Consider the following 47,286-nt stretch of genomic DNA (forward strand, 5'->3'; position numbering starts at 1 on the left):
GCCCACCGCGACATCAACACGCTGCAAAATGTCAGGATTTAAAGTGAGGTTGCTGATGTGGTGGAACATTTTCCCCCCTTGAGAGGCGCCATCGACGGTGATATCCAGATCTTGTTCGGTAAAACCACGGATATTAATGCGCTGGGTGAGCGAGTGCGTGCCCCCCACATCCACACCGGGGATATCACGCAATAGATCAGAGAGGTGATCCGGTTGCTTGACGGTGAGATCCGTTTCTCCCAGGTAACGGGATGAGCTGGACACTTGCGTCCCCCATACTGAGACAGTTTCTATGCTTTCATCCTCAAGATTATCAGCAGCCACCGCAGGGGCACATAGAGCACTGGCTATACTAAGCGTCAGCAAGCCCAGACGTGCTGGGACAGGTAGTAACAACGTCATACTTCATTTCCTTCGTGGATAACCCAAATAACTAAATGATACTAATTCGCATTTATGTTACTATTTCAGTGCTTTTCAGGAAGAAAAAACAATTATGCGCATGCATCAAGCTTTTATGCGTAGAGCGTTTATGCGGCGTGTTACGGAGGAATACGATGGCAGCACCCGTCTCTGTTGTTTGCACACAGCGAGAGTCCAGCGCAGATGGTCACGCCGAGATCATGGCTAATCACTCAAAACGGACGCAATCCTTGGTACGGGGACAGTTTTCACATACTTCATGTCCGGGTGGGTTGCATATCGATAGCGGGATCACCGATGAATTATGTGATGCCAATGTCCTCCACCGTGCCCATCAGGGGATCATGCTAGTGATAGTCCTCGAGGGCGTGCTGGAGTTTGCCTACGATGACCACACGTATCGGTGCAATGCATGCCACCAGCCCCAAGCACTTGCTGTCTCCGTGTGCCGTGACAGCACCTTTCGTCGTCGCTTAATTGCAGGGAATCACCTTAAAAAAGTGAATATATTGCTACCGCCCGAGTGGCTTGATGGGTATGCAGACGAGCAAGCCTTGCCACTGCTTAGTGCCTTGCATCGTCATCATTTAGGCTGTGTACGCTGGCAACCTAGTACCGCCATATTCGACCCCATTCACGCCTTATTACCCCGCTTTAGTAGGCAAAACGAGGCTGATCCCCTGACCCAGCACTTACATGCACTCACCATCATCAAGCATCTGTGTGAGCAAGCCTCTCATCTAACCATTGAGTCTGTTACCGAACTCATCCCTGCCACTCATGAGCCACAAATCGCAAAAGCCGTCGCGTATATTGAAACTAAGCTGCACACCGCATTAACCTTATCGACCATTGCACACGCATGCGGCCTGAGTCGCAGCACACTGCAGCGCCGTTTTCGTACCCATCTAGGCGTGCCCGTTTCAGATTACATCCGTCGTCGTCGGTTGGTGGTGGTCAAAGAAAAGTTACTGCATGAGGCGATTTCAATTGGCGAAGCGGCTTACTGGGCGGGCTACCATCATCCCTCTAATTTTGTTACCGCCTTTAAGCGTCAGTTTGGCATGACCCCCGGCCAATTGATTCAATCGCAAACCCATACAATGTGATCATGGTATGTGTGTATACTCATCCTATTGGCATGAAAAGGAAAAAGTATGAGACAGGGTCGCCGCTTTGCACTAACGGCTGGGTTATTGATTGCCGCACTGGGTGCTGGTGCGCTTTACATCGTTCGCTCGCAACAAGTCACCGCACCGCCGAAAGCGTCTGATACCGCACCGGCATTTATCACCGTCAACTCGCAAGCCGCTCTTGATGCAGAGCTCGCCAGCGCCGCGGCTAATCAGCAAATCGCTTTGGTTGATTACTACGCCGATTGGTGCATCCCGTGTAAACAATTCGCGCAAAAAACCTTCACTGACCCGGCAGTGGCTCAGCAGCTTAGCCACATGCATCGGATTAAAGTGAACCTGAGTGATAATCGTCCTGACGATTTTGCGTTAATGCGCAGCCAAGACGTGGCCGGGCTACCCACACTCGACTTTTGGTTAGCCAATGGAGAGCGTAATGCGACCGCCCGCATTACCGGCTTTTTAGCCCCTCAAGCTTTCATGGCGCACCTACGTCAGCATGGATTGCAGCATGAAGTAAAAAGCGAGCACTGATCAACCTCTTAGTTCTCTTGTTACAAAATTGATAAACCCCATATCTGGTGGTAGTTTTATTGAAAACAAAGGGAAGATAGCCGCATTATGGAAGCGCAACACACCATCGTTATCGCCGACGATCATCCACTGTTTCGGAATGCCCTCTTTCAATCCGTGCATATGGCGATAAGCGGTGCCAATCTGCTAGAGGCAGACAGCTTAGACAGTCTAAATCAGATCTTAGCGCGAGATGCTGAGGTCGACTTGGTGCTGCTCGACCTAAAAATGCCTGGCGCGAATGGCATGTCGGGCTTAATTGCGCTGCGTCACCATTATCCTACCCTGCCGATTGTGGTGATCTCTGCCAGTGAAGAGCCGAGCGTGATCCGCCAGGTGCGCGCTCATGGTGCCTTTGGCTTTATTCCTAAATCCAGCGATATGCGTGCATTGGTACAATCGTTAACCCAAGTGCTCGAAGGCACCCCCTGCTTTCCTGATGATCTCGGCGAAGACGATGAAAGCGAGCGCTTATCTGACAAACTCGCCACACTGACGCCACAGCAGTACAAGGTGTTGCGGATGCTATGCGATGGGCTTCTGAACAAACAAATCGCCTACGACCTGTCGGTTTCCGAGGCGACTATTAAAGCGCACATGACGGCCATCTTTCGTAAGCTAGGAGTAAAAAACCGCACTCAAGCGGTGATTTTATTGCAGCAATCTAATATCGAACTTTGATACGCTAGCGCCCCAGACACCGACTTTGGAGCGCTTATGTTAAGTATTCTTGCTACGCAATTCGTGATTTTATGGGCCGTGATCGACCCTGTCGGTAGCGTGCCCATTTATCTCTCACAAACCAGCCACATGTCCGCCAAACAAAAACGCCGTGTCGCGGTGAAAGCCGTGGCAATTGCCTTTGCTATTTTGCTGTTCTTTTTAATTGTCGGTCAGATTTTGCTCGAAGCCATGCAAATCCCCTTGCCCGCGTTCCAAGCAGCTGGTGGTTTGGTATTACTGTTGTTTTCGTTAACCATGATTTTCGGTGAAGGAAAACCCGGCCAAGAAGCCAAAATGCTGAGTGAAAACGTGGATAAAGCCGAAATTGCCGCCACCGCAGTTTATCCGCTCGCCGTCCCTTCCATTGCTTCCCCTGGTGCCATGATGGCGGTGGTCATGCTCACAGATAACAATCGGTACGCCATTGCTGAACAAGCGGTGACCGCTGGGGTGATGTTTTTTGTATTGGTCGCGACCTTGGTCTTACTCCTCGGGGCCAATGTGATTCACAAAGTGATTGGCAACGTCGGCGCGTCGATTATCAGCCGCGTCATGGGGCTGATACTTGCCTCGGTCGCCGTTGCTAATTTGCTCGAAGGGATCCAAAAGTTTTACCACTTAACTTAGACCTTTGGCGCAAATCTTGGCTGGCTCAACCCGAGCCAGCCGTACCTAGCTCACAAAAACCCTGCTTTTTCCGATCATTATCACTTACTGCGCTCGACTAAAGTTGCAATGTCGCGCTGTTCATCCCCTGCTATCGTCTTCAAGTAACATTCCATTAACGTGCTAAACAAGGAGAAGGCGATGGCGTTTCAAAGCAAGGAACACGCGAAAGCCTACTGGGACAGAAACGTAAAACTGATGATCAGTCTGCTGATTGTCTGGTTTGTTGTCTCATTCGGCTGTGGGATCTTATTCGTGGATGCCCTCAATACCATTCAAATTGGTGGCTATAAACTTGGATTCTGGTTTGCTCAGCAGGGATCGATTTATACCTTCCTCGGCATCATATTTGTGTATGCCAAACAAATGCGCAAACTCGATCGCGAGTTCGGCGTGGACGACGAGTAAGAGGACTAACACATGGATTTAAGAACCATTACTTATATTGTTGTCGGGTTCACGTTCGCCCTCTATATCGGGATTGCGATCTGGGCACGCGCAGGCTCCACCAAAGAGTTTTATGTCGCCGGTGGCGGGGTTAACCCTGTGGCCAACGGGATGGCAACCGCTGCCGACTGGATGTCAGCCGCGTCCTTTATCTCTATGGCTGGCTTGATCTCATTTATGGGCTATGGCGGTTCGGTGTTTTTGATGGGCTGGACCGGCGGCTTTGTGCTTCTCGCGCTGTTGCTCGCCCCTTATCTACGTAAATTTGGCAAATTTACCGTGCCAGAGTTTGTCGGTGAACGCTTCTACTCAAAAACCGCGCGCATTGTTGCTGTCGTTTGCTTGATCATCGCCTCTGTCACCTATGTTATCGGCCAGATGAAAGGGGTCGGGGTGGCTTTCGGTCGCTTCCTAGAAGTGGACTATTCCACCGGGCTATTAATCGGGATGGTGATTGTGTTTATGTATTCCGTGATGGGCGGGATGAAGGGCATTACCTACACCCAAATTGCTCAGTATTGCGTACTCATTTTGGCTTACACTATTCCCGCAATCTTCATCTCCCTCAAACTGACAGGCAACCCATTCCCACAGCTTGGTCTAGGCAGCACCATGGCAGGCACGGATCAGTACTTGCTCGACCGGCTTGATCAGGTGGTGACCGAACTCGGCTTTGTCGAATACACCACCGCGGTGCGCGGCAGTACACTCAACATGTTTGCCTACACCATGTCACTGATGATAGGTACCGCCGGTTTGCCCCACGTTATTATCCGCTTCTTTACGGTGCCTAAAGTGCGTGATGCACGGACATCCGCCGGTTGGGCGCTGTTCTTTATCGCGATTTTATACACCTCAGCACCTGCGGTGGCGGCGATGGCGCGCTTAAACTTAATGGACACCGTCAATCTGCCTAATGGCGACAACCTTGTCTATGACGAGCGTCCAGACTGGTTTAAAAACTGGGAAACCACCGGGCTTTTGGGCTTTGAAGACAAAAACGGTGACGACAAGATCCAATACACTTCGAACCCAGACACCAATGAGCTACGTGTTGACCGCGATATCATGGTGCTGGCAAACCCAGAGATTGCCAAACTCCCTAACTGGGTGATTGCCCTGGTCGCCGCCGGGGGCTTAGCCGCTGCCTTGTCGACCGCGGCTGGGCTGTTACTCGCGATCTCGTCAGCGATATCCCATGACTTGATAAAGGGGGTCGTCAATCCGAATATCAGTGAAAAAGGCGAGCTACTGGCAAGCCGGATATCCATGGCATTAGCGATAGCGGGTGCAGGCTATTTGGGGCTCAACCCACCAGGCTTTGCGGCCGGGACAGTGGCCCTGGCGTTCGGCTTGGCCGCATCATCGATTTTCCCGGTGCTGATGATGGGGATCTTCACCAAAACCATTAACAAAGAAGGGGCGATTGCGGGTATGGTCGCGGGGATCAGCGTCACCCTGTTCTATGTATTCCAGCATAAAGGGATTCTGTTTGTCGCGGATTGGACCTACTTAGAAAGCCTGGGTAGCAACTGGATACTGGGTATCGAGCCAAATGCCTTTGGCGCGGTGGGCGCTGTGTGTAACTTTGTGGTGGCAATCATTGTTTCACGCCTGACCAAAGAAACACCGCAAGAGGTACAAGATTTGGTCGAGCACGTTCGTATGCCATCTGGAGCCGGTGATGCACAATCACACTAATCCGGTGTTCATCTATCAAGCCCCTTCGGGGGCTTTTACACGGTTTGTAACTTCCAGCCAAGGAGAGGCATGATGTCAACGGTCACGCGTTTGCTCACCAATAAACATGTGGTTATTGCGATGCTGGTTGCGCCAGTATTAGCGGTGATCACCTATTTTGCCGTCGATGCCAGTGTGTCTGAGCCGCCTAAAGCCGCTCAGCCAGGACAGAGTTACCCGCTGGCGGTCCGTTCTAACTGTCGCTATACCAGTGGCTTCTGTCAGCTCGAAAATGGTGATATGAAACTCAAACTGGAATCGCAGGGGGTTGATAACAACCGGCTAACGCTGCGGTTAGTCAGCGAGCTGCCGTTGGAGGGCGCACAAATCGGCCTGACAGACATCACACCGCAAACCATGCAAATCCGCGATGAAACAGGCACGACCTGGACGGTTAGCCTCCCCGCTCCAAGCAGTGAGGAGACGCAAATTCGTCTAGCCGTCAGTATGAAGGGGAGCCACTACTACGCAGAAACGCCAGTGACATTTATCGAGCATAAAACATTTTATACCGAGCACCAACAATCTCAGGACGCTTCATAGCGTCAGCCTCGTCATACCGCGTCAGTACGAAAGGTAACCACTTACGCATCAGGCGACATCAAGGATGCTCGGATCGCCGCCACGATGGTGGCGATTTTGTTTTCATACGCTTGCTCCGTTAGCCAATGACTGACATCCGCCCATCCATCACCGTCCAGATGGGCGAGCTCATCAAGGTCAATATGTCCATCAACCGGATTAAAGTGCCCTGCCACTTTAACGATGCCAACATCGGTTTCTAAACGGGGTAACGAAAAAGGGGTCATGATTTTCCTCGCTGTTGTAGTAACGCACGCAACTTGAGCGGCTTTACCGGTTTGGAGAGATACATAAAGCCTAGTCCAGTCACGGTCTGTTGTGTCTCGGCACTGCGGTCAGCACTGATGATCACTCCCTGAAAGCAACACCCTAGTTTTAATTGGCATTGTTGAAGCACTTGCAGTCCGGTTTGCTGGTTCGCCAAATGGTAATCGCTCAGCACAAACTCAGGCTGCCATTGGTCACCGATCGTCTTGATCGCGCCACTCACATCGGGGGCGCAGCGAACGTCGCATCCCCACCGTGATAAAAGCTGCGCCATTCCATCTAAGATCTCTTGCTCATTGTCTACACATAAGACACGGCAACCTTCGAGCTCTCGCGCCGAAGCGGTGGCAGGCACCACCGGGCTTGACTCAATCTTTTCCGCTTGGCTCGCATTCACTGTCATTGAGAACACCGTGCCCCGACCCGGCCAGGACTGCAATGCCAGAGGCTGAGAGAGGATTTGGCTAATGCCCTTCGCGATCGCCAACCCTAAGCCCAGCCCCTGCTCGGCCCCTTCGCGGTCAATGCGGGTGAACTCTTGAAAGATATCTTGCTGACGCTCAAGGGGGATCCCATCACCGTCGTCCCATACCTCAATGCGGTAGTCGCGTCCTGCCCGTCGCACACCTAACACCACTCGGCCCTCAGGATTGTAGCGAAAGGCATTGGTCAAAAAGTTTTGTAGTACTCGGCGCAGCAAGTTCTTATCAGACTGAACCCAAACCTGGCTGGTCACAACGCGAAAGTCCAATCCTTGGCGACGCGCTAACACCCCAAATTCCGCTTCAAGCGCATCAAAGACTTCACACAATGGAAAGGACTCAATCCGTGCTTTCATTTTGCCCGACTCCAGGCGCGAGATATCGAGCAAGTCACCAATCAACACTTCCGCACTTTCTAGTGCGCTCTCTATATGCTGAGCAACGGCTTCGGTATCTCGATTGGCCGCCATTTCACTGAGTGATGAAGCAAACAAACGTGCCGCGTTAAGTGGCTGCATCAAGTCGTGACTGACGGCGGCTAAAAAGCGACTCTTCGACTGTGAGGCGGATTCGGCCTTGCGGGTGGCATCAATCAACTGGCTATTCAGTCGCTCTAATTCCCGCGTTCGCGCTGTCACCCGCGCTTCAAGGGTTTCATTAGACTGCTTGAGCGCCGCTTCCGCATCCCGAAACGCGGTGATATCGGTGAAGGTCATGACAAACCCCCCGCCTGGCATCGGATTGCCCTGCAACTCAATCACCCGTCCGTCTGGATGCACACGCGAAGAGGTATGCGGCTTTCGTCGTGTTAAGTGCAGGACCCGCTTGCTGACATGTTCTTCCGGATCACCCGGCCCACAGAGTCCGCGCTGGGCATTGAATCGAATTAAGTCCGCGACCGGTCGCCCGACCTGGATAAGCCCGGGTGGAAACTGAAACATATCAATGTAGCGCTGATTCCATGCCACCAGCCGCAGTTGCTTATCCACCACAGAGATCCCTTGGTTGATATGCTCAATCGCCCCTTGCAGTAATCCCCGCGAGAAATCGAACAACTCAGAGGCTTCATCAACAATGGTGGCAATTTCTTCCAATTGCATGTTGCGCCCCTGCAAGGCTGATGAAAGGACTAAGCGTGCCGATGACGAGCCAAATACCCCAGCCAACACCCGCTCGGTGTGACGGATCAGCGGTGCGCTGGCCTGTTGTTGGGGCATCAGCTCTTCACCACGCTGCTCGGCAAATTGGCTAAACGCCTGACGCATACGCCGACGGCCAACAAAGCGTGCCGCGAGCATTTCTAGCTCCGCCACGGTGACTCGGCTTTGATACAAGCGCGCGTCATCGTTTTCCGGCAGTGGCATGCCAACAAACGCAGCGGCCTGTAAACGCTCACTGAGTGAGGGTCGCGTGAGTAAAGACACCACCACAAAGCCCAGGGCATTCATTAACATACTGAAGGCCAGCCCCCAATCCACGGTATTGAGGTGAGTAAAAGGTGCAAAGTCGGGAGGGGTAATAAGCCAAATCAATAGATTAGATTGCCCATCCCCTGCCAGCATGCCGGTTTGAGTCATCATGGTCACCAGCCATAGTGAAAACCCTATCAGTAAACCCGCATAAACGCCTTTTTTGTTGCCTTGACGCCAGTACAAGGCACCAATCATCGCAGGGGCAAACTGCGCAATGGCCGCGAAGGAGAGAAAGCCGATTTCCGACAACGTGGGCACAGTAAGGATGAGATGATAGAAGCCCCACGCTGCAATTAAGATCAAAAAGATCAGCGCACGGCGAACATTGAGTAACAGCCCAGAGAACTGCGCAAAGTTACGTGATTTCAGTTTCATGCGCCGCAACAACAGTGGCATCACCAAGTCATTGGATACCATGATCGCCAGCGCAATGGTGGAAACAATCACCATCCCGCTGGCAGCCGATGCCCCACCCATAAACGCTAGTAGCGCCACTCCCTCAGCTCCTACCGATAGCGGCAACCGAATCACGTGAGTATCGGCAGGCGCCCCAGGTAACAACGCTTGCCCCGCGTAGGCGAGCGGCAGGACAAAAATCAACATCAGCAACAAGTAGGTCGGGAAGACTTTACGCGCGGTATTCAAATCACTCGCGCGCGTGTTCTCCACCACCATGGTGTGAAACTGGCGCGGCAAGCAAATGATCGCCGCGCCCGTCAAAAACGTGTGGATGATTAAGCTACCCACATCCGGGCGACCAATCACGCCAGAGTCCTCCAAACTCACAGGCAGGCTCGGCGCTTGAAATAACAGCCACACCACAAAGATCCCCACCCCAAGAAATGCGACCAGCTTGACGATCGACTCGAACGCGACTGCCATCATCATCCCTCGGTGGTGCTCCGTACTGTCGATATGCCGCGTACCAAATAACACGGTAAATACGGCCAAGGAGATACACACAAGCCAGGCGATTTGGGGTTGAGCCAAGCCAACGCTTTGCCCTAGCTCTGGGGAAAGCACATCAAGTCCCATGGCGATCCCGCGCAGTTGCAACGCGATATAAGGCAGCACGCCCACCACGGCAATCAAGGTCACCATCACCGCTAAGCCCTGCGATTTGCCATATCGCGCCGCGATAAAGTCGGCAATAGAGGTAATGTGCTCGCGCTTGGCGATCAAAATCATGCGGGCAAGAAAACGCCACCCAAGGGTAAACACCAGAATAGGGGCAAGATAAATCGGAAGAAATGACCATGGCGAGCTGGACGCTTGCCCAACGGTGCCGAAAAAAGTCCAAGAGGTGCAATACACCGCGATAGAAAGGCTATAAATCCACGGACGCCATGAGCGTAACCAGCGCGGCTGACGATCACCATACCAAGCAATCGCAAACAGTGCGCCCATATAAAGCAGTGAAACAGAGACAATTACCCAGCCTTGTGTCATGACTCCCTTCCTGACGCAATCCTTTGCCGAACCCTTGAGCTGGGTGTAACACGGTACCGGCGCCCACTCAATCGTCTCGTATTCGCTTTGTGGGCACCTTAGCTAACTTTACTGCAAGCCTAACCGGGCTTTATTACAGTTTAGGTCTGCCTATGCCACCTTAGCTTGCTTGGCACGCCAAAAGGCCGGTTCACGCAGCGGTAAAACAAAAACAGGCAGCGCGAGCAGTGCCATGGTATAGAAGGTGCCAGAAGGCGATACGGCATAAATCCACCCGCTTGCCGTGGTCAGCGCCGCCACCACTGCCCCCATTGGTAACGCATTGTACGCCGCTTGTGTGGCCACCAATCGCGCCCCACACTCGCGCTGAATATACTGCATCGCGCCCAGGTGCGCGCCGGCAAACGTAATGCCGTGGAGCAGTTGCACCAGGATCACTGGCACCGCAGCGGTCGTCGTCCCTGTGATCCCCCAACGCAGCAATACACCCACAGCCGCCAATTGGAACAAGGCTTTGGATGACCAGCCATTAAAAAGCCGCGCGCCTAAAGCAAAGACGGCTACTTCCGCCACCACCCCGAGGCTCCACAAATAGCCGACAATGCTCTCACTATATCCAGCCTGCTTCCAGTAGATCGCACTAAAACTGTAATACGCTGCGTGGCTGCCTTGCAGCAGGGAGGCGATTAACAAGAACACGACCACCTGACGGTCGCGGAAAAGCTGACGCATCGAGACTTTGCTATTGGTCATATCGCGCTCGCTTTGTGGCATCAATGTCGGCCGACGCAACGTCAGCAACAAACAGGCAGACAAGCCGCCAATCGCGACCCAAGGAATAATCGCCGCCGATTGCTCGGTCACCAGCCACCCGGTCAAACTCGACCCAATAATAAAGGCGATCGATCCCCAAAGACGGGTTCGACCATAGTCGATAACTTTATGGCGCGCATAATAGTTGGCAAGCGCATCTGACAGCGGGACGGAGGGCCCAATGGCAAGATTAAACAACACAGTCACCAAAGCAAGCCACCACACATTGGCTCCCATTAAGGGGTGCAATACACACGTCACTAACGCCATGAGCGTCAATGCCCTCAGAGCGGGCAGCAAGGCTTCAACCTGTTGCACACGCGGTGTAAAGACTAAGTTAGCCACACAACGGGTCGCGAAACCGAGTCCTATCAAGGTGCCGATCACACCTGAATTTAGGCCTAGGTACTCAAACCATACCGCCCAAAACGGCAGATACACACCATAGGAAAAAAAGAAGCCACCAAAGTATTCTGACAGCCAGCGAAACGGAGAACATTGGGTTACGGTCATCTCATTACTTCACATTAAGATAGATACCCGCTAAGTGTCGCAGCTCTGTGCGAGGAAAAAAAGACACGTGCACCACGATTGTCAACAAATGCGTGGGGGTGGCCAATCCGTATACGTCCTTGGCTAGACTAAAGTCGGCTAGCGAGATCGAAAAGGGTGAGACACACTGTGAATACCACAGTGAGGAGTGCGACTATGCCTGAACCTTTTGACACCTCTCATGCGCCCTTTGACTGCCTAACCGCATCACAAGTCAAACAATGCCGCCAAGCACTCGACGTTGCCTACTTTCGCCGTGGCGACACCCTGATCCAACCCGGTGATACGGGCGAGCAGCTCTTTATCATTATTAAAGGCAGCGTGGAAGAAGTGTCAGAAGACGGTAAGGAAGTATTTTCTCATTATACCACCGACGACTTATTTGACGTGCCAGCGCTGCTTAATGGCACTGCCAAACATCGATACCGTGCGCTAGAAGATACCCTCTGTCATTTATTGCCTGCTGAGGTGTTTCTCGCCATTTATCATCATAATCACGCGTTTCGAGGCTACTTTGATACCAACCTTCAGCGCCGACAAACGCTGATGGTGCAAGCGCGTCAGCAGCAAAACCTCGCCGAGTTTATGCTCACTCGGATTGATGACAGCAATATTCAACCTGCCTTGTGTGTCGCCTCCGACGTACCCCTGCATGTTGCCACCGCCCAGATGAAAGCCGAGCGCTGCGACTGCGCCTTGGTAGATGATGAAAAGGGCGACTGCGGCATTATCACCCGCACCAATTTGCTTCATGCGCTCGTGCTAGAGGGCTACGATCAATCCGTGCCTGTTGGCGAGGTGGCCACACGTCCGGTGATCAGTGTGGAACGCGGCGACTTTCTCTTTCACGCCATGATTAAGATGACACGCCAGCGCGTAAAACGTGTCCGGGTCGTCAATGAACACGGAAACACAGCAGGGATGCTCGATCTTCCTCAGGTACTGAGCCTCTTTTCCACTCACTCTCACGTGCTGAACTTACAAATAGCCCGCGCACAAACCATTGACGAACTGGTGATCGCCGCAAACAGCCAGAGCAAGCTGGTACACACCTTATTTAATAATGGCATTCACACCCGCTTTGTAATGCAGCTTATCGCCACCGTGAATGAGCAAATCATGGAAAAAGCGTTCCGCTTGTTAGTGCCCGAGGCTTACCAAAGCCAGTGTTGCTTGGTGGTAATGGGCTCTGAAGGGCGCGGTGAGCAAGTGCTTAAAACCGACCAAGACAACGCATTAATCCTGGCCGACGATCTCAACTGGCCCGATTGCCAGCAAGTGATGGAGACCTTTTCACACACGCTCTATCAACTCGGTTACCCGCCGTGTCCGGGTCACGTGATGGTCAGTAACCCCAAATGGGTGAAAACCGCCACGCAATGGCAGCAAACCGTGCGAAATCTAGCACAAAGCGCCAATCATCAAAGTGTCATGGACTTGGCGATCCTCGCTGACAGCCAGCCGATCGCCGGCGATCTGAGTCTGATTGATGCGATCCAAGCCCCCCTCAACGACACCTTGACCGACAATATGTTGACGCTCAACACCTTTGTCCGCCCTGCACTCGCCTTTCGCGTCCCTCTCACCGTGTTTGGCTCGCTCAAAAGCAGTAAAGAAGGGCTAGATATCAAAAAAGGCGGGATTTTCCCCATCGTCCATGGCGTGAGAACCATGAGTTTAGAAAAGGGCGTGCGCCACACCAACACCTTTGAGCGGCTGGAGCAGCTTGCCAACCTAGGGGCACTGGCGGAAGAAACGGCGGAAAACCTCTCCGAGGCCTTGAAGCTGTTTATCCGATTACGTTTAAGGCAACAATTGAGTGGCGAGCCACAAAGCAATTACCTCGACGTGGCTCACCTCCCTTCGAGCGAACGCGACTTGCTGCGCCACGGGCTGCATGTGGTGAAAAAGTTTAAAGAGTCACTCGCTTTCCATTATCACGTGAGGGACTAATGTGAATTGGCTGACTCGGCATTGGTACCGTCATCGTCTACGACACTCACCCTATCGGGACTTATTTTTGCCCCCCGACTCAAACACGCTGATTTCACTGGACTGCGAGACCACCAGCTTGGATCCGCATCGTGCAGAGTTGGTTACGATTGCGGCCACCCCGATCAAAGGTAACCGAATCCTCACCAGTCACGCCCTCACCTTGACACTGGCCGCGCCAGAAAGTCTGAGCGCCGGCTCGGTCAGAATTCACCAACTCCGCCACCAAGATCTCACCCATGGAGTCAGTGGGGAACAGGCGATCACTGCGCTGGTCGACTTTATTGGTAACCACCCCTTAGTTGGTTACCATATCCGTTACGATAAATGCATTCTTGATCGTTACGCGCGCCAGTATCTTGGCTTTCCACTGCCCAATCCTCTGATTGAAGTCAGTGATATTTATCAACGCAAACTCGAGCGCCTGCTCCCTAATGCCTATCACGACATCAGCATGGAAGCCATTAGTCGTCACCTCGATGTCCCTTTGCCGGCCCGGCATGATGCGTTGGATGATGCGCTCGCCGCGGCATTGATTTACGTCCGCCTCACCCAAGGTGAGATGCCCATGCTGCAATCCAAATAACGCATCGACGCGCGACTGGCGCACGCACGCAACGACAAAGTGGGATCCAGCCCCCACTATCTGGCCTGACAACTGCGCAAATCGCTTAAAAATCAATGGGGTCATCCTAAAGTCTAATTGTCGGACAACCCGATATGTCACACCTTTACTGCATGGTTTTCGTTTGCCAGGCAGCGGTAATGCCTGACATCTCATGACATGGAAGCGCCGCGTGGAGCATCGCGGACACGAGGAGAAACAGGATGAGCGATAGTCACGTATACCCCGTCATGCCTTCAATTGCACAAAAGGCACACGCGGATGAAGCCAAGTATCAAGCACTCTATCAGCAGTCAGTGAGCGACCCGGAAGGCTTTTGGCGCGAGCACGGGCAAATTCTGGATTGGATGACGCCTTATACCAAAGTCAAACACACCTCGTTTGATACCGGCCATGTGGATATCCGCTGGTTTGAGGATGGTACCTTGAACGTGGCAGCCAACTGTATTGACCGTCATCTTAAAGACAAAGGCGATCAGGTTGCCTTAATTTGGGAAGGCGACGATCCAAAGGACGATGCCACGCTCACTTATCACCAACTCCACCAGCAAGTATGCCAATTTGCCAATGTCTTAAAAGACAACGGTGTCAGAAAAGGCGATGTGGTGTGTCTGTACATGCCAATGGTGATGGAAGCGGCGGTGGCGATGCTGGCCTGTGCCCGTATTGGTGCCGTGCATACCGTGGTGTTTGGCGGCTTTTCTCCCGAAGCACTGGCAGGCCGGATCATTGACTCGAATGCCAAGGTAGTGGTGACCGCCGATGAAGGAATACGTGGTGGCCGTGCGGTGCCCCTGAAGAAAAACGTCGATGATGCCCTCGCCAATCCCAATGTGAAGTCGATTGAAAAAGTGGTGGTCTACCAACGCACCGGCGGCGATATTGACTGGCACAACCATCGTGATGTCTGGTGGCACGAGGCCACTGCGAAGGTGTCTGATAACTGCCCTGCCGAAGAGATGAAAGCCGAAGATCCTTTGTTTATTCTCTATACATCTGGCTCCACAGGCACGCCAAAAGGGGTACTGCATACGACTGGTGGCTATCTGGTGTATGCGGCGATGACCTTTAAGTATGTCTTCGACTATCAAGAGGGAGACGTGTTCTGGTGTACCGCGGATGTTGGCTGGATCACCGGCCACAGCTACTTGGTATACGGGCCGCTGGCCAACGGCGCGAAAACAATCTTATTTGAAGGCGTCCCCACTTATCCAAGCACCGCACGAATGAGTGAAGTCGTCGATAAGCACCAAGTGAATATTCTTTACACCGCGCCGACCGCCATCCGTGCATTGATGGCCAAAGGCAATGAAGCCGTCGCTGGCACCCAACGCGACTCACTGCGGATCATGGGCTCGGTGGGTGAACCCATTAACCCAGAGGCGTGGGAGTGGTATCACAGCACCATTGGCAACCAAGCTTGTCCGATTGTCGACACCTGGTGGCAAACGGAAACCGGCGGGATCTTGATCACCCCACTGCCCGGCGCCACCGCACTGAAACCGGGCTCGGCAACGCGTCCTTTCTTTGGCGTACAGCCGGCCTTGGTGGATAACATGGGCCATATACTCGAGGGCGCCACCGAGGGTAACCTCGTGATGCTCGACTCGTGGCCAGGACAGATGCGTACCGTCTTTGGCGATCACGACCGCTTCGAGCAAACTTATTTCTCCACCTTTAAAGGCATGTACTTTACCGGTGACGGGGCGCGTCGTGATGAAGACGGCTATTACTGGATCACCGGGCGCGTCGATGATGTCCTCAATATCTCGGGTCACCGAATGGGTACCGCCGAAGTCGAATCCGCGCTCGTCGCATTCGATAAAATTGCCGAAGCCGCGATTGTTGGTGTGCCACACGATATCAAAGGCCAAGCGATCTATGCCTATATCACCCTTAATGCCGGTGAAGTGCCCAGTGCCGAACTCCACAAGGAAGTCAAAGAGTGGGTGCGCAAAGAAATTGGCCCGATTGCGACGCCCGACTTCATCCACTGGACGGATGCACTGCCTAAAACCCGTTCAGGCAAAATCATGCGTCGCATTCTGCGCAAAATCGCCACCGGTGATACCGGTAGTCTGGGCGATACCTCGACATTGGCCGATCCCAGTGTGGTGGATAAGCTTATCGCAGAAAAAGAAAGTGTGGTCTAACCCTCACGAAAGATTGCTTAGCAACCTTTGCCGCCTGCGGGCGGCTTTTTTGATCCCCAGCACACGGGAAACGGAACTCTTTCCCTCCCTCGCAATCACACAAAAAGTAGGGGCATGAGGGGTCACTTCGCGTCAAACCGCCCGTCACTCACCATTTTTTGATAGCAAAAGGACAAAGTGTGCTGATTAGACCAGTATTTTGCTGCGATTTGCGCTGAAGTCTCTATAATTGCTGTCAGTAAGGACAAATTTGCATGGTATGCGCCGTCATAACATGCCCACCGGCTGGAATCCGCATTAAGCTGCACAATAACAGCGAATAGGAGAAGTAAGCGTCAAGATGTCTACAAAAAACCAAGTTTTAGTTTTAAATGGCCCAAACCTCAATTTGCTTGGCAAGCGTGAGCCCGAGCATTACGGCGCCCAGACCCTGAGCCAAATCATGGCGGGTTTAGAGGCACAAGCCGCTACCTTGGGTCTCAGTCTTGAACACTTTCAATCCAATAGCGAAGCTAGCCTCATCGATAAAGTCCACCAAGCCATGGAGACCGTGGACTTTATCATTATCAACCCAGCAGCGCTGACCCATACCTCTGTCGCCCTGCGTGACGCCCTATTAGGGGTCGACATCCCTTTTATCGAAGTGCACTTGTCGAATGTCTACGCACGTGAGTCCTTCCGGCATCACTCGTACTTTTCGGATAAAGCTGTCGGGGTGCTCAGCGGCTTTGGTGCTGATGGTTATGAATTCGCCTTAACAGCGGCCGCGCGTCATTTGGCGTTTGCGGCTGAGTAAAACAAAACATAAAGAAGAGACCTATCATGGATATCCGTAAGATTAAGAAACTGATCGAGCTTGTTGAAGAGTCAGGCATCTCTGAGCTAGAGATTGCCGAAGGCGAAGAGTCAGTTCGTATCAGCCGCTCTTCCCCAGCGGCGCCTGCGCAAATGGCTGCGCCACAATACGCACCGGCACCCGCCCCGGCACCCGCCGCGCCTGAAGCGCCGGCCGCCGAACCTGCAAGCGCACCGCAACCGAGCGGGCATCAAGTGCTTTCACCGATGGTCGGTACCTTCTATCGTGCACCAAGCCCAGAATCGGCCGCATTTGTCGAAGTCGGTAGCCACGTGCAAGAGGGCGACGCCTTGTGTATTGTCGAAGCGATGAAGATGATGAACCAAATCCAAGCCGACAAGAGCGGTGTGGTCAAAGCGATTCTCTGTGAAGACGGTCAGCCCGTTGAATTCGACGAACCACTCGTGATCATCGAATAAGCGAGGGCGCATGTTAGATAAAATTGTAATTGCTAACCGCGGTGAAATTGCATTGCGCATTTTGCGTGCGTGCAAAGAGCTGGGGATTAAAACCGTCGCGGTGCACTCGACCGCTGACCGCGATCTTAAACACGTGTTGCTCGCCGATGAAACCGTCTGTATCGGCCCTGCACCGAGTAACCAAAGCTATCTGAATATTCCTCGCATCATCAGCGCCGCTGAAATTACCGGCGCGGTGGCCATTCACCCCGGTTACGGCTTCCTATCCGAAAACGCTGATTTTGCCGAGCAGGTTGAGCGTTCAGGGTTTGTCTTTGTCGGCCCCAAAGCCGAGACCATCCGCCTGATGGGCGATAAGGTATCGGCGATTGAAGCGATGAAGAAAGCAGGGGTGCCCTGTGTCCCGGGTTCAGATGGCCCGCTGGGTAGCGATCAGGAAAAAAACAAAACCATTGCCAAACGTATTGGCTATCCGGTGATCATCAAAGCATCCGGTGGCGGCGGTGGCCGGGGGATGCGCGTGGTGCGCTCTGAAGCAGAGCTTATCGATGCGATTGCCATGACCCGCGCCGAAGCCAAATCTGCATTTAGCAACGACATGGTTTACATGGAAAAATTCCTTGAGAACCCTCGCCATGTTGAAGTGCAAGTCTTGGCCGACGGTCAAGGCGGGGCGATTCACCTGGGTGAACGCGATTGCTCAATGCAGCGCCGTCACCAAAAAGTGGTTGAAGAAGCGCCAGCCCCTGGTATTACCGCAGAGATGCGTAAATTCATTGGCGAGCGCTGCTGCCGCGCATGTGTTGAGATCGGTTATCGCGGCGCAGGTACCTTTGAGTTCTTATATGAAAACGGCGAGTTCTACTTTATTGAGATGAACACTCGCATCCAGGTCGAGCACCCCGTTACCGAAATGGTGACTGGCGTCGACTTGGTCAAAGAACAACTCCGCATTGCGGCGGGTCAGCCACTGTCGTTCACCCAAGACGACATCCAAATTCGCGGCCACGCGGTGGAATGCCGGATCAACGCTGAAGATCCAGAGCGCTTTATCCCGAGCCCAGGCAAAATTGAACGCTTCCACTCACCAGGCGGAATGGGCGTGCGTTGGGAGTCACACGTGTACGCGGGCTATCAAGTACCGCCCCACTATGACTCCATGGTCGGCAAGCTTATCTGTTACGGAGAGAACCGCGATGTCGCCATTGCGCGCATGCGTAATGCCCTCGCGGAAACCGTGATTGATGGGATTAAAACCAACATTCCTCTCCAGCTCGATATTATGAATGACGAGCACTTCCAACACGGCGGTGCCAACATTCATTATCTCGAGAAGAAACTCGGCTTGTCATAATCATGCCGCTGGCCATCACCGATGGTCATGCCATCAACGTTAGCAACCAAACCGCCGTTAATCGGCGGTTTTTTGCATAAAACCCGCGCTAACTGGCAAAAAATCCCACCCACCCTCAATGCTCATCATGCTGTCATCATCTTGTGCAGCGAGCACAGTACGGATCTGGTAAAATCGCCGTATTCCTTTTCCGACACGAGACTCACCATGCCTTGGATCCAACTCAAATTGAATGCGACGTCTGATAACGCCGAAGCGATTGGCGACCTGCTAATGGAAGAAACCGGCGCGCTGTCTGTCACCTTCTTAGACGCGAAAGACACACCGGTTTTTGAGCCCTTACCCGGTGAAACCCGCTTATGGGGCGAGACAGATATCATGGCCTTGTATGATGCGCACACTGACATGCGCGATGTATTGGCCATGATCAGCACCAGCCCACTGCTCGCTGATGACTTTGCCTATAAAGTAGAGCAACTGGAAGACAAAGACTGGACACGCGCATGGATGGATAACTTTAAGCCCATTCAATGTGGCCAGCGATTGTGGATCTGTCCAACCTGGTGTGAAGTGCCTGATGATAAAGCTGTGAACGTGATGCTCGACCCGGGCCTCGCCTTTGGCACCGGCTCACACCCAACCACCGCACTGTGCTTGGAATGGCTTGATAGCCTAGATCTAAGTGGCAAAACCGTGGTTGATTTTGGCTGTGGATCCGGCATTCTCGCGATTGCGGCGATTAAACTGGGTGCCGAGCGTGTGATTGGTATTGATATTGACCCACAAGCGCTGTTGGCATCAAAAGACAACGCCGAGCGCAATGGTGTCGCCGACCAACTTCACCTCTATCTTCCTAAGGACCAACCGGCCGATCTCAAAGCCGATGTGGTGGTTGCTAACATTCTTGCCGGACCGTTGCGTGAATTATCGAGTGTCATCAAAGGCCTGATCAAACCCGGCGGTCAGCTAGCGATGTCTGGCGTGCTAGAAACTCAAGCGGATGATGTGGCGAACCATTACCGTGACAGTCTCACTATCGACCCGATTGTCGAGCGCGAAGAGTGGTGCCGCATAAGCGGGGATTTACCTGCTTAAATAGCTCATTGGTACCCATAAAGCCTGACACACTCGCCACGCCAGTGCATCAGGCTTATTTAATGAGCATACCGAACTGCTTGATTAATCAGCGAAACGCCATCGATACAAAAAGAACTGTAAAAATCAAGCCATCAATGCTCAAATATTGTCCTTTTCAGATACTGAAAAAATGCGTAAAATGCGCGCCCTTGCTGACTCAGAGCGGCTGAAGAGGATTTAGAGCTTTTGCGTATCGGACCCTACACCCTGGATGTCCCCTTGATCGTGGCCCCAATGGCCGGCGTGACAGATAGACCATTTCGTGAGTTATGCCTTGCACATGGTGCGGGCATGGCGATCAGTGAAATGATGTCGTCGAATCCGGCGTTGTGGCGAACGAGCAAGTCGCAAAAGCGCATGGTTCATATTGACGAATCCGGTCTGCGTTCAGTGCAAATCGCGGGGGCTGAACCCGAGCTTATGGCTGACGCGGCGCAGTTTTGTGTGGAGAACGGGGCGCAAATTATTGACATCAACATGGGTTGTCCAATGAAAAAGGTCAACAAAAAGTTAGCAGGCTCTGCCTTGCTAACGCGGCCTGATCTCATTGAACAAATCCTCAAAGCCACGGTAAACGCGGTGGATGTTCCCGTGACACTCAAAACACGTACAGGCTGGGATCCGGACAATAAGAATTGTGTTGAGATCGCCCGGATGGCGGAAGATTGTGGCATCCAAGCCCTTGCACTACATGGCCGCACGCGTGCCTGTATGTACAAAGGTGAAGCAGAATACGACAGCATTAAGGCTGCCAAGGCAGCGGTATCCATTCCGGTGATTGCCAATGGCGACATTGACTCACCAGAAAAAGCCCAGTATGTCCTCGACTACACGGGTGCGGATGCGGTAATGATTGGTCGCCCTGCTCAGGGACGCCCGTGGATTTTTCGCGAAATCCACCACTATCTCACCACAGGTGAGCACTTGCCTGCCCCTTCGTTAGAAGAGGTTAGGACGATTTTGTTGGGTCATGTTCAAGAGCTTCATCAGTTTTATGGGGAGCTCAAAGGGTTACGTATTGCCCGTAAACACGTGGGCTGGTACCTAAAAGAGCATGACCAAATTGGCGACTTTCGCCGCACCTTCAACGCAATCGAAGATGCACCACAGCAGATCGATGCGCTGCAAGGCTACTTCGACAACGTTGCATAAATACGAGAAGAGCTGACAGAATATGTTCGAACAAAACCTGACTTCCGAAACATTGACAGTAACGACTGTAACTTCACAAGATCAAATTACGCAAAAGCCACTTCGTGACTCTGTAAAAGCGTCCTTGAAGAACTACCTCGCGCAATTGAATGGCCAGGAAGTCAACGATCTGTATGAGCTTGTCCTCGCAGAAGTTGAGCAGCCACTGCTGGATACCATCATGCAATACACGCGCGGCAACCAAACCCGCGCAGCCACCATGATGGGCATCAACCGCGGTACATTGCGTAAGAAACTGAAAAAATACGGCATGAACTGATTGCCGAGGAATAAATCCTTGATAATAAAGCCGTGCCACCTTCTTGGGACACGGCTTTTTTGTTATCTGTTCCCCTAACATGTCCATTCGATAAAGGCTTAAGGCTTTGCATATCAACCAATTAACCCTGACCGGCTACAATAACTGTTTTACTGCTTCGGCTTTTAATGGTTCGGGATCACGTTTATGCTCATAGACACCTCTTTTAGCGAGTTTAGATAACTAAAAGCTGCCTAACAAATCATTGGCGATTCAGGCACAAGCATGACACTCAGACTGAAGTTGACCATTTAAGATAACTCCATGCACCTCAGCTGGCGTTTCATGTCTCTGCGCTTAGCCTTGTCTCCCAGAAGTTTTTCAGACCGCTGTCAGCCTCTCATAAAGAATAATCTAGATCGTTGATTTGAAGAACATCACTTGTGGCACGCAAGCTATTTCAGTTGGTCATAACGACAGAGATCATACAATCTGCTGCTTCACCAGCAGATCGAGCCTTTAAAAAACAGTATCATATTAAGTCTTATCAAGCTGAACAGACACCACCATACGCAGCGGCGAGCAAATGAACATAGCTATCGAGGATATCCTAGACCTAAAAACCCTGGTTGAGTCTGACCAAGTCGAGTTCAAACTGGCTGGCGGTAGAGACGGTAAAGGAGCATTGCCCAAAGACTTCTGGTCATCCTACTCGGCCATGGCCAACGGCCGTGGCGGGTGGGTTATACTCGGTGTTCTAGAAAAACATGGTGAGTTCACTCCTGTTGGCGTCAGCGAACCCGAAAAAGTGAAAACAGACCTTTTCAATCAACTCAATGATCGCGACAAGGTCAGTAGCAATGTAATATCCAATCAGGATGTACAACATGTAATGCTACAGGATAAGCCTGTACTGGCTGTTCACGTTCCACCTGCATCTCGCAAGCAAAAGCCTGTTCATCTGAAGAAAACGCCTTTCGGAAATACTTACTTACGTATACACGAGGGAGATCGTCGCTGTGACGATGAAACAGTCAAGCGCATGCTCGCTGAACAGCTCTATGACAGTCGCGACAATGAAGTTCTTTCGGATCATTACAGTTTTGCTGATGATATCAGCATTGATAGCTTGAAGACCTACCGCAACCTGCTCGCAGCACATAGTCCCCAGCATCCATATCTTGAATATGAACTCTTCGAATTATTCAAAAAGATAGGTGGATGGCGAAAAGACCGTGAAACAGGCAAGCAAGGGATCACCATAGCAGGCATACTCATGTTCGGTAATTGGGAAGCTATTACCGCAGCAGCGCCTAATTACTTTGTCGATTATCAAGAACGACCCGAAGCCAAGACTGAACTACGATGGATTGATCGTGTCTGCCCTGATGGCACTTGGTCAGGCAACCTTTTTGATTTCTATCGCAAAGTCTACCAAAAGCTTACAGCCGAACTAAAAGTACCATTCACGCTAGAACAAGGACAACGCAAAGCTGATACGCCTGTTCACACTGCACTTCGTGAAGCACTAGTCAATTGTATCGTCCATGCAGACTTTACTGAGCGCGTTTCTATTTTAGTCGTCAAACGGCCGGATATGTTCGGTTTTCGAAATCCCGGTCTAATGCGAATACCTCTGGAAGAGGTAATTGCAGGGGGAACCAGTGATTGTCGCAACCGTCTGCTACATCAGATGTTTCTTCTGATAGGCTTAGGCGAACGAGCGGGTTCTGGTATGCCAAAAATCTTTAGTGGGTGGAAATCCGTAAACTGGCGCACTCCAAAGCTCTGGGAGAAAATGCCGCCGGCTCAAACATTATTAGAGCTATCTACAGCGAGTTTAATCCCAAATGACATTCGTAAGCTTCTACACCAACAATTTGGTGAGAGCTTTAACAGATTGGATGACTTTGAACAACTCATTGTGACAACCGCAGCGGTGGAAGGGTGGATCAATCATGAACGTGCTTGTCAGCTTACAACTCGTCACTCAAGGGAAGTGACACTCGCTTTACCTCGTTTAGAAGCTAAAGGGTTTCTTGTGTCAAATGGGGAGCAGAAACAAAAGACCTACACATTGCCCGGCGTAACGCTACCTACTCCAGACGAAGTATTTGCCTCTATTAGTACTAGAAATATTGCAAGCTCTCTCGAAACCTCCACATATAACAAGCCTAGCTCCACACATAACGGTTTTAACTCCACATATAACGAAGAGAGCTCCAAACATAGTGCCCCCCCATCAAATAGAGATAACCACGGCCGTCTCATCGCTCTAGAGCATTTTGACTTACCATTTATAGACAGAGTGGAAGAATTGAGCAGTAGCCTCAGAGAAGAGCTAATGGCTTTTGCTCAAGCACCTAGAAAGAAAAAGCGTCTCAGAAAAGAACAGATGACCTCTGCTATCGCCAATGTATGCCAGGGGCACTACGTTTCCGCCGCTGCCTTAGCTGTCATTTTAGATAGAGACCAACAATCAATACGGCAGCAGTACCTTAAGGCTATGGTAGACAATGAGCAGCTTGGTCTGGCCTTCCCTCAGTACAAAAATCATCCAAGACAAGGCTATACCTCATTAGTCCAAGAGGACTAAGGTAAAAGCCAAACAAACACAAGAAACCTGACAATATGGCACGAGCTAATCAATCATTCGTTTGGTTATGATAAAACGGGCTAGCCGTCAATCGGTTAGCCCGTTTTTGTTATCTATGAGCGCGCAAAGCGCCCCACCCTAGCAGCATGAGTTGGAGTCTTCGCTGTCCGCCAGGGTTTCTAATATCGAGCAATGAGTCGCGTCATCGTCGTCCATCCCGCAGCAGGCGGCATTTAGACGTGTCAGTGCATGCTTGACCCGCTCAAGCGCGGCTATCTTCTCTGAGACCTCATTCAGGCGCCGCTGGGTGATCCCTTTTACTTCTGCACAGGTGTGTAGCGTCGCTTCTTCGCGAATGTCAGACAGCTCGTGAATTTCATCAAGCGATAACCCCATCTCTTTGCCGCGTAAAATGAACATCACTTGGCTAATGGCCTCATCGGCATAAAGCCGGTATCCACCCTCTGTGCGTGCACTCGGTGCGAGCAAGCCAGATTTTTCATAAAAGCGCAGCGTATCGGTGGAGACACCACAGTGCTTGGCTAGCTCACCTATTTGCAGCAACTTGGTCATCACCGCTCCTTTTCATGTTGGATGAACTCTCTTTTTGTAGCAAAGGCGGGCCCTTATGACCAGCGTTGCATGAGAACCAGAAAGCACTGAGGTGTAAAAACAATAAAAATGTCGCCATCAGCAAATAGCAATCGATTGCGCAGACAAAATCAGATAGAATGGCGCCGTTTTGGCGCTTGCCGGTTTAATAAAGCTCACCCCTGTTGTTATACATAGTGAGCTTTGATAAGCATTCAATCTGTCAGTGAAGAGAACTAAGCCATGGAAAATCTGCGTCCTATTCGTCGCGCGTTACTGAGCGTGTCTGATAAAACCGGTGTGGTCGAGTTTGCCCAAGCACTCGCCCAACGCGGTGTCGACCTACTATCGACCGGCGGCACGGCCCGTTTACTCGCAGAAAACGGCCTTGCGGTCACCGAAGTGTCCGATCATACCGGTTTCCCCGAAATGATGGATGGTCGTGTGAAAACCCTCCACCCGAAAATTCACGGCGGCATTTTGGGCCGACGCGGTCAAGACGATGCGGTGATGGAACAGCATCAGATCGCACCGATTGATATGGTGGTGGTGAATCTCTACCCGTTCGCACAAACCGTTGCCAACCCAGATTGCACACGCGAGCAAGCCATCGAGAATATCGATATCGGCGGCCCAACCATGGTGCGCTCAGCGGCGAAAAACCATGCCGACGTCACCATTGTGGTGAACAGCCAAGATTATGATCGCGTGCTCACCGAGATGGATCAGCACCAGCAGTCTTTGACACATGCCACGCGCTTTGATTTAGCCATTGCCGCGTTTGAGCACACCGCGGCCTACGATGCCATGATTGCGAATTACTTTGGCACCCAAGTGCCTGCCTACCATCACGCCGAAGACAGCCAAGACTCGCCATTCCCACGTACCCTGACCCAACACTGGGTCAAAAAGCAAGACATGCGCTATGGCGAGAACAGCCATCAGGCAGGCGCGTTTTATACTGAAGCCCAACCGCAAGAGGCCTCGGTGGCGACGGCGACCCAGCTACAGGGCAAGGCACTGTCTTATAACAATATCGCTGACACCGATGCGGCACTGGAGTGCGTGAAAGAGTTTGAACAGCCTGCCTGCGTGATTGTAAAGCACGCCAATCCCTGTGGCGTTGCCATCGGTGAAGACTTACTCAGCGCCTATCAACGTGCTTATCAAACCGATCCTACCTCAGCATTTGGTGGCATTATTGCCTTTAACCGTGAACTGGACAGCGACACGGCACAAGCCATTGTCGAACGTCAATTTGTTGAAGTGATCATCGCACCTCGCGTCAGTGATGCCGCCAAAGCGGTGGTCGCAGCGAAGAAGAACGTACGCCTTCTCGAGTGTGGTCAATGGCAAACGCGCACCACAGGTTGGGATAGCAAGCGGGTTAACGGCGGCTTGTTAGTCCAAGCCCGCGACCAAGGCATGGTCGGCTTAGACGATTTGCGTATTGTCACTGAGCGCCAGCCCACAGACAAAGAGCTAAACGATGCGCTATTTTGCTGGAAAGTGGCAAAATACGTGAAATCGAACGCGATTGTGTATGCTAAAGACAGCATGACCATTGGCGTCGGCGCCGGCCAAATGAGCCGCGTCTACTCGGCGAAAATAGCCGGTATTAAAGCGGCCGATGAGCATCTCGAAGTGGCCGGTAGCGTGATGGCCTCCGATGCTTTCTTCCCTTTCCGTGACGGCATTGATGCTGCGGCAAACGCTGGGATCACCTGCGTGATCCAACCGGGTGGTTCGATGCGTGATGAAGAAGTGATTGCCGCCGCCAATGAGCATGGCATGGCGATGGTCTTTACCAGTATGCGCCATTTCCGCCACTAAGTGGGTATGAAGGAGAAAATATGAAGGTATTAGTGATTGGTGGCGGTGGCCGTGAACATGCCCTGGCGTGGAAAGCCGCGCAGTCATCAAACGTTGAAATCGTATATTGCGCACCGGGCAATGCCGGCACCGCCCACGAGGAAAAAGTCAGCAATATCGCCATTGCTGCTGATGACGTTGAGGGATTGCTGGCCTTTGCGCGCGAGCAACAGATTGGCTTAACCATCGTGGGCCCAGAAGCGCCACTGGTCTTGGGCGTGGTCGATGCCTTCCGTGAACACGGCTTGGCTATCTTTGGCCCTACTCAAGCAGCGGCACAACTTGAAGGCTCAAAAGCCTTCAGTAAAGACTTTTTGGCACGTCACGGCATTCCCACTGCCGCCTACCAAACCTTTTCGACGGTTGAGCCCGCGCTAGCCTACATCGCGGAAAAAGGTGCGCCCATTGTGGTCAAAGCCGATGGCTTGGCCGCCGGGAAAGGGGTCATTGTGGCGATGACCGAGCAAGAAGCCACCGAGGCGGTGCGCGATATGCTCTCAGGCAATGCGTTTGGTGAAGCCGGCCACCGCGTGGTCATCGAGGAGTTCCTGCAAGGTGAAGAAGCAAGCTTTATCGTCATGGTCGATGGTGAGCATGTGCTCCCCATGGCCACCAGCCAAGACCACAAACGGGTCGGTGAAGGCGATACTGGCCTTAATACCGGCGGGATGGGTGCATACTCACCCGCCCCTGTGGTGACCGATGCGATTCACCAACGCGTGATGGACGAGGTGATTATGCCCACCGTAGAGGGAATGCATGCAGATGGCATCCCCTACACCGGCTTTTTGTACGCGGGACTCATGATTACCGCCGATGGCAAGCCAAAAGTGATCGAGTTTAACTGTCGCTTCGGCGATCCGGAAACCCAACCAATTATGATGCGCTTGCAATCTGACTTGGTTGCGCTTTGCTTGGCGGGCACAGAGGGACGCCTTGATAAGGTCGAGTCTCACTGGGATCCGCGTGCAGCCGTGGGTGTGGTCTTAGCCGCTGGCGGCTATCCAGGTGAGTATCGAAAAGGCGATCGCATCACGGGTTTACCCACCGATAGTGAGACGGCCAAAGTGTTTCATGCCGGTACCGCGCTGAAAGACGGTGATATCGTGACCGCTGGCGGACGTGTGCTCTGTGCGACCGCATTAGGTGAGAATGTGACCACGGCAAAACAAGGGGCTGACGCGCTCGCGGCCTTGATTCATTGGCCCGGTTGTTTCTACCGCTGTGACATCGCCCACCGCGCCGTTTCACGCGAGCAAACGGCATAATTGTCGCAACATGATTTAAAAAATGCGCCCTGTTGGCGCATTTTTTATTCATCCAATAAGCGAGGACGCTGTAAACAACGCTTTTCTCCCTCGACATGCACCAAAAAGTCTATCTGGTCGCGACCGATACTAGGGCTGCCTCCCGCAATCACAAAGGTGCCAGGCTGGTTAATACGTTGCACCAAAGACGGTGTCATCGTCTCGGGCAATGCCCAACGCTGGCGATCGCCGTCGCAATCAACCCAATGTTCACCTTGTCGCTGCGCTTGCAGCACCGAGACATTGTTGGCTAATTGCGCCTGCGCTTGGCGCTCAATGTGATTCGCTTCTTGATACAAGCGGGATAACGTCGCACTGTCTAAAGGCAACAGCGCATCACCTTGATGATAGCGCTGGAACACCGGCTCACCATTGGCGTCAAACCGTACGTGCATCGAAAAGGGCACCAAGCGGTTATCGACCCGCTTTTTTCCTTCACGCTTTAAGGCACGCAGACTACCCGCTCGCCAAGCATATTCGCTGCGGTACTGGCCGTAATCGCCTTGCCACGCTCTCTCCGCTAAGCCGATAACCTGCCCCTGTTGGCTATCTAGCCAATAAACGGCGCGATAATCGCCCGCGGCGAATGCGGTGGTATGAGTGACGGGCGTTGGCGGCTTACCACTAGAACAGCCTGTCAGTGCCATCACTAAGGCAAGTATACAGAGGTGAAAGCGCATGGCGGGCTCAGAGACAAAAACGCCATAGCGGGAGGCTATGGCGACATCAGCATGCGTGCTTACTTAACAGCGTCTTTTAACGCTTTACCTGCGACAAACGCAGGGACGTTTGCAGCAGCGATTTGAATTTCTTGACCCGTTTGTGGGTTACGACCGGTGCGTGCTGCACGGTGGTTAAGCTTAAACGTACCGAAGCCAATCAATTGTACCTGCTCGCCTTCTTTCAAGGCGCCTTCAATACCGCCCAAAGTCGCTTCCAAAGCTGTTTTCGCTTGTGCTTTTGAAAGGTCCGCTTTTTCTGCGATCAGGTCGATCAGTTGGGTCTTGTTCATTATGTCTTCCCTTCTAGGTTTTTTAGAGACGAAGTCACTCTAATTCAAAAGAAGCCCGGCTGGCAAAGGTTTGTGGCGATGAGTGTGGCTGTATGGAGGCTCTTTAACCACAAACTGAGCGCGATCTCACAATTTGTTGCGTTTTTTCTCAGTTGAATGGTTGTAAAAGCCCGCCAATGGCCTGATCTTTAGGGTGTTGATTGGCTTTTAACTCCGGAAATCTATGCTCATTCTGGTTCTTTTTATCTCGCTTTCGATTGGCGTCTCCTTCATTTGCTCCGTACTTGAGGCGGTACTGCTCAGTATCACACCCAGCTACATTGCGAATCTCCGCCACCAAGGGCACCCTGCCGCCGAGCGCCTCAATGCGCTTAAAAAGGATATTGATCGCCCTTTGGCCTCCATTTTAACCCTCAATACCATCGCCCATACAGTCGGGGCAGCTGGCGCGGGGGCACAAGCGGCTCACGTGTTTGGTGACGCGTGGGTCGGCGTATTCTCCGCCGTATTGACGCTTGCCATTCTGCTTCTCTCAGAAATCATTCCCAAAACCATTGGCGCCAACTTCTGGCCCCAATTAGCCCCTGGCGCGGCACTGGTACTCAAGTGGATGGTGTGGGCACTGACGCCATTCGTTTGGCTGTCTGAGCAGATCACCAAGCGGCTCAGCGCGGATACCACCCATGTTAAACTACGTGATGAAATCTCAGCGATGGCAATGCTGGCATCAGAAAGTGGGGAAATGGGGGAAGACGAAACACAAATGCTTCATAACATGCTGAAGTTACGTGACCTGCCCGCAACACAGCTGATGACACCGCGCCCGGTCCTGTTTCGCATTCCTGCCGAGATGGATGTGAATACCTTCCTTGACGAGCACGGTGACTGCCCGTTCTCTCGCCCACTGGTTTACGGTGAACAGCGTGACGATATTCTAGGCTTTGTCCACAAGTCCAATATCTATGAAGCCAAAACCCAAGGCGCAGGCCAAACGCCGATAGGCAATCTCATGCGCCCCCTCGCGGTGATCCTTCCCGGGAACAGTGTTTTGCAAGCGTTTGATATCTTAATGATCCGCCGCGCTCAGTTGGCGATGATTGTCGATGAATATGGCACGGTGCAAGGTATTATCACCTTGGAGGATGTGTTTGAGTACTTAACCGGGCGAGAAATTATCGATGAGGCAGACACGGTAACTGATATGCAACAGCTCGCGTATCAACGTTGGGATGCATGGAAGAAGCAGCACAACATGATTGAAAGCCAAGATGACGATGAACCACCGGTCCAGCGACATACGGATGAGTCATGATCAGAAAAGGCGGCTCGCGCCGCCTTTTTATCGGGTGACGCGTGCTTACTCGACACCTAATCCAAGGTTACTGACGCCCGCCTCACGCAGCTCTTGGCGGATGCTTTTGATCATCTCCACATCACGGCTTTCCGCACTTTTTAGCACACGGAAAATCGCCCATTGGGCATCCCACTCTTCACAAACCGCTTCAAACCTCTTTTGATTCTCATCCGTCACCGCCTCACCGGTCTGCGCTTCTTCAAGCTGCGCTACGCTGAGGACCGACTGCTGAGAAACTTTTAATGTAATGGGCAAGATTTCATCACGATCTAACAAAGCGTGAAGAAGCTGAGACAAGGCGATGCAGGCATCAATCGCCGGATAAGTCAGATAAATGGCATCCTCATCAGCGACCGGAATTAATGGCTCTAGCTTTTCCAATTGTCGTTCGAAGTCAATTTTGGCACTTTTAACCGTCTGCGATTCCCATACCGCATCGAGAATATTGCGAAACGCTTGCGGGTCGGCAAATTCAGTTTGGGCACAGTAGAGCGCATAGTTAGGGACCATACGTTCCACCAGCGCAGCCATAAAACTAATGTGCTGCCAGTTTTCACATTTTTCCAAACGCAGTTGTAAAGGGTTTCGTAACATAGTCAGTGAGTCTTTAATATCGGGAAGGTATGTTGTCCTCATGGAATGCGGCCAGTGTACTTGATTCCCCCCACCATAAAAAGGAGCCTTTGTGGATAAAATCTACGTTATCAGCGAGCATGTCGAGACGTATCACCAGTTGCTTGAAACGGCTCAACTTCCCGATCTCGCTATCACCTCATCCGCAGAGGAGGCCAGTATCTGGTTGGCCGATCCGCCGCTTGCGGCCCCGCTATTACCCAACGCCAAGGCATTGCGTTGGCTTCAGTCGACCTTTGCCGGTACCGATGCCCTGATTAAAGCCCCTTTCCGCGACTATCAGCTCACCAATGTGCGCGGTATTTTCGGCGCATTGATGGCCGAATATGTCTTCGGGTTTGTGCTCAATGAAAGCCGGCATATAAGCCAGTATGCCGAACAGCAAGCACAGCGTTGCTGGCAGCCTCAGCCCTATCAGTCGTTGCGAAGACAAACGCTCGCCCTCTTAGGCACAGGGGCGATTGGCCAGCATATCGCGACCGTCGCACACGCCTTTGGCATGACCGTACTTGGCGTCAACCAAGATGGGCGGCCCGTCGATAGTTTTGATCACACACTGACGCTGCCAGCATTACAGCAACGCTTGGGCGAGGTAGATGTTTTGGTCAGTACCTTGCCCGCGACGCCAGCCACATACCAATGCCTGAATGCAGTTTTTTGGCAGCATGGGCAACATCTCTTGTTTATTAACGTTGGCCGTGGCGCGACCGTGGATGAGCTCGCCCTGCTCGACGCTTTAGACAACAAAAAACTACGCCTGGCGGTCTTGGATGTAATGCAACAAGAGCCACTGCCGAAGCAGCATCCCTTTTGGACACACCCCAACGTGAGAGTGACTCCCCATATTGCGGCGGTCAGTTTTCCTGAGCAGGTGTTTGCGCTATTTGCCGATAACTATCGCCGCTGGCATGCAGGCGAACCGCTCATGCACTCAGTCGATTTTGACAAAGGTTACTAGATGCTTTTCGAGGATTTAGACACGGCTTTAGCCGCGGCCCGAGCGTGTCGGTTATGCCAACACTGGCTATCCGATGGACCTCGCCCTGTTATCCAAGCCAGTGCTAACGCGCGAGTACTGATTATCGGCCAAGCACCAGGACAACGTGTGCATGAGAGTGGGCTGCCATTTAATGACCCTAGTGGTGATCGTTTGCGGGAATGGCTGGGGGTCACTCGCGAGCAGTTTTACCAGCCAGATTTATTTGCCATCATGCCCATGGGTTTTTGTTATCCCGGCAAAGGTCAATCGGGCGATTTGCCGCCGGCACGTATCTGCGCGCCTGTTTGGCACCAGGCAATCAAAGCGCATCTTCCTCACGTTGCGGTAACCTTGCTGATTGGCCAATATGCACAGCGGTACTATTTAGCCAATAAACCAAAAACATTGACCGAGACCGTCAAGCACTGGCAAAAGTGGGCGCCTCACACCTTTGCGCTGCCTCACCCTTCCCCCAGAAACACCTTGTGGTTACGTCGCAATCCGTGGTTTGAAGAGGAGGTGGTGCCCGCCATGCGCTATCACGTTCAACAGGCTTTATACGATTGAGGCTAAAAAGAACAACGCTCGCCAACTGGCGAGCGTGTTTTACTAATCGTGGTAAGGGCGCGAGAGTTCATGCACCGCATCAATGAAGGCACCTGCGTTTTCTGGCGGCACATCCAAATGAATGCCATGTCCAAGGTTAAACACATGGCCCGTGCCTTCGCCAAACCCTTCTAGGATGGTGGAAACTTCTTGGCGAATGCGTTCTGGGCTCGCATAGAGCATTGATGGATCCATATTGCCTTGCAGCGCCACTTTGTCGCCAATTCGCGCTTTGGCATCCGCGATGTTAATGGTCCAATCAAGCCCCACACCGTCACACCCTGTGGCCGCAATACGCTCTAACCACATGCCGGCATTTTTGGTAAACAGCGTCACTGGAACACGACGACCGTCGTTTTCGCGAATAAGACCATCCACGATTTTCTGCATATACTGCAAAGAAAAGTCGTTATAGTCGCGTGGCGTGAGCACGCCCCCCCAGGTATCAAACACCATGACCGACTGAGCGCCGGCTTTAATTTGGGCATTCAAATAGCTGATCACGCTATCGGCAAGTTTATCGAGCAAGGCATGCAGCGTTTGAGGCTCGGCATACATCATCTTTTTGATTTTGGTAAAGGCTTTTGAGGTCCCCCCTTCCACCATGTAGGTCGCCAGCGTCCACGGGCTCCCCGAGAAACCAATCAAGGGCACGTCACCATTTAACTCGCGACGGATGGTACGCACAGCGTTCATCACATACTGCAACTCCCCTTCGGGATCGGGCATGCCAATTTTATCCACATCAGCTTTACAGGTGATGGGGCGGGAAAACTTGGGGCCCTCGCCCGTTTCAAAGTACAGCCCGAGCCCCATCGCATCAGGAATGGTGAGGATGTCTGAGAACAAGATCGCCGCATCTAAATCGAAACGACGCAGTGGCTGCATGGTGACTTCGCAAGCCAGCTCGGCGTTTTTACACAATGACAAAAAGTCCCCCGCTTGCGCGCGCAGTTCACGATACTCCGGCAGATAACGACCCGCTTGACGCATCATCCATACCGGCGTGCAATCGACTGGTTGCTTGTAGAGGGCGCGTAAATAACGATCGTTTTTTAATTCGGTCATTGTGTTAAACCTGTATGCGAATAGTGGCGCTCATTGTATCACTGTGCGACAGCAACAACAGCCAAGCTTTGTTAACAGGATCATAAAACTGTCACCTAGGGACGGCAAAGGATTGCTGATCATTTAACCACATGTTACAACCAACCTATAACGACAATAGGTCTACGAAAGACAACATGTTCGCATCTTACCCCGGCTCCCCTACGGCCGGGTTTTTTTATGCCTGTGCCAAGGTGCAGCTGGCCTCAATAAGACGTCGAGCAATGGTGCCTTTAGGCGCGACTGGCGGTAGGGCGTCGCAGTCAAACCATTGTGCATCCGTCAATTCCTCATAATCTGGCCTTAGCTGACCGTCCGCATAGTCCGCCAAGAAGCCCATCATCAGATTGGAGGGAAACGCCCAAGGCTGGCTATCCATATAACGGATATTTTTAACACGAATGCCCGTCTCTTCCTCGACCTCACGCGCCACACACTGTTCGAGTGTTTCTCCGGGCTCGACGAACCCAGCAATCACGGTGTACATCCCCGTTTTATGCCTTGGATGTTGTGCGAGTAGTAACCGCTTATCATCACGTACCGCCACAATCACACAAGGCGACACACGCGGATAATCGTGACGCTGACAGTTGGCACACCGCATCGCTATCGCCTGAGCGTTAAACTCCGTGCGCTGACCACAGCGACCACAATACGCTTGCTGCTGGCGCATATAATCGAGCTGAACCACACGCCCCACTAATGCAAACAAGTCGGCTGACAGGCTGGGGAGTAAGTCTCGTAAACCGGCCATCTCATCATCCGGAAGCACCGGGTTACAATTAAATACCCCGACTACAGGCAGCTGCTGATAGTGACCGACAGTCACCATATCACCGCCGGAAAAGGGCAACTGCGACAAGGGGATACATGGCAGCTCACCCTCTGGTAGCCAAAGTTTGCCCTTGGTCATCGCGCACACATAGACGGCTTGTTGATTCTGAGACATGGTCACTTCCTTAGCCTTGCAGCTATACTTGAATACTGGCAATCTAGCTTTATAACGTGATGCAAAGGATTGAGCAGCCCGTTAATTTTCAGCCGGCCTTATATAGTGCCATTCATTCGCTGGTCGATCACGAGGATACCGATCATGCTGAGACAACTCGAACGAACCAAAGCACAATGGAGCGGTTACGACGAGGTTATCGATTACTGGCTCGAGCTACGTCGCCAACTGTTGGTGGAATATTACAATGTGGCTGGCGTGGCCGCGAAAAAGAAGCAAACCTTGCCAACCAAAGCGGAGCTTGACCGCTTCTGTGACTACCTAGTCGATTACATCTCCACCGGTCACTTCAAAATTTATAATATGGTCATGGAACGTTGGCAGTCGACAGGCTTCTCTGCCACCAAAGAGACAGACAACCTCTATTTCCGTATTGTCGACACGACTGATCCACTGCTGGACTACAACGATAAATTTAGCGCGGTCGACCTCGACGATGATGATTATGACGCCACGGATTTCGACCAAGACATGTCTGCGATTGGTGAGTGGCTAGAGCAGCGTTTTGAGTTAGAGGATACCCTGATTCGCGTCATTGCCGACAGCCTTGCTCATCCACCCGGTGCGTAACTCAACCTACCGTTTAGCCGTATAACGCCGCCAACCTAGGCGGCTTTTTTGTTGCTGTCATCACTGACAACCCCACACGCCAGATAAACAAAAGGCACCTCCGAAGAGGTGCCTTTTTATTTCGCTGTGGGCGTTGATGTTATCAACGCTTCCACGCTTAGCTGTCGTCGTTCAGACCTGCATTTAGCAGTGCAGCAAGATCTTGCGAGGCTTGCTCAGCATCGACCTGTGGTGCCACAGGCTGCTCTGGCTCGGCACGTTTCGCTTGGCGATCTTTGTGATACGCGAAGCCAGTACCGGCTGGGATCAGACGACCCACAATCACGTTCTCTTTCAGACCACGCAAGTCATCACGCTTACCGGCCACGGCTGCTTCAGTTAGCACGCGCGTCGTTTCCTGGAACGATGCCGCTGAGATGAATGACTCAGTCGCCAACGAGGCTTTGGTGATACCCAGCAGATCACGACCAAAGGTCGCCGGCTGCTTGCCTTCCGCTTCCAGATCGCGGTTAGCAATCATCACACGTGAGTATTCCACCTGCTCGCCTTCCAAGAACTCTGTATCACCGGCAGACTTAATGGTCACCTTACGCAGCATCTGACGCACGATGGTCTCGATGTGCTTATCGTTGATCTTAACGCCCTGCAGACGGTAAACGTCTTGGACTTCGTTAGTGATGTATTCTGCAACCGCGTGAATGCCACGCAAGCGCAGAATGTCGTGTGGTGATTCAGGACCGTCTGCGATCACATCACCTTTCTCGACTTTTTCACCTTCGAATACGTTAAGCTGACGCCATTTTGGAATCATCTCTTCGTAAGCTTTACCTTCTTCTGGCGTGATAATCAGGCGGCGCTTACCTTTGGTTTCTTTACCGAAGGAAACAGTACCTGTGATCTCTGCCAAGATAGCAGGCTCTTTTGGCTTACGTGCTTCAAACAGGTCAGCAACACGTGGTAGACCACCAGTAATATCCTTGGTACCGCCGCTTTCTTGCGGGATACGAGCAAGGGTGTCACCAATACCAACGCTTGCACCATCGTCCAGTTGAACAATCGCTTTACCTGGCAAGAAGTACTGAACCGGCATATCAGTGCCGGGTACCATCACGTCGTTGCCTTGAGCATCCACCAACTTCACTGCAGGACGCTTGTCTTTACCGGATGATGGGCGCTCAGACGCATCCATAACCACAATAGAAGACAGACCAGTTAGCTCGTCCGTTTGACGCTGCATAGTCGCACCATCAATCATATCCACGAAGCGAAGGCTACCTTCTACCTCAGTGATGATTGGCATGGTGTGTGGGTCCCAGTTAGCCACCACGTCGCCGGCTTCAACGGCTTCACCGTCTTGCTTACCAAGCATGGCACCGTAAGGAACTTTGTAGCTCTCTTTGGTACGGCCAAACTCATCCACAATGGTCATTTCTGTGGCACGCGAGGTAATCACTAGCTTACCATCGCTGTTAGTCACAGACTTGGCATTGTGCAGGTGCATAGAACCTTTGTTCTTCACCTGGATGTTGTTTTCTGCTGCTGCACGCGATGCCGCACCACCGATGTGGAAGGTACGCATGGTCAGCTGTGTACCTGGCTCACCGATAGACTGAGCGGCGATAACGCCCACAGATTCACCGTGGTTAACCAAGTGACCACGTGCCAAGTCACGCCCGTAACAGTTCGCGCAGCAACCAAAGTCAGTTTCACAGGTCACGACAGAGCGCACTTTGACCTTGTCGACAGAGTGGTGCTCAAGGATGTCACACCATTTCTCGTCCAACAGAGTATTGCGTGGTGCCAGCACTTCTTCTGTACCCGGCTTGAGCACATCTTCGGCCACCACACGGCCCAGCACACGCTCACGCAGCGCTTCTTTTACGTCACCGCCTTCGATAACCGCCATCATGTGGATACCGCCTTCGGTACCACAATCGGTTTCGGTCACTACCACGTCTTGGGCAACGTCAACCAGACGACGCGTCAGGTAACCTGAGTTCGCCGTCTTCAATGCGGTATCCGCGAGACCTTTACGCGCACCGTGCGTGGAAATAAAGTACTGAAGTACGTTCAGACCTTCACGGAAGTTCGCGGTGATTGGCGTTTCGATGATCGAACCATCCGGTTTCGCCATCAGGCCACGCATACCAGCGAGCTGACGGATCTGTGCAGCAGAACCACGTGCGCCTGAATCGGCCATCATGTATACGCTGTTGAACGAGCTTTGCGTCTCTTCTTCACCGTCACGGTTAATCACTGTCTCGTTAGACAGATTATCCATCATGGCTTTCGCGACTTGCTCGTTCGCCGCCGCCCAAATATCGATCACTTTGTTATAGCGCTCACCAGCGGTCACCAGACCCGACTGGAATTGCTCTTGGATTTCCGCAACTTCACTCTCAGCCGCTTCAATCAGATCGTATTTCGCTTGTGGGATCACCATGTCGTCGATACCGACAGAGGTGCCCGATAGCGCTGAGTAAGCAAAACCTGTGTACATGATTTGGTCAGCAAAGATAACCGTATCTTTCAGACCCAACTTACGGTAACAGGTGTTGAGCAAGTTAGAGATTTGCTTTTTGCCCAGCGGCTGGTTAACCAAGTCAAATGACAGGCCTTCCGGCACGATGGTCCACAGCATGGCACGGCCAACTGTGGTATCGACTAGCTCTACTTTCTCAGTGCGAGCGCCCATCTCATCGATATCGATTTGCTTGATGCGCACTTTTACACGGCTATGCAGTTCAGCATGACCGGTACGGTAAACTTTTTCAGCTTCACCTGGACCAGCCAAGTACATACCTTCGCCTTTACCGTTCACCTTCTCACGGGTCATGTAGTAAAGACCCAGTACCACGTCCTGAGACGGTACGATGATAGGATCACCGGATGCTGGCGATAGGATGTTGTTGGTCGACATCATCAACGCACGCGCTTCGAGCTGGGCTTCCAGCGTCAGCGGTACGTGAACAGCCATCTGGTCACCATCGAAGTCAGCGTTATAGGCCGCACACACCAATGGGTGTAGCTGAATCGCTTTACCTTCGATAAGCACAGGTTCAAACGCTTGGATACCCAAACGGTGAAGCGTTGGTGCACGGTTCAGCAGGACAGGGTGTTCACGGATGACTTCATCCAAGATATCCCATACCACAGCTTCTTCGCGCTCAACCATCTTCTTGGCGGCTTTGATAGTGGTCGCCAGACCACGGGTCTCAAGCTTGCCGTAGATAAACGGCTTAAACAGCTCGAGTGCCATTTTCTTTGGCAGACCACACTGATGCAGACGCAAGTATGGACCCACGGTAATCACCGAACGGCCAGAATAATCAACACGTTTACCCAGCAGGTTCTGACGGAAACGACCCTGCTTACCTTTGATCATGTCAGCCAGCGATTTCAGCGGACGCTTGTTCGAACCGGTGATCGCTCGGCCACGACGGCCGTTATCCAGCATTGCATCCACAGACTCTTGCAGCATGCGCTTTTCGTTGCGCACGATGATGTCTGGGGCCGCAAGATCAAGCAGGCGCTTCAAACGGTTGTTACGGTTGATCACGCGGCGATACAGGTCGTTAAGATCTGATGTCGCAAAGCGGCCACCATCCAACGGCACCAATGGACGTAGATCCGGCGGCAACACAGGCAGCACGGTCAGGATCATCCATTCAGGGTTGTTACCTGATTGCAAGAAGGATTCAACCAGCTTCAAACGCTTGGTGATCTTCTTACGCTTGGTCTCAGAATTGGTCTCTTCGAGCTGCTCACGCATTTGTTCTGTCTCAACCGACAGATCCATGTTCGCCAGCAGTGCTTTGACTGCTTCAGCGCCCATGCGCGCGTCAAATTCGTCGCCCCACTCTTCGAGTGCGTCTAGGTATTGTTCCTCAGACATCATCTGACCACGCTCTAGGTTGGTCATGCCTGGTTCGATAACAATGTACGACTCAAAGTAAAGCACGCGCTCGATGTCACGCAGTGGCATGTCCATCAGCAAGCCGATGCGCGATGGCAGCGACTTCAGGAACCAAATGTGGGCAACAGGAGAAGCCAGCTCAATGTGACCCATACGCTCACGGCGTACTTTGGTCTGAGTAACTTCAACGCCACATTTTTCACAAATGACGCCGCGGTGCTTGAGGCGCTTGTACTTACCGCAAAGACACTCATAGTCTTTGACCGGGCCAAAGATACGTGCACAGAACAAACCGTCACGTTCAGGCTTAAAGGTACGGTAGTTAATGGTTTCTGGCTTTTTCACTTCACCAAACGACCATGAGCGAATCATGTCAGGTGAGGCAAGACCGATTTTGATCGAATCAAATTCTTCGGTCTTATGTTGTGCTTTCAGAAACTTAAGTAAGTCTTTCACAATCGGCTCCTGTGAGGAGTTGACCCATAAAGGCGCTGACCGGCAGCGCCTTCATATTCTTACCGGAGAGAGTAGCGCGTGGCTTACTCGTCTTCCAGCTCGATGTTGATACCCAACGAGCGGATTTCTTTCAGCAATACGTTGAAAGATTCCGGCATGCCCGGCTCCATACGATGGTCGCCATCCACGATGTTTTTATACATCTTGGTACGGCCATTAACGTCATCCGACTTCACGGTGAGCATTTCTTGCAGGGTATAGGCAGCACCGTATGCTTCCAGTGCCCATACTTCCATCTCACCGAAGCGCTGACCACCGAACTGTGCCTTACCACCCAGCGGCTGCTGCGTGACCAAGCTGTAAGAGCCTGTTGAACGGGCGTGCATCTTGTCGTCAACAAGGTGGTTCAGTTTCAGCATGTACATGTAACCCACGGTTACTGGACGCTCAAACTTCTCACCTGTGCGGCCATCGTAAAGGTCAAGCTGACCTGACTCTGGCAAATCACCCAGTTTCAATAGCTCTTTGACAACCGGCTCAGGCGCACCATCAAAGACAGGAGATGCGGTTGGCAGACCATCACGCAGGTTATTGATCAACGTGCGAACTTCCTCGTCAGTCAGTTTACTGATGTCCACTTCCTGACGGGTCTCACCCAGATCATAGACCTTCTGCAAGAACTCACGGAATTTCGCCAGTTCCTGCTGCTCTTTAAGCATGCGGTTGATCTTGTCACCAATACCTTTCGCCGCCAGACCCAAGTGCGTTTCTAGGATCTGACCGATGTTCATCCGCGAAGGTACACCCAATGGGTTCAGTACCAAGTCAACAGGCTCGCCTGACTCATCGTAAGGCATATCTTCGATCGGGTTGATCTTAGAGATAACACCTTTGTTACCGTGACGACCGGCCATCTTATCGCCTGGCTGAATGCGACGTTTCACCGCAAGGTAGACTTTTACAATCTTCAACACGCCTGGGGCAAGGTCATCACCTTGAGTGATCTTGCGACGCTTGGTATCGAATTTCTTATCAAAGTCGGCTTTGATTTCGTCGTATTGCTCAGCCAATTGCTCAAGCTGGGTTTGCTGTGCTTCATCATCCAGCGTTTGCGTCAACATGGTCTGACGATCCATGCCGTCGAGCTGGTTGTCGGTATAACCGGCTTGAGAAAGCAGTGTGCGAACACGTGCCATCAGACCGCCTTCAAGGATAGAGAACTCCTCGGTCAGGTCTTTTTTGGCTTCTTTTAACTGCATTTCTTCGATTTCGAGTGCACGCTTGTCTTTTTCTACGCCATCGCGAGTAAAGACTTGTACATCGATAACCGTACCAGACACACCATTCGGTACACGCAGTGACGAGTCTTTCACGTCAGACGCTTTTTCACCGAAAATGGCACGCAGCAGCTTCTCTTCTGGTGTCAGTTGCGTTTCGCCTTTTGGCGTCACTTTGCCGACCATGATATCGCCGCCTTTCACTTCGGCACCGATATACACAACCCCTGACTCATCCAGCTTAGACAGCGCCGCTTCACCCACGTTTGGAATATCCGCGGTGATTTCTTCGCTACCCAGCTTAGTGTCACGCGCCACACAAGACAGCTCTTGGATGTGGATAGTGGTCAAACGGTCTTCCTGAGCCACTCGCTCAGAAATAAGGATAGAATCCTCAAAGTTGTAACCGTTCCACGGCATAAACGCGATACGCATGTTCTGACCCAGTGCTAGCTCGCCCAAGTCAGTCGATGGGCCGTCAGCCAGTACGTCACCTTTTGCCACTTCGTGGCCCGGCATCACGGTTGGACGCTGGTTAATACAGGTGTTCTGGTTAGAACGTGTGTATTTGATCAAGCTGTAGATGTCGATACCGGCTTCGCCTGGTACCAATTCATCTTCATTCACTTTCACCACAATACGTGAGGCGTCAACCGACTGAATGGTACCGCCACGTTTGGCTACCGCGGTCACCCCTGAGTCAACCGCTACATTACGCTCGATACCCGTACCCACTAGCGGCTTTTGCGCACGCAATGTTGGTACAGCTTGACGTTGCATGTTCGCACCCATCAAGGCACGGTTCGCATCATCATGCTCAAGGAATGGGATCAGCGACGCAGCCACGGAAACGACTTGGTTAGTCGCAACGTCCATATACTGAACATGGTCGCGTGGGTGCAAACCTGACTCACCCGTTTCACGCGCGGTGATCAGCTCATCGGTGAAAGACCCATCTTCGTTCAACGCAGCGTTAGCCTGCGCGATAACATAATGGCCTTCTTCAATCGCCGACAGATAATCAATTTGGTCCGTCACTTTACCGTCAACCACTTTACGGTAAGGTGTTTCCAGGAAGCCATAAGCGTTGCAGCGCGCAAACGCAGACAGTGAGTTAATCAGACCGATGTTCGGCCCTTCCGGTGTTTCGATCGGACATAGGCGACCATAGTGCGTTGCGTGTACGTCACGCACTTCGAAACCAGCACGCTCACGTGTCAGACCACCTGGACCCAAGGCAGAGATACGACGCTTGTGCGTGACCTCAGACAATGGGTTGTTTTGATCCATAAACTGTGACAGCTGAGACGAACCAAAGAACTCTTTCACCGCCGCAGAGATAGGCTTGGCGTTAATCAAGTCTTGTGGCATCACGTTATCGAGATCGCCCAAGCTCAAACGCTCTTTTACTGCACGCTCTACACGTACCAAGCCCACACGGAACTGGTTTTCTGCCATTTCACCCACAGAGCGAATACGGCGGTTACCGAGGTGATCAATATCGTCCACTTCGCCAATACCGTTACGGATATGGATCAGTTTACGCATCACCTCAATGATGTCTTCTTTGCTCAGTACGCCAGGTCCAGTGAGGTCGTCACGACCCAACGAGCTGTTGAACTTCATACGACCCACAGATGATAAATCATAGCGGTCTTCGGAGAAGAACAGACTCTCAAACAGTTGCTCGGCGGCTTCACGCGTTGGTGGCTCGCCAGGACGCATCATGCGATAGATTTCAACTAGCGCCGTCAGACGGTCCGTGGTGTTGTCGATACGCAAGGTATCTGACATGTACGGGCCATGGTCCAGATCATTGGTAAACAGGGTTTCGATACGTTTATGACCTGCTTGCGACAACTGCGCCAGTGTCTCCAGGCTGACCTCTTGGTTAGCCGAGACAATCACTTCGCCAGTGTCCTGATTGACGTACTCACGTGCAGAGATCTTGCCCGCAATGTACTCAACTGGTACTTCGATGTGATCAACGTTATCTTTCGTCAACTGACGGATATGACGCGCAGTGATTCGACGACCCTGCTCCACGTAGACTTTGCCATCCGCTTCGATATCAAAGCTCGCGGTTTCACCACGTAGGCGATCAGGTACCAACTCCATCACTAGAGATTTACCTTTAACTTCGAAAACAACTTTTTCGAAGAACAGGTCCAAAATCTCTTCAGTGGTGTATTCCAGCGCACGCAGAATAATCGAAGCTGGCAGCTTACGACGACGATCGATACGAACGTATACGATATCCTTAGGATCGAATTCGAAATCCAACCATGAACCACGGTATGGGATCACGCGTGCGTTATATAGCACTTTTCCTGAGGAATGGGTTTTACCCTTATCGCTGTCGAAAAAGACGCCCGGACTACGGTGCAGCTGGGATACGATAACCCTCTCAGTACCATTGATGACAAAGGTACCATTTTCAGTCATGAGCGGAATTTCGCCCATATAGACTTCTTGTTCTTTGATGTCTTTAACGGTACCAGCCGGGGCATCCTTATCAAACATCACCAAGCGCAGTTTGACGCGTAGTGGGGCCGAATAGGTTACGCCGCGAATTTGGCATTCTTTGACATCGAAAACTGGCTCACCGAGACGATAGCTAACGTATTGCAGCTCGGAATTGCCGTTGTAGCTCTGAATTGGAAAGACAGAGCGAAAGGCAGCTTCAAGACCGTATTGCCCTTCTGGATCCTGCTCGATAAAGTTCTTAAAAGATTCAAGCTGGATCGACAGCAAGTATGGCACGTCCAGAACTTGCGGACGCTTACCAAAATCCTTACGGATACGCTTTTTCTCGGTATAAGAGTAAACCATAGGGTTCCTCAGCTCGCTGATAAGTGACCCAAACTGTCCAGTACAAGGGACAGTGACTAAACAACCACCGTTTAGTGTAGGAAAATCAAAGCGCTTGCTTTGATTTTTTTTGCATGGTCAGCAGTGATAAAACGGGGTGAAAATTTCACTACTGCCCTACAGCGCAAAAAGGCCGGTGGCTTTTTAGCCACCAGCCAATGCCTTTTCAGGCTAGGAAATTAAGTATAAATTACTTAACTTCAACAGAAGCACCAGCTTCTTCTAGCTGCGCTTTAAGCGCGTCAGCTTCTTCTTTCTCAACACCTTCTTTCAGAGGTGCTGGTGCGCCGTCAACAAGCGCTTTCGCTTCTTTCAGGCCTAGACCCGTTGCGCCACGTACCGCTTTGATAACGGCTACTTTGTTCGCACCCGCTTCAGTTAGGATAACGTCAAATTCGGTTTGCTCTTCAACCGCTGCGCCTTCAGCCGCACCGCCAGCAACAACGGCTGCTGCCGCTGATACGCCGAATTTTTCTTCCATAGCTTCGATAAGCTCAACAACTTGCATTACAGACATGTCTGCAATTGCGTCTAGGATTTGCTCGTTAGTGATAGACATAACAATTCTCTTTAAAGTCAACAATAAAAGGATTAAGCAACCAAATTAAACGGGCGATTAGGCCGCGTCTTTTTGATCGCGAACAGCGGCGATAGTACGAACCAGCTTGCCGGCAGAAGCTTCTTTCAAGCCCATCATTAGGCGTGCAATTGCTTCGTCGTACGTTGGCAGTGTCGCCAGTACCTCTGGGTCAGTGATCGCGCCTTCGTATGCAGCAGATTTAACCTCAAACTCTTTGTTTTCTTTTGCGAAGTCTTTGAAAAGACGCGCAGCGGCACCTGGGTGCTCGTTAGAAAACGCAATCAGAGTTGGGCCAACAAAAGTGTCTTGCAGACACTCATACTCAGTGCCTTCAACTGCACGGCGAGCCAGAGTGTTACGCACGACTTTCATGTAAACGCCCGCTTCACGCGCTTGTTTACGTAGAGAAGTCATTGCGTCCACCGCGACACCGCGAGAATCAGCAACTACTGCAGACAGGGCTCCACTGGCAGCTTCGTTGACTTCAGCAACAATTGCTTTTTTGTCTTGAAGGTTTAAAGCCATTTGGATTTGCTCCTGGATTGTTTAACACCACTCTCTACAGCTTTGCAGAGAGAGCTTGTACGGTGCAGATCCAAGAAAGACGAGAAATCTATCATGTTCTGGCACCGTCTACGTAGGAAGATTAAGTTCGTAATGAACGCCTACGGTCTTGGACGAAGTTTGCCGAAGCAAACTCAGCCATAAAATTGTCAAGCGAGAGAGTATAAACGACTCTCTCGCTTGTCGCAATTAGTTAACGCTTGCTTCCAAAGAGTTTTGGTCAAGAGAAACACCAGCACCCATGGTTGTAGAAAGGCTAACTTTCTTGATGTAAGTACCTTTAGCTGAAGTTGGCTTCGCCTTCTTCAGTGCCACCAACAGCGCTTCCAGGTTTTCTTTCAGGCTGTTCGCGTCAAAGTCTACTTTACCGATAGTGGTATGAATGATGCCATTCTTGTCGTTACGATAACGAACCTGACCTGCTTTCGCGTTTTTAACCGCTTCAGCAACGTTAGGGGTGACCGTACCCACTTTCGGGTTTGGCATCAGACCACGTGGGCCTAGGATGGTACCTAGCTGACCAACAACGCGCATTGCGTCTGGTGAAGCGACGACGACGTCAAAGTTCATTTCGCCTTTCTTCACTTGTTCAGCAAGATCTTCCATACCGACGATATCCGCACCGGCTTCTTTCGCCGCGTCAGCGTTCGCACCTTGTGTGAACACAGCAACACGGATGTCACGCCCTGTACCGTTAGGCAGTACGGTCGCGCCACGAACGTTTTGATCTGATTTACGAGCATCGATGCCAAGGTTGACAGAAACGTCAACACTTTCAACGAAATTTGCAGTCGCCAGTTCCTTCAGTAGAGCAACGGCTTCGTTGATGTCGTACTCTTTGGTGACATCAACTTTTTCGCGGATTACGCGCATGCGCTTAGTCATTTTAGCCATTGTCTTAACCCTCTACGTTCAGGCCCATTGAACGGGCAGTACCCGCAATGGAGCGTTTCATCGCTTCGATGTCCGCACCGGTCATGTCTGCCGCTTTGGTTTCTGCGATCTCTTGGATCTGCGCGTCAGTCACGGTACCCACTTTTTCAGTGTTCGGACGACCTGAACCAGATTTCACGCCTGCCGCTTTCTTAAGAAGAATCGCCGCTGGTGGAGTCTTGGTTACGAAGGTGAAAGAACGGTCACTGTATACAGTGATAACAACAGGAGTTGGTAGACCTTTCTCGATAGATTCGGTCTTCGCGTTAAACGCTTTACAGAACTCCATGATGTTCACACCGTGTTGACCCAGAGCAGGACCAACCGGTGGCGATGGGTTAGCTGCACCCGCTGCAACTTGCAGCTTGATGTAAGCTTCTACTTTCTTTGCCATTATTCAATTACCTTATTTTGGGTACTGACGTCTATCTTGCGATAAACTCCCCGTTTAACAAAAGGGCGCGAAATTATAGTCAAATTTCGCGCCCTTGCCAACCGTTGATGATGCTTTTTTGATCAGGTTTTTTCTACCTGGCCAAACTCAAGCTCAACTGGGGTTGCACGGCCAAAGATTGAGACAGACACCTTAAGGCGGTTCTTGTCATAGTCCACTTGCTCGACAACACCGTTAAAGTCTGCAAACGGTCCTTCTGTGACACGCACCACTTCGCCGGCTTCAAACACGGTTTTGTGAACCGGAGACTCACTCGCTTTTTCGAGGCGATTGAGAATAGAGTCTGCTTCTTTATCAGAAATAGGTGCTGGGCGATCTGAGGTGCCACCAATGAAACCCATCACACGTGGCACACCACGTACCAAGTGCCAAGATTCATCGTTCATCACCATTTGGACGAGCACATAACCTGGGAAGAATTTACGCTCGCTCTTGCGACGTTGCCCCTGGCGCATTTCAACCACTTCTTCGGTTGGCACCAAGACTTCCCCGAAATAGTCTTCCATTTCGTGCATTTTGATATGTTCGCGCAATGACTGCGCTACACGGCTTTCAAAACCAGAGAAAGCCTGGACCACATACCAACGTTTTTTGGGAGCTTCGCTCATGTACTTTTACCTCACACGCCAGTGATTAGGCGGACTAGACGGACCATGATTCCGTCAACGCCCCACAAGATGAGCGCCATAACGACAGTAACAGCCAGAACGATGAGAGATGTCTGTAAAGTCTCTTGGCGGGTCGGCCAAATCACTTTACGCACTTCCATACGCGATTCGCGTGCAAACGTGATCGCAGCTTTTCCTTTCATCGTGAGTGCAGCAACACCACCGGCAGCGGCAACCAGTACCACCACAGCAGCAGCTCGCACTACCACAGACACGTCACTGTACAGGCTATTCCCTATCACGGCTGCGGCCAATAGGACAAAAACAACACCCCATTTAAGGATGTCCATCGAACCGGATTGGGTCTCAGCGTTCGCTTTCATACATTCTACCTGTAACAAGTCTACATAGACGGCAGTGCCTTTTCAGCCATCCACAATCAGTGTTTGGCAAAGGCACATGGTGATCATAACGCCTCAATAAAGCTCGATACGATCACTAAACTCTGCGCTTGCTAACAACTACTGGCTAAATTCACACCAGCAGGAGCGTCAAACGCAGAAAAAGGGCATCAAATGATGCCCTTTTTACTAGTGTTTCGTCAAATCATTATTCAATGATGTTAGCAACAACACCAGCGCCTACAGTACGGCCACCTTCACGGATAGCGAAACGTAGACCTT

Annotated in this window: 41 protein-coding genes and 1 pseudogene; 23 read left to right on the forward strand and 19 right to left on the reverse strand. The window is 51.8% G+C overall.

Annotated elements, in window-relative coordinates; all coding sequences use genetic code 11:
- Positions 1 to 402: TonB-dependent receptor plug domain-containing protein (locus C7A19_RS05905; RefSeq protein WP_155522548.1), on the reverse strand; the 402-nt coding region annotated here is incomplete at its 3' end.
- Between the two features lie 155 nt (positions 403 to 557).
- On the opposite strand from C7A19_RS05905, the gene C7A19_RS05910 reads away from it, so the two are divergent.
- The 7 genes from C7A19_RS05910 to C7A19_RS05940 all read left to right on the forward strand — a co-directional run bounded on the left by C7A19_RS05910 (position 558) and on the right by C7A19_RS05940 (position 6,248).
- Positions 558 to 1,532: an AraC family transcriptional regulator gene (locus C7A19_RS05910; RefSeq protein WP_158012131.1), complete on the forward strand. Its 975-nt coding sequence runs from the start codon at positions 558 to 560 to the stop codon at positions 1,530 to 1,532.
- Between the two features lie 48 nt (positions 1,533 to 1,580).
- Positions 1,581 to 2,090, forward strand: coding sequence for a thioredoxin fold domain-containing protein (locus C7A19_RS05915; protein ID WP_077459091.1), 510 nt, complete (start codon positions 1,581 to 1,583; stop codon positions 2,088 to 2,090).
- Between the two features lie 87 nt (positions 2,091 to 2,177).
- A complete protein-coding gene (locus C7A19_RS05920) occupies positions 2,178 to 2,810 on the forward strand; it encodes a response regulator transcription factor (protein WP_116644436.1) in 633 nt (210 codons plus the stop codon).
- Positions 2,811 to 2,846: 36 nt separating this feature from the next.
- Positions 2,847 to 3,479 carry a MarC family protein gene (locus C7A19_RS05925; RefSeq protein WP_069361525.1) on the forward strand — a complete coding sequence of 211 codons (633 nt, stop codon included), beginning with the start codon at positions 2,847 to 2,849 and terminating at the stop codon, positions 3,477 to 3,479.
- A 180-nt stretch (positions 3,480 to 3,659) separates the two neighbouring features.
- Positions 3,660 to 3,926, forward strand: a complete 267-nt coding sequence (locus C7A19_RS05930; RefSeq protein WP_046074540.1) for a DUF4212 domain-containing protein — start codon at positions 3,660 to 3,662, stop codon at positions 3,924 to 3,926.
- A gap of 12 nt (positions 3,927 to 3,938) precedes the next feature.
- Entirely contained in the window at positions 3,939 to 5,666 is a 1,728-nt protein-coding gene (locus C7A19_RS05935) for a sodium:solute symporter family protein (protein WP_069361526.1), read from the forward strand.
- Positions 5,667 to 5,735: 69 nt separating this feature from the next.
- Positions 5,736 to 6,248, forward strand: a complete 513-nt coding sequence (locus tag C7A19_RS05940) for a hypothetical protein (protein ID WP_235614270.1) — start codon at positions 5,736 to 5,738, stop codon at positions 6,246 to 6,248.
- A gap of 41 nt (positions 6,249 to 6,289) precedes the next feature.
- On the opposite strand, the gene C7A19_RS05945 is transcribed toward C7A19_RS05940, so the two are convergent.
- From C7A19_RS05945 to C7A19_RS05955, 3 genes are all read right to left on the reverse strand, one after another.
- Complete coding sequence (locus C7A19_RS05945; protein ID WP_069361528.1) at positions 6,290 to 6,514, reverse strand: hypothetical protein; 225 nt, start codon at positions 6,512 to 6,514, stop codon at positions 6,290 to 6,292.
- Positions 6,511 to 9,957: a hybrid sensor histidine kinase/response regulator gene (locus C7A19_RS05950; protein ID WP_116644437.1), complete on the reverse strand. Its 3,447-nt coding sequence runs from the start codon at positions 9,955 to 9,957 to the stop codon at positions 6,511 to 6,513. The genes C7A19_RS05945 and C7A19_RS05950 overlap by 4 nt, the downstream gene beginning before the upstream one ends.
- Before the next feature lie 150 nt (positions 9,958 to 10,107).
- Positions 10,108 to 11,283, reverse strand: coding sequence for a 3-phenylpropionate MFS transporter (locus tag C7A19_RS05955; protein WP_116644438.1), 1,176 nt, complete (start codon positions 11,281 to 11,283; stop codon positions 10,108 to 10,110).
- 195 nt (positions 11,284 to 11,478) lie between these two features.
- Here C7A19_RS05955 and C7A19_RS05960 point away from each other — a divergent pair, with 195 nt between their 5' ends.
- The 10 genes from C7A19_RS05960 to C7A19_RS06005 all read left to right on the forward strand — a co-directional run bounded on the left by C7A19_RS05960 (position 11,479) and on the right by C7A19_RS06005 (position 23,904).
- Positions 11,479 to 13,275, forward strand: a complete 1,797-nt coding sequence (locus C7A19_RS05960) for a DUF294 nucleotidyltransferase-like domain-containing protein (protein ID WP_116644439.1) — start codon at positions 11,479 to 11,481, stop codon at positions 13,273 to 13,275.
- Between the two features lies 1 nt (position 13,276).
- Positions 13,277 to 13,900, forward strand: a complete 624-nt coding sequence (locus C7A19_RS05965) for a 3'-5' exonuclease (RefSeq protein WP_069361532.1) — start codon at positions 13,277 to 13,279, stop codon at positions 13,898 to 13,900.
- A gap of 242 nt (positions 13,901 to 14,142) precedes the next feature.
- A complete protein-coding gene (gene acs / locus C7A19_RS05970) occupies positions 14,143 to 16,092 on the forward strand; it encodes an acetate--CoA ligase (RefSeq protein ID WP_102504542.1) in 1,950 nt (649 codons plus the stop codon).
- 340 nt (positions 16,093 to 16,432) lie between these two features.
- On the forward strand, positions 16,433 to 16,888 hold the full coding sequence (gene aroQ / locus C7A19_RS05975) for a type II 3-dehydroquinate dehydratase (RefSeq protein ID WP_069361534.1): 456 nt from the start codon (positions 16,433 to 16,435) through the stop codon (positions 16,886 to 16,888).
- 26 nt (positions 16,889 to 16,914) lie between these two features.
- Positions 16,915 to 17,367 (forward strand): acetyl-CoA carboxylase biotin carboxyl carrier protein, encoded by a 453-nt coding sequence (accB, locus tag C7A19_RS05980; RefSeq protein ID WP_069361535.1) that lies wholly within the window; start codon positions 16,915 to 16,917, stop codon positions 17,365 to 17,367.
- A gap of 10 nt (positions 17,368 to 17,377) precedes the next feature.
- Positions 17,378 to 18,721 (forward strand): acetyl-CoA carboxylase biotin carboxylase subunit, encoded by a 1,344-nt coding sequence (gene accC / locus C7A19_RS05985; RefSeq protein WP_069361536.1) that lies wholly within the window; start codon positions 17,378 to 17,380, stop codon positions 18,719 to 18,721.
- 207 nt (positions 18,722 to 18,928) lie between these two features.
- Positions 18,929 to 19,816: a 50S ribosomal protein L11 methyltransferase gene (prmA, locus tag C7A19_RS05990; protein ID WP_077600652.1), complete on the forward strand. Its 888-nt coding sequence runs from the start codon at positions 18,929 to 18,931 to the stop codon at positions 19,814 to 19,816.
- A gap of 228 nt (positions 19,817 to 20,044) precedes the next feature.
- On the forward strand, positions 20,045 to 21,010 hold the full coding sequence (gene dusB, locus C7A19_RS05995; protein WP_069361537.1) for a tRNA dihydrouridine synthase DusB: 966 nt from the start codon (positions 20,045 to 20,047) through the stop codon (positions 21,008 to 21,010).
- Positions 21,011 to 21,032: 22 nt separating this feature from the next.
- A complete protein-coding gene (gene fis / locus C7A19_RS06000) occupies positions 21,033 to 21,329 on the forward strand; it encodes a DNA-binding transcriptional regulator Fis (RefSeq protein WP_021024113.1) in 297 nt (98 codons plus the stop codon).
- A 565-nt stretch (positions 21,330 to 21,894) separates the two neighbouring features.
- Positions 21,895 to 23,904 carry an RNA-binding domain-containing protein gene (locus C7A19_RS06005; RefSeq protein WP_069361538.1) on the forward strand — a complete coding sequence of 670 codons (2,010 nt, stop codon included), beginning with the start codon at positions 21,895 to 21,897 and terminating at the stop codon, positions 23,902 to 23,904.
- Positions 23,905 to 24,042: 138 nt separating this feature from the next.
- On the opposite strand, the gene zntR is transcribed toward C7A19_RS06005, so the two are convergent.
- A complete protein-coding gene (zntR, locus tag C7A19_RS06010; protein ID WP_069361539.1) occupies positions 24,043 to 24,477 on the reverse strand; it encodes a Zn(2+)-responsive transcriptional regulator in 435 nt (144 codons plus the stop codon).
- A 261-nt stretch (positions 24,478 to 24,738) separates the two neighbouring features.
- On the opposite strand from zntR, the gene purH reads away from it, so the two are divergent.
- Together purH and purD are read left to right on the forward strand one after the other, a co-directional pair.
- Complete coding sequence (gene purH / locus C7A19_RS06015; RefSeq protein WP_116644440.1) at positions 24,739 to 26,328, forward strand: bifunctional phosphoribosylaminoimidazolecarboxamide formyltransferase/IMP cyclohydrolase; 1,590 nt, start codon at positions 24,739 to 24,741, stop codon at positions 26,326 to 26,328.
- Between the two features lie 20 nt (positions 26,329 to 26,348).
- A complete protein-coding gene (gene purD / locus C7A19_RS06020) occupies positions 26,349 to 27,635 on the forward strand; it encodes a phosphoribosylamine--glycine ligase (protein ID WP_116644441.1) in 1,287 nt (428 codons plus the stop codon).
- 44 nt (positions 27,636 to 27,679) lie between these two features.
- Here purD and C7A19_RS06025 read toward each other — a convergent pair whose 3' ends face one another.
- Both C7A19_RS06025 and hupA read right to left on the reverse strand, forming a co-directional pair.
- Entirely contained in the window at positions 27,680 to 28,354 is a 675-nt protein-coding gene (locus C7A19_RS06025) for a DUF1481 domain-containing protein (RefSeq protein ID WP_102504545.1), read from the reverse strand.
- A gap of 59 nt (positions 28,355 to 28,413) precedes the next feature.
- Entirely contained in the window at positions 28,414 to 28,686 is a 273-nt protein-coding gene (gene hupA, locus C7A19_RS06030; protein WP_046074522.1) for a nucleoid-associated protein HU-alpha, read from the reverse strand.
- 223 nt (positions 28,687 to 28,909) lie between these two features.
- Between hupA and C7A19_RS06035 the strand changes: the two genes are divergently transcribed.
- On the forward strand, positions 28,910 to 29,998 hold the full coding sequence (locus C7A19_RS06035; protein ID WP_077486498.1) for a hemolysin family protein: 1,089 nt from the start codon (positions 28,910 to 28,912) through the stop codon (positions 29,996 to 29,998).
- Positions 29,999 to 30,043: 45 nt separating this feature from the next.
- Here the strand turns inward: C7A19_RS06035 and C7A19_RS06040 are convergent, their stop codons facing one another.
- Positions 30,044 to 30,634, reverse strand: coding sequence for a DUF416 family protein (locus C7A19_RS06040; protein ID WP_116644442.1), 591 nt, complete (start codon positions 30,632 to 30,634; stop codon positions 30,044 to 30,046).
- A gap of 91 nt (positions 30,635 to 30,725) precedes the next feature.
- Here C7A19_RS06040 and C7A19_RS06045 point away from each other — a divergent pair, with 91 nt between their 5' ends.
- Positions 30,726 to 31,631, forward strand: a complete 906-nt coding sequence (locus C7A19_RS06045) for a D-2-hydroxyacid dehydrogenase (protein WP_116644443.1) — start codon at positions 30,726 to 30,728, stop codon at positions 31,629 to 31,631.
- Positions 31,632 to 32,219, forward strand: a complete 588-nt coding sequence (locus C7A19_RS06050) for a uracil-DNA glycosylase family protein (RefSeq protein ID WP_116644444.1) — start codon at positions 31,632 to 31,634, stop codon at positions 32,217 to 32,219.
- Between the two features lie 42 nt (positions 32,220 to 32,261).
- On the opposite strand, the gene hemE is transcribed toward C7A19_RS06050, so the two are convergent.
- Together hemE and nudC are read right to left on the reverse strand one after the other, a co-directional pair.
- On the reverse strand, positions 32,262 to 33,326 hold the full coding sequence (gene hemE / locus C7A19_RS06055; RefSeq protein ID WP_069361547.1) for a uroporphyrinogen decarboxylase: 1,065 nt from the start codon (positions 33,324 to 33,326) through the stop codon (positions 32,262 to 32,264).
- Between the two features lie 217 nt (positions 33,327 to 33,543).
- Positions 33,544 to 34,314 (reverse strand): NAD(+) diphosphatase, encoded by a 771-nt coding sequence (gene nudC / locus C7A19_RS06060; protein WP_116644445.1) that lies wholly within the window; start codon positions 34,312 to 34,314, stop codon positions 33,544 to 33,546.
- A 144-nt stretch (positions 34,315 to 34,458) separates the two neighbouring features.
- Between nudC and C7A19_RS06065 the strand changes: the two genes are divergently transcribed.
- Positions 34,459 to 34,944, forward strand: coding sequence for an Rsd/AlgQ family anti-sigma factor (locus tag C7A19_RS06065; RefSeq protein ID WP_069361557.1), 486 nt, complete (start codon positions 34,459 to 34,461; stop codon positions 34,942 to 34,944).
- Positions 34,945 to 35,101: 157 nt separating this feature from the next.
- Here the strand turns inward: C7A19_RS06065 and rpoC are convergent, their stop codons facing one another.
- From rpoC to C7A19_RS06110, 9 genes and pseudogenes are all read right to left on the reverse strand, one after another.
- On the reverse strand, positions 35,102 to 39,316 hold the full coding sequence (gene rpoC, locus C7A19_RS06070) for a DNA-directed RNA polymerase subunit beta' (protein ID WP_069361558.1): 4,215 nt from the start codon (positions 39,314 to 39,316) through the stop codon (positions 35,102 to 35,104).
- An 83-nt stretch (positions 39,317 to 39,399) separates the two neighbouring features.
- Positions 39,400 to 43,425: a DNA-directed RNA polymerase subunit beta gene (gene rpoB, locus C7A19_RS06075; RefSeq protein ID WP_069361559.1), complete on the reverse strand. Its 4,026-nt coding sequence runs from the start codon at positions 43,423 to 43,425 to the stop codon at positions 39,400 to 39,402.
- Positions 43,426 to 43,654: 229 nt separating this feature from the next.
- Positions 43,655 to 44,023, reverse strand: coding sequence for a 50S ribosomal protein L7/L12 (gene rplL / locus C7A19_RS06080; protein WP_069361560.1), 369 nt, complete (start codon positions 44,021 to 44,023; stop codon positions 43,655 to 43,657).
- A gap of 57 nt (positions 44,024 to 44,080) precedes the next feature.
- Positions 44,081 to 44,569 (reverse strand): 50S ribosomal protein L10, encoded by a 489-nt coding sequence (rplJ, locus tag C7A19_RS06085; protein ID WP_069361561.1) that lies wholly within the window; start codon positions 44,567 to 44,569, stop codon positions 44,081 to 44,083.
- 228 nt (positions 44,570 to 44,797) lie between these two features.
- A complete protein-coding gene (gene rplA / locus C7A19_RS06090; protein ID WP_069361562.1) occupies positions 44,798 to 45,502 on the reverse strand; it encodes a 50S ribosomal protein L1 in 705 nt (234 codons plus the stop codon).
- Positions 45,503 to 45,506: 4 nt separating this feature from the next.
- Positions 45,507 to 45,935 carry a 50S ribosomal protein L11 gene (gene rplK / locus C7A19_RS06095; protein WP_046074509.1) on the reverse strand — a complete coding sequence of 143 codons (429 nt, stop codon included), beginning with the start codon at positions 45,933 to 45,935 and terminating at the stop codon, positions 45,507 to 45,509.
- Positions 45,936 to 46,057: 122 nt separating this feature from the next.
- On the reverse strand, positions 46,058 to 46,603 hold the full coding sequence (gene nusG, locus C7A19_RS06100; protein ID WP_025744447.1) for a transcription termination/antitermination protein NusG: 546 nt from the start codon (positions 46,601 to 46,603) through the stop codon (positions 46,058 to 46,060).
- Between the two features lie 11 nt (positions 46,604 to 46,614).
- Positions 46,615 to 46,986, reverse strand: coding sequence for a preprotein translocase subunit SecE (secE, locus tag C7A19_RS06105; protein WP_025674747.1), 372 nt, complete (start codon positions 46,984 to 46,986; stop codon positions 46,615 to 46,617).
- A 226-nt stretch (positions 46,987 to 47,212) separates the two neighbouring features.
- Positions 47,213 to 47,286 (reverse strand): annotated as a pseudogene (locus C7A19_RS06110) (elongation factor Tu); the annotation flags it as partial.

It is taken from the genome of Salinivibrio sp. HTSP, from assembly GCF_003390965.1.
Taxonomy (GTDB): Bacteria; Pseudomonadota; Gammaproteobacteria; order Enterobacterales; family Vibrionaceae; genus Salinivibrio; species Salinivibrio kushneri.

Excerpts from the sequence above, each read along its gene's own strand:
- C7A19_RS05910 (WP_158012131.1), top strand. The coding sequence starts at position 558 with ATGGCAGCACCCGTCTCTGTTGTTTGCACACAGCGAGAGTCCAGCGCA.
- C7A19_RS05915 (WP_077459091.1), top strand. The coding sequence starts at position 1,581 with ATGAGACAGGGTCGCCGCTTTGCACTAACGGCTGGGTTATTGATTGCC.
- C7A19_RS05920 (WP_116644436.1), top strand. The coding sequence starts at position 2,178 with ATGGAAGCGCAACACACCATCGTTATCGCCGACGATCATCCACTGTTT.
- C7A19_RS05925 (WP_069361525.1), top strand. The coding sequence starts at position 2,847 with ATGTTAAGTATTCTTGCTACGCAATTCGTGATTTTATGGGCCGTGATC.
- C7A19_RS05930 (WP_046074540.1), top strand. The coding sequence starts at position 3,660 with ATGGCGTTTCAAAGCAAGGAACACGCGAAAGCCTACTGGGACAGAAAC.
- C7A19_RS05935 (WP_069361526.1), top strand. The coding sequence starts at position 3,939 with ATGGATTTAAGAACCATTACTTATATTGTTGTCGGGTTCACGTTCGCC.
- C7A19_RS05940 (WP_235614270.1), top strand. The coding sequence starts at position 5,736 with ATGATGTCAACGGTCACGCGTTTGCTCACCAATAAACATGTGGTTATT.
- C7A19_RS05945 (WP_069361528.1), bottom strand. The coding sequence starts at position 6,514 with ATGACCCCTTTTTCGTTACCCCGTTTAGAAACCGATGTTGGCATCGTT.
- C7A19_RS05950 (WP_116644437.1), bottom strand. The coding sequence starts at position 9,957 with ATGACACAAGGCTGGGTAATTGTCTCTGTTTCACTGCTTTATATGGGC.
- C7A19_RS05955 (WP_116644438.1), bottom strand. The coding sequence starts at position 11,283 with ATGACCGTAACCCAATGTTCTCCGTTTCGCTGGCTGTCAGAATACTTT.
- C7A19_RS05960 (WP_116644439.1), top strand. The coding sequence starts at position 11,479 with ATGCCTGAACCTTTTGACACCTCTCATGCGCCCTTTGACTGCCTAACC.
- acs (WP_102504542.1), top strand. The coding sequence starts at position 14,143 with ATGAGCGATAGTCACGTATACCCCGTCATGCCTTCAATTGCACAAAAG.
- aroQ (WP_069361534.1), top strand. The coding sequence starts at position 16,433 with ATGTCTACAAAAAACCAAGTTTTAGTTTTAAATGGCCCAAACCTCAAT.
- accB (WP_069361535.1), top strand. The coding sequence starts at position 16,915 with ATGGATATCCGTAAGATTAAGAAACTGATCGAGCTTGTTGAAGAGTCA.
- accC (WP_069361536.1), top strand. The coding sequence starts at position 17,378 with ATGTTAGATAAAATTGTAATTGCTAACCGCGGTGAAATTGCATTGCGC.
- prmA (WP_077600652.1), top strand. The coding sequence starts at position 18,929 with ATGCCTTGGATCCAACTCAAATTGAATGCGACGTCTGATAACGCCGAA.
- fis (WP_021024113.1), top strand. The coding sequence starts at position 21,033 with ATGTTCGAACAAAACCTGACTTCCGAAACATTGACAGTAACGACTGTA.
- C7A19_RS06005 (WP_069361538.1), top strand. The coding sequence starts at position 21,895 with ATGAACATAGCTATCGAGGATATCCTAGACCTAAAAACCCTGGTTGAG.
- zntR (WP_069361539.1), bottom strand. The coding sequence starts at position 24,477 with ATGACCAAGTTGCTGCAAATAGGTGAGCTAGCCAAGCACTGTGGTGTC.
- purH (WP_116644440.1), top strand. The coding sequence starts at position 24,739 with ATGGAAAATCTGCGTCCTATTCGTCGCGCGTTACTGAGCGTGTCTGAT.
- purD (WP_116644441.1), top strand. The coding sequence starts at position 26,349 with ATGAAGGTATTAGTGATTGGTGGCGGTGGCCGTGAACATGCCCTGGCG.
- C7A19_RS06025 (WP_102504545.1), bottom strand. The coding sequence starts at position 28,354 with ATGCGCTTTCACCTCTGTATACTTGCCTTAGTGATGGCACTGACAGGC.
- hupA (WP_046074522.1), bottom strand. The coding sequence starts at position 28,686 with ATGAACAAGACCCAACTGATCGACCTGATCGCAGAAAAAGCGGACCTT.
- C7A19_RS06035 (WP_077486498.1), top strand. The coding sequence starts at position 28,910 with ATGCTCATTCTGGTTCTTTTTATCTCGCTTTCGATTGGCGTCTCCTTC.
- C7A19_RS06040 (WP_116644442.1), bottom strand. The coding sequence starts at position 30,634 with ATGTTACGAAACCCTTTACAACTGCGTTTGGAAAAATGTGAAAACTGG.
- C7A19_RS06050 (WP_116644444.1), top strand. The coding sequence starts at position 31,632 with ATGCTTTTCGAGGATTTAGACACGGCTTTAGCCGCGGCCCGAGCGTGT.
- hemE (WP_069361547.1), bottom strand. The coding sequence starts at position 33,326 with ATGACCGAATTAAAAAACGATCGTTATTTACGCGCCCTCTACAAGCAA.
- nudC (WP_116644445.1), bottom strand. The coding sequence starts at position 34,314 with ATGTCTCAGAATCAACAAGCCGTCTATGTGTGCGCGATGACCAAGGGC.
- C7A19_RS06065 (WP_069361557.1), top strand. The coding sequence starts at position 34,459 with ATGCTGAGACAACTCGAACGAACCAAAGCACAATGGAGCGGTTACGAC.
- rpoB (WP_069361559.1), bottom strand. The coding sequence starts at position 43,425 with ATGGTTTACTCTTATACCGAGAAAAAGCGTATCCGTAAGGATTTTGGT.
- rplL (WP_069361560.1), bottom strand. The coding sequence starts at position 44,023 with ATGTCTATCACTAACGAGCAAATCCTAGACGCAATTGCAGACATGTCT.
- rplJ (WP_069361561.1), bottom strand. The coding sequence starts at position 44,569 with ATGGCTTTAAACCTTCAAGACAAAAAAGCAATTGTTGCTGAAGTCAAC.
- rplA (WP_069361562.1), bottom strand. The coding sequence starts at position 45,502 with ATGGCTAAAATGACTAAGCGCATGCGCGTAATCCGCGAAAAAGTTGAT.
- rplK (WP_046074509.1), bottom strand. The coding sequence starts at position 45,935 with ATGGCAAAGAAAGTAGAAGCTTACATCAAGCTGCAAGTTGCAGCGGGT.
- nusG (WP_025744447.1), bottom strand. The coding sequence starts at position 46,603 with ATGAGCGAAGCTCCCAAAAAACGTTGGTATGTGGTCCAGGCTTTCTCT.
- secE (WP_025674747.1), bottom strand. The coding sequence starts at position 46,986 with ATGAAAGCGAACGCTGAGACCCAATCCGGTTCGATGGACATCCTTAAA.